The sequence below is a fragment of the Streptomyces sp. NPDC012794 genome (assembly GCF_042901085.1).
Lineage (GTDB): Bacteria > Actinomycetota > Actinomycetes > Streptomycetales > Streptomycetaceae > Streptomyces.
This window is the reverse complement of record NZ_JBIBCI010000009.1, coordinates 165,851-221,005: the sequence shown is the minus strand read 5'-3', so window position 1 is coordinate 221,005 and position 55,155 is coordinate 165,851. Positions and strand designations below refer to the sequence as shown.

Below are 55,155 nucleotides of genomic sequence, written 5' to 3'. Positions count from 1 at the left end.
TCCGGTTGCGTGCCGGCCGGGGATTTCCCCGGCCGACGTGATCGACGCTACCGGCAGCTCTCGATGGCCGAAGGAGGCATTCACTCGACCGGGTGGCATATTCCATTCAGGCCTTCTGTGGCCGGGGACCGACGGTGTACCGTGCTGGCCCCCCTCACCACTTCCGTCCGCTTCCTGCCGCTCTGCGCAGTTCGCGTTCAGTTCGCCTTGGCCGCGTATTGCTCGATGATCTCGGAGATGAACTGCCTGGTCTGGTCGACGTTGAGGGCCTGGGCCCGCAGGTGCTCGTACATCACGCTGTATTTCTGAACGTCGTTGGCCTTCTCCAGGTACAAATCGCTCGTGACGCCCTCGATGTAGACGACCGTCGAGTCCGAGGCGTCCGGGAATTCCAGAATGGCGTACTGCCCGTTCACCCCCGGATGGGCGCCCATCGTGAAGGGCATCACCTGCACCGTGATGTACGGCTGCTGGGACTGCTCTATCAGGTACTCCAGCTGCCGGACCATCAACTGCGGATCCCCCACGTGCCGGCGCAGCGCCGCCTCGTCGATCACCGCCCACAGGCGCAGCGGCCCCACGTCCGGATTGTTGTTCTCCGTCTCGGACAACCGTTTCTGGCGGTGCATGCGCACCTGGACGCGCTTCTCCACATCGGCGGGGGCCGTCTCCGGCAGCGCGCCGCGGATCAGCGCCTGGGCGTACTCGGGCGTCTGGAGCAGGCCCGGGACCATCTGCGGCTCGTAGGTGCGCAGGCTGGCCGCGTCCGTCTCCAGGCCGATGTACACGCTGTACGGGATGTCCCCGAAGGCGTGCCACCAGCCCTGCTGGCGGGAGTCCTTCGCCATCTGCATGAGGGAGTCCACCAGGCGGGGGTCCTCGACCTCGTAGACCTCGCACAGGTCGCGGACGTCGCGCTGGCTGATGGACCGGCGGCCGTTCTCCAGGCGGCTGATCTTGGACTGGGAGACGAGGAGGCGCTCGGCGACCTGCTCGGCCGTCATGCCCTTGTCCTCGCGGAGCTTGCGCAACTCCATGCCCAGTCGGCGGCGTCGGACGGTGGGATTGACATTGGACGCCACGTGAACGGCACCTCCGCCTTCTTCTGTCGCTGTCTCGCTGAGTGTCTGGTGTTCAGCAGACTGCCACCGAAGGGTGCGACGGCGCTGGGGAACGCGGGAACGCGGCACGCGGGGTGGCGAAGCCGTCTCGTCGGCCTCGCCACCCCGCGCGGGCGGCTCCGGGACCGGGTCTTGGGGGACCTCCGGCCGCGGTGTCGGTGGATCGGTGGATCGGTGAACCGGTGGATCTGAGCCCCGCTGACGGATCAAGGGGTGTCGCGGGCGGTCCGGGTGGTGCGGTCGTTCCGTCATGCGGTGGTGCGGTCGTACGGAGGCCGTACGGGTGGTGCGGGTGGTGCGGTCGTACGGGTGCCGCCGGTGGCCGTGATCAGTGCGCGGCCACGCGGGCCATCGCACCCGTCCGGCGCGGCTGCAGCGGAACACCGCCGGTCGCCGTGGCCCGGCCGGCCGGCTGCGGCTGCGCCTGCGGCTGCACGGCGCGGTCACGGCGCGGCTGGGCGGCCACACCGTTCTGGACGTCCATCACGGCGTGCGCGACGAGACCGCCCATCGGGTCGTGCCGGATCAGGTCCCGCAGCCGGGACCTGGACGACCGCCCCTCGTTGCCGGGGTACAGGTGCTTGCCGAGTCCGACCGCGTGGGCCAGTGCGGCGAGCGCCGCGGTCCGCGGGTCCGGCGGTACGCCGGTGCGGATCGCACTGTCGAGCCGGGAACGGATCTCCCGGCTGATCGCCGTGTCGGTCGCCTGGTAGCGAGTCGTCGGCAGCACCCCGCACATCTGTCCCGCGACGGCATGGACCATGCCGCAGCGCTCCAGGTGCGCGAGGTAAATCTGGCGGAGCCCCAGCCGGGGTCCGCCGATCCAGTGGACGGCCCGTACCGGGCTGCCGCGCCTGCGCAGCAGTTCCAGTGCGGAGTCCAGAGTCGGATCTCCTGTCGGCCGTGGCATCACCACGGCGATACGATCCCCGTCAGGGGCTATCCGTCCTGCCAGAGCCAGCTCCACTAGCTGTGCCCCGGCCAGGCCGAGGTCGAGCGACTGCGGCTGCGCCGTGGTACCCGTGGCCGGGTCCAAAGCGAGCAGCAGAAGCTCCTCCGGAATTGTTCTGCGGCTCCTGCCCATCCATGCCTCCCCGCGTGGATGAGTGACAGGGTGACGCCTCTCACATTCATCTGTCGAGAGCGCCTGGACGCTTTGGGCGGGAACCAGTAGCTATGTCGTTCTCGTCTAGCGGTTGGGCGATGCCCCCTAGACGGGACACTGTTAGACGGTTCGGACAGTGACCGGACAGCGATCGAGGAGGAACGGTGGCGGGCGAGTCCCCCGACAAGTCGGTAGATGAAGGAGCGTCCGGGGAGCAGGACCCGAGGCTGTCGGTCTTCCAGCCGCGAGACCCGCTGAAGCGTCCGGCCGCGGCGGCCGAGGCCGCCGAGACCGGGCCGGACGGACAGGCGCAGGACGCGGGCGCGGAGACCGAAGCCGCCGCTCCCTCGCGGCCGTCCCCGGGACGGGTGGACCCGAAGACCCCGGTGACGGGCGTGGTCCGCCAGGCCCCGTCCCGTGAGCCGGATTCCGGTCAGGCGGACGCGGATGACGCGGGCTCGGGCTCGGGCTCGGATGCCGGGGAGTCGGCGGACGAGTCCCGTTCCGAGTCCGTGAAGCCGCGTTCCGCTTCCGCTTCCGCTTCGGCTCCGGCGGAGGCCGGTCCGCGTGCCGAGAGGCCGTCGGGCGAGGCCGGTTCCGGGTCCGCCGAGCCGGCCGGGGCGGAGGCGGAGAAGCCGTCCCGGGACCCGCGTACGGCCGCCGCCGACAGCGAGCGCACCGCCGTCTTCCGTACCGTGAAGCCGGGTTCCGCTTCGGCGGACGCCGAGAAGGACGCGAAGCCGGCCGGGAAGCCGTCCGGGGACGTACGCACCACCGCGTTCGGTGTCGTGAAGCCGGACGCGGACGCGAAGGACGCCGCGGACGGCAAGGACTCCGACACCGAGCGCACCGCCGTGTTCCGTGGGGTGAATCCGGGTTCCGCTTCGGCGGACGCCGAGAAGGACGCGAAGCCGGCCGGGAAGCCGTCCGCGGACGTACGCACCACCGCGTTCGGAGTGGTGACGAAGGACCCCGCCCCCGAGGCGGAGAAGCCCGCCGCCGACACCGAGCGCACGGCCGTGTTCCGCGCGGTGAAGCCGGGTTCCGCTTCGGCGGACGCCGAGAAGGACGCGAAGCCGGCCGGGAAGCCGTCCGGGGACGTCCGTATCACCGCGTTCGGGGTGGTGAAGCCGAACGCCGACGCGAAGGGCGCCGAGGGCGGCAAGGAGGCCGACAGCGAGCGCACCGCCGTCTTCCGCGCGGTCAGGCCCGGCTCGGCCCCCGCCGACGCCGAGAAGCCGGCCACGCCCCCCGAGGACTCCGACAGCGAGCGCACCGCCGTCTTCCGCGCCGTGAAGCCCGGCTCGGCCCCCGCCGACGCCGAGAAGCCGGCGACCGGCAAGCCCGCCGGCAAGCCCACGGACAAGCCCGCCGGGAAGCCCACGGACAAGCCCGCCGGGAAGCCGTCCGGGGACGTCCGTACCACCGCCTTCGGTGTCGTGAAGCCGGACGCGGGCGGCAAGGGCGCCGAGAAGCCCGGCACGCCCCCGGCCGCGCCCGGAAAGCCCTCCCAGGACCCCGGCACCGCGAAGCCCGGCACCGCGAAGCCCAGCTCCGCGAAGCCCGGCACCGAGAGCGACCGCCGCGTCAGCACCTTCGTACCGCTGCGCGGCGAGGGCGAGTCCGGTCCCGCCGGGAAGCCCGAGGTCGGGCCCACCCCGCCGCCCCCGCCGCGCCTGGACCCGAGCGAGCGGACCACCCAGCAGCCGCTGCCCCCCAGGCCGCCGCTCGACATGCTGGCGGACCTCACCAACAACCCGCCCCCGCCGCCCACCCCGATGCGGAACGTCATCCGGCGGGTCAAGATCTACGCGCCGATCGTGCTGCTCCTGGCCATCGTGATCGCCGTCGTGCAGCTGGTGCGCCCGCTGCCCGCGCCGACGCTCAAGCTGACCGCGAAGGCCACGTACACCTTCCCCGGCGGGGCGCCCAGCCTGCCCTGGCCCACCGAGGGCCAGGCCTCCATGGCCGCCGCGGGCCTCGGCACGATCGGCAGCTCCGGGGAGCAGAAGCCGGTGCCGATCGCCAGCGTCACGAAGTCGATGACGGCGTACATCATCATGCGCGACCACCCCTTCAAGAAGGGGGAGAAGGGCGCGATGATCGACGTCGACAAGACCGCCGAGATCGAGGGCCAGAAGGACAAGTCGGACAACGAGTCCACCCTCAACACGGTCAGGGAGGGCAACAAGATCTCGGAGTACGACGCGATCGCCGCCCTGATGATCCCGTCGGCCAACAACATCGCCCGGCTGCTCGCGCGCTGGGATTCCGGTTCCCAGGAGGCGTTCGTCAAGAAGATGAACGACACCGCCAAGGAACTCGGCATGACCAACACCACCTACACCGACCCCTCGGGCCTGGACGCCACCACGGTCAGCACCGCCGAGGACCAGGTGAAGCTCGGACTGAAGATCGTCGAGATCCCGGCGCTGGTCGACATCACCCGCATGCCCAGCTGGACCGACCAGACGGGCAAGACCTGGCCCAACTGGAACCGCCTGGTCCCGTTCCACGACTCCCTCGGCATCAAGACCGGTACGACGACCAAGGCCGGCGGAAACCTCCTCTTCGCGGCCCAGAAGAAGGTCGGCGACACCAACCAGCTGCTCGTCGGCGCGGTCCTCGGCCAGCACAAGCCGCCGATCATCGACAGCGTCATCGCCGCGAGCCGGTCGCTCCTGATCGCCACGCAGAAGGAGGTCCAGGGCGCGCCCGTGGTGAAGAAGGGCCAGGTCGTGGGCTACGTGGACGACGGGCTCGGCGGTCACACGCCGGTCGTCGCCACCGCCGACGTCCAGGCGGTCGGCTGGTCCTCGCTGACCGTGGACATCAAGCTCGGCGACGGCGGCACCGCCATTCCGGAGTCGGCGAAGGCCGGGACCCAGGTCGGCGTGCTGACCGTCGGCGACGGCGCCAGCCAGGTCAAGGTGCCGGTGGCGCTCCAGCGCGCTCTGGACACCCCGGGCTTCGGCAGCAAGCTGACCCGGATCGGCTGATCCGGCGGGCGCGGCGCCCCGGGCGGACCCGGGGCGCCGCGCCGTGTCCGGGGAGCCGTGTCGGGAGGGAGCGTCGTTCGTGACCACAGCCGAGCAGCAGCAGGGGCCGTCGGGCCGGGCGGACGAGCCCCGCCCGGGGGCCGTCGTACCCGCAGCCGTACCCGGATCCGTGCCCGCAGCCGCGCCCGCGCCCGCCGCCGCGTCCATGGCCTCCCGCGCCCTCGGCCGGGCGCACCGGCACCCCGTCCTCCTGGCCACCATCACGGCGGCGGTCCTGCACGTGGTCTGGTTCTTCTGCTTCGCCAACAGCGGCGGGGACCTGGCCGCGCAGGACGCCTGGGCGGAGTTCGTCGGCCGGCACCCCGACACGGCGTACAACCTCGCCTGGTACGGCGGGATGCACCCGGTCTCGTACAGCGTCGTGTCCCCGTACGTGATGCACGTGCTCGGCGTCCGGACCACGATGATGATCGCCGGCACCGCCTCGGCCGGGCTCCTCGCGCTGATCCTCACCCGCTGCCGAGGCGCCGTCCGGCGCCCGCTGTGGCCGGCCCTGGCCGGGGTCTACGGGCTGCTGTGCAACGCGCTCTCCGGCCGGGTCACCTTCGGCCTCGGCACGCTCTTCGCGCTCGGCGCCGTCGCCGCCGTCTTCTGCTGGCCCCGCAAGTGGGCCGAGCGGCGCTGGGCGAAGGCGGCCGTCGCCGCGCCGCTGGCGGGGCTGGCCACCGCCGCCAGCCCGGTGGCGGGGCTCTTCCTCGGGGTGGTCGCGGCCGCCCTGTTCCTGAGCCGGCGGCGCCCGGGCGCGTACGCTCTCGGGCTGGCCCCGGTGGCGGTCGTGGGGCTCTCGGCCTGGCTGTTCCCCTTCTCGGGGACGCAGCCGATGAAGATCGGCTCGGCCGCGCTGCCCTTCGTCCTCGGGCTGGCCGTCGCCCTCCTCGTGCCCAAGGCGTGGAGGACGGTCCGGGTGGCCGCCGCCGTCTACGCCCTCGGGGTGTTCCTGACCTGGGCGGTCGACTCCCAGGTCGGCTCGAACGTCACCCGGCTGGTCATGCTCTTCGGGGGCGCGGTGCTGCTCGCCGCCCTGCCGTACACGGCCCGGCGCACCCGGCACCGGTACGCGGTCCTGCTGGCCTTCGCGGTGCTCACCGCCTGGATCACCACCAACAGCGTCACCGACATCGTCCGCACCACCCCGGTGGCCGCCTGGAACCGTGAGCTGGCTCCGCTGGTCGACCAGCTCCGGAAGGCGGGCGCCGACCGGGGCCGGGTCGAGGTGGTCCCCGCCAGCAGCCACCGGGAGTCCTCCGCCTTCCCCTCGTACGTGAACCTCGCGCGCGGCTGGAACCGGCAGGCCGACCTGGAGCGCAACCCGCTCTTCTACGACGACACCCTCACCGCCGAGAGCTACCGGGCCTGGCTGGACCGCTGGGCCGTGCACTACGTGGTGCTGCCCGCCGACCGGCCCGACTCGGGCGGGGAGGCCGAGGCGGCACTCGTGCGCGGGGGCCTGCCGTACCTGAGCCAGGTGTGGGCCGACCAGAACTGGCGGCTGCTGCGGGTGGACGCCCCCACGGACCTGGTGTCGGGTCCCGCGAAGACGGTCCGGGCGGGCGCGGACCAGCTGGTGGTCGAGGTCTCGGCGCCGGGCCGGGTGCTGGTGCGGATCCCGCACTCGCCGTGGCTGGGGCTGGTGGACGGCACGGGCCGGGCGGTGGAGCCCCCGCGGGAGACGCCCGGATCGAGGACGGCGGCCGTGAAGGAGTACGAGAACCCGTCCGGGTGCCTCTTCAAGGCCGCCCCGGACGCCGCCGGGGACGTATGGACGGAGCTCCTGGCCCCGGCGCCGGGCGAGTACCGGGTCTCGGCGAAGTACCAGCTCCCGCGCGGCACGCCCTGCCCGGCGGAACTGATCCACCGCACCCCGGGCACCCCGCCCGGGCCGTGAGCCGGTGTGCGCGCGGCGGAATCTTTGCCCACCGGTCCGGGTGCATCCGTCCGTATATGTGCATACGATCCCAGTAGTCCGATTGGGTGCTTCCCGAGGGAGTTGACGACGGGATGAGCAAAGAGCAGAAGCGGGACGTCCGCACGGCGGTCGCGAAGGCGACGGAAGGACTCCAGCCACCGCGGGCCCAGGGCCACGGCTTCGAGGGCCCGGTCCGCAGCAAGGTGAAGGGCGGGGCACACACCAAGGCGGACCTCAAGCGCGCCGGCACCCCGCAGGGTGACCGCATCGGCGAACGCAGCAGAGGCCTCAGCTGACGCACCCCCGCCACCCCGACCAGGACGCAACCCGCCCTCCCGGCCCCCGGGAGGGCTCTCCACCGTGCGCCACCGAAAAAACTTCAATGCACGAGCGCTTCCGGAGTTTCCTCAGAGTAAACCTCGATCTCGAGTGTGGCTACGGGTGAATGGCGAGTTGCGCCCCATGCTCTTCGGGGCCATGTGTGAACACCTTTCGGGTGATGCACCGCACCGGCCGATTCCGCCGGGCTGAAGGGTGCGGAGGCCGCCGCTCGCGCCCTGGGGGCCGTGAAAGACGATGGGGCAGTGATTCGCACCGAGTACTACGTCCAAGACGCCTTTGGAGTGCCGGACTTCGCCGGGCCCGCCGAGTTGAGGGTCCTGGGACAGTGGGTGACGGCCGACATCCAGCTCTCACCGCTGTCCGTCCTGGAGGCGATCGACCTGGTGATCGAGGCCAAGGGCAACGCAGCCTTCGCGCCGGAGGACCTGGACGGGAACGCGCACACCGTCACCAGCAGCCGACAGGCGTGAGGGTGGAGAACCACTTCGTCGAGCACGTCCAGGGTGACTACACCCTGGACGAGGCGTTCCGGGTACTCGTCGACTTCTGGGACTACTGCTGCCTGGCGAATCCCCCCAAGGTCGCCGCACGCCGCCGCGAATACGGCGAGGAACACGGCCGCGACCCGCTGACCGGAATCCGCGACGACCCGGGGCCATGACGCCCTCGCCGAGCCACCCGCGCCGCTTGGCATCGCGTCCGGGTTTTGGTGGGGTTTAAAGGTGGCATTTGAAGGTGTAAAGAGTTGTCTCGTTATCCCTGGCACCGGGGATGGCGTGGCGGTCCTCCGACCGGTATCCCCGGGGCCCCGCTGCCGTCGGCAAGCCGAGCCCTTGCGCGGCCTACATTCCAAGTAGGGGGTCGGTCGGCATGCGGGCAAGAAACCGGTGGTGGTCCGGGAGACCGCGGGCTGATAGTGGCCGCATGCCTCACCGTTCTGCGTACGTGTGCCTCTCGTGCCGGGTTTCCTTCAAGCACTCCGAGCACCGGACGTACCACTGCCCCAGGTGTCGCCGGGCGCTGCTCTTTGCCGGTGATGCTTTCGAGGCGCCGCCACGACGGGACCGGGATGCCTGGCGGGTCGTTGCGGTCCTGCTCCGTGTCGGCCTGGACTTCCGGCAGGCCTGTTGTGGCTGTGGACCCGGATACCGACCCCGGAGCCCGCGCGAGGTGCGAGAGCGGCTCGCGTACTCACGGCGTACCGGGACCCCAGTGGCGCGTGCCCTCGCTACCCCCTAGGAGAGCAGCAAGGGCCGCCCCTCCATCTCCGGCCGCCGCTACCCACGTGCAATCCGGTCCCCGGTTCTGCCGATGACTACGGCCGTCCTCGGCTGTTGATGTCAGCCTTGGGTCTCACTGGTCAGGCTGCAAGCTGGCGGAGGGCCAACGCCAGCTGGACCGCGAACGGCAGGACGAAGAACCATCCCACGCCAGCCAAGACACGGCCGGTGACTCGCTTCCCCCGTGTGGGCCTAGGTGGCTCGACCAAAGTCGCGCCAGCCCGCATCGTCTCACTTGGGGCGAAGACAGCCCGTCCCGTGCGCTGTTGCCGTTGCCCCATCCAGATGCAGCAGAACGCAGCTATCAAGCACACACCAGCGGCCTGAAGGTGCTGGACGGGCGAGGCGGTCGCCGCGAGTGTGGCGGCAAGGTGCAGGTCAAAGGTTGATTCCCCCATGGGCTTGATCTCCGCATGAGGCGGAACCTCCGTCAAGCGGGATTCGTGTACACGCATGTCGTCCAGGACACGCAGCGCGAGGTGATCATGCACGTGGACCGACCGTTGATGTCCGCCGCAGATGTCAAAGACCCCCAGCCGTGATCGGCTGAGGGTCTTCGCCCTTGTGCCCCCGGCAGGATTCGAACCTGCGACACCCGCTTTAGGAGAGCGGTGCTCTATCCCCTGAGCTACGAAGGCGGGGTGGAAAAACGTGTAAGAAATCGGGGTGTACCCCGCGTTGCCAGACACGTCGTCCCGGGATCTTGCGCGGTGCGCGGTCAGGGATGCGCACCCGCGCCAGTGTAGCGGGTGGGGGCCGTAGGATGCTGTCGGATTAGGAGGATGTGATCTTGCGGCTGTCGGTGAGGCCCGGGGCCCGGGGCGAGCTCCGCCGGTGGGGCCGCGCTCCTCGGCTCCGGCTCCCCTCGGCCGACTACCGGGCAAGTCGCGATGTCAACCGCCAGCTGATCGCGAACGCCCTCAACGGCACGGTCTGGCCGGACATGCTGACCGTGGTCGATCTGGAGGGGCGCGCTCCCAAACGGGCCCTCACGTCGGATTAGGCGTCCACGCGGTAGACGATCTTCCCGTCGAACTCCGCGAACCCCAACGACTTGTAGAAGGCACGCGCGTCCGGGTTGTTGCGGTCCGTCATCCACTCGACCCGGCTGCATCCGGGACGTGCTGAGGCCAGGGCGCGGAGCTCGTCCATGAGGCGGGCGCCGACGCCCCGGCGGCGGAGGGCACCGCGGACATAGAGCTCCTTCAGGAAGAGAGAGTGGGAGGAGCCAGCCGCCGGCCAGAGGAACGAGTAGGCGGCGAGACCCACGAGATCACCCGCCTCGTCCTCGACCAAGAGAGCGGAAGCCAATGGCGGGGAGCCGAAGAGCGCCTCCTCCACCTGGGAGCGGCGCTCCTCGAACGGCTGGATCTCGGTCGATCCGTAGAACCGTTCGATCTCCTCGATCAGATCGGCCACTGCCGCGGTGTCGCGCCTTTCGGCGGGGCGGATTGTCACGGTCATCGACATCTCCTGTGGCTTTTCCATAGGTTCCCTCGTTCGTTTCCATGCGTGATCCTGGCGTGGCGGCACGGCTCGTGGCTACGGGGGCGTCAGTGCCTGAGGAGCCCAGCCGTGCCGGCGCAGCGAGCCCTGAACATGCCGGATGAGGTACTCCAGATCCGCGCAGTAGACGGAGGGGTTCCGGTAGCCGCGGTCGGTGCTGAAGCGGTGCGGTAGATAGCCCCCACCGCACACGTCCACCAGAGGACAGCTCTGGCACTGATCGGCGAGCGCGGTCTTCCCGTTCTGCCGGTGCAGGAGCTTCGGATGGTGAAGGACCTCGTCGAAGGACTGGCTGAAGACGTCGCGTCCCAGCCAGGAGGCGCCTTCCTCGACGGACCGCAGGGTGTCAACGCCCTCGATCGTGCCGTCCGACTCGATCACGATGCTCGTCGGCGGGGCCAGGCCGAGGGACTCCACCGAGCCGCGCACCCCGGAGCTCAGCGCCACGATGTCCTCCAGCATCCGCACGCTGTGCCGCTGCTCCGGCCGGGCGAGCCAGGCGTCGTAGACGCGGCTCATCCACAACCCGTACTCGGGCACACTCGGGTCGACGCGGTGCGGCGGCTCGTCGTGAGTTCCGTGCGGCAGACCGAAGTCGATCACAGGCGGCTCGAACGACGCCAGGTAGTCATGGACCTCGACCGGGTCGTTGGCCAGGTCGACGACGGCGAGCAGCCCTGCGAACAGATGCGGCCGGGACCGCAGGAGTTCGATGCCTCGTACAGCCGAGGCGGCGCTCGATCGAGAGGAGTGCGTCAGCCTATGCCGGTCATTGGCGGTCGGCGGTCCGTCGAGGCTGACGCCCACGACGACCGCGTACCGCTCGAAGAGGTCCAGCCAGGGCTCCGCCAGGAGCGTCCCGTTGGTCTGAAGTTCGAAACGGGCCGCCACACCGGTCGGAATGCCCTCCTGTACGGCGCCGAGCAGGTCTGCCATGTGCCGGGGGCCGATGAGCAACGGCTCACCGCCGTGCAGTATGACGTGGACGCTCCGCAGGCCGTGAACCGCCGCGTGCTCACCGATTCGCAGCCCAGCCGCTCGGGCCACGGCCGCACTCATCCGAGCAGGCAGGTGCCGCCACGCCTGGTCAACGGAGTTGAAGACGTAGCAGTAGTCGCAGTCGATGTTGCAGCGATTGGCAACCTTGAGGATGAACGACCGAAAGTGGGCGACGTCCGCGCGTGGTGTCATCGAGTGGAACGACTCAAAGAGGCCAGGTCCAGATCAGCGAAGCCTGGTGACTACCCTCGCCGGTGTGGTTCGAGGCCATCTGCTCGGCCGCCAGTCGCTGCCGTACGCGGACGGCGACACGGTCCAGGACGGCCGAACCGTTGATGGACTCCGCGCCGACGGGCGCCGGGGCCTGCGGTGCGGGAACGGGCGTACGTGACGGCATTCGACGCTCCTCGGGGCAGTGCAACGGTGGTCGAGGCGGCAGACCAGCCCGCAAGGTAGCAGTACCACCGCCCGCGCCGGCCTATCGAATCCGGCCACGTGCCCGGCTACTCGGTCCGCGACGCGAGAAGCCGCTCGATGGCATCTGCTGCCCCGCCCGCGCCCAACCGCCGGTACACGTCGCGCGCTTCACGCAGCGCCCCTGCCCCCCGCGCCGACTCGCCGGCCGTCCAGTCGCAACGGCCGATCCCCTCCAGGGCACGTGCCTCCTCAAGCGGGCAGCGGATGTCCCGGGCCAGCCCCAGCGCCTGCTCGAAGGGTCCGCGGGCGGCGGCCCCGTCACTGGAGGAGTGCAGCAGCGTCCCCCAGTGGTTCAGGACCTCCGCCTCACCGCACCGGTCACCGAGCTCTCGGAGGATGTCCAGACTCCGCCGGAACGACTCGACGGCACCGTCCCGCTCGCCGGCAACCCCGCGCGCCGCACCCAGCTCGCCCAGAGCGGCGGCTTCGCCACCACGGCTGCCGAGATCGCGGTATGAGCCCAGGGCTTCATTCAACAGCAGGATCGCCTCCGTGACGTTCCCGTCCAAGCGGTCCAGTACCCCGAGGTGGCGAACGCTGTTCGTGCGGCCGAACCGTTCGCCGAGCTCGGTGAAGTACTCCAGCGCCCGGGTGTGGGCCTCCCGCGCTCCGGCGGGATCGCCGGTCAGGCGCCGGACGACTCCGAGCTCGTTGAGGGCGTACGCCTGGTGGGCCCGGTCGTCGAGCTCCAGGTAGATGTCGAATGCCTCATGGTGACGCTGCGCGGCCAGCTCGTACTCGCCCAGGAGGCAGTGCACGACGCCGAGGTCCCGCAGCGAGTTGGCCTCCCCGTACCGGTCTCCCAGCTCACGGTAGATCGACAACGCTTCGGTCTGCGCCGCCACCGCTGTGTCGAACCGGCTGGTCTGCCGGCGCACCATGCCGAGGTCCGCGAGCGCGTTGGCCTGGCCGAGACGGTCGCCGATTTCCCGATAGAGCGCGAGGGCTTCGGTCTGTGCCTGGGCAGAGGCGTCGTTGTCCGCGGTCATGTACCAGACGATGCCCACCTGGTTCAGAGCGTCAGCCTTGCCTCGCTTTTCATCCGACCGCCTCGTACTCCGTCACCGCTTCGTTCAGTGCCTCGATGGCCTCCCGGTAGGCCGCCATGAAGCGCCGGACGACTCCGAGCTCGGCCAGCGCGTTGGCCAGCGCCCGTCGGTCGCCGGTGTGCCGGGCCGCCTCGGTGGCGGTCCGATGGAGGCCAACGGCTTGGTCCCAGGGCCCGGCCTGCCGCAGGAAGGGCGCCATCGCCGCAGCCATGTGGATCACCAGCTCGTGCAGCGCGAGATCGTTCGCCCTTCGGATGCAGGCCAGAACGTTGGCCCGCTCGTCCTCCAGCCAGCCGAGAGCCGCCGTACGGGAATCGATGGGAGGGGTCTCGACTTGGGCGGCGTCATCTGGGGGATTCGGTGTGGAGGCGCCGCTGCGGGCAATGTGTCTGTTCGCGACGGCGAGGGCGGCCAGGTAGTACGAGCACACGCGCTGAACCGCATCAACAGGGGTCATGCTGCCTCCCTCGCCGGCGAGACCGCGGGCATAGTCGCGTAGGAGGTCGTGTAGCCGGAACCGGCTTCCCGGGTGTTCCTCGATCAGATGGGCGTCGTAGAGCGTGTCGAGTGCCTCGCGTGCCGCCGCCACCGAGACCGAGCCGAGCGCAGCCCCGCAGAAGGCATCGAGCTCGGCTCCAGGGTAGAGGCCGAGACACCGGAAGAAGTGCTGCCGCTCAGGTGAAAGGTCCTGGTAGGACAGACTGAACGTCGCGGCGACCGCGCGCTCCCCAGCTCGGAGCTCTCCCAGCCGGTCCCCGGCGGCGACCAGACGCGCACGGAGATCCTCGGCACTCCACGACCGGTGATGACGCAGCCGCGCGGCGAGCAACGACACCCCGAGCGGCAGGTACCCGCACAGCTCCACCAACTGCTCGAGGACGGAGCGGTCGAGCGACTCCGCCGACCGCCCGCTGAGGCGTACGAACAGGTCGACCGCATGCTCCGCCGGCAACGCCTCCACTGGCAGGACCACCTCCTCGTACGCAGCCAGCCGCTTCCGGCTCGTCACCAGTACGAGACAGTCGCTCCCGCCGGGCAGCAGGGGCTCCAACTGGCGATAGCTCGCCGCGTTGTCGAGGATGAGCAGTGCCTTCTTGTTCGCGAGCTGGCTCCGCCACATGGCTGCCCTCGCCTCGGTGACCGCGCCCAAGTCGTCGCCGGCAGGGATCCGCTGCGCTGGTACTCCGGTCGCCGCCAGCAACGATGCGAGCGCTTCCGTGGCCTGTACGGGGGGCCTCCCTGCCGTGTGCCCGTTGAGATTTACGAAGAGCTGGCCGTCCGGGAAACGCTCCGACAGCACATGCCCCGCGTGTACGGCGAACGTCGTCTTCCCGACCCCCGGCATTCCGTCGATCACATGCACAGGCAGCGCCTCGCCGGCCTCCTGCGAGTTGCTTACGGACCGCACCAGCGCCTCGAGCTCGGCGGTCCGGTCGGTGAACGCGGTGGTGTCGCGCGGCAAGGACCGCAGCACGAGGGCAGCACCCGGAGGCACCGCCCCTTCCTCTGGCTGGGGCGTCGGCGCAGCGCTGCGTTCCGGCGCCCCCGACTCCGACAGCGCGGCAAGCAGCACCGCCAGCCCGACCATGGCCCCGCCCAGCACGGCGAACGAGAACCAGCCATGCTGCTGTAACCACCCCAGCCACCCGGGCCACTGCGACTCGGACACCGCGTTGGTGACGAGCCCCACGAGCATGGTCGTAACGGCTCCGCCGGCGGCCACGACGGCGACGGAAATCCCCCGCCGGAGCCTCATACGTGCGTCGTCTTGATGGAGCAGGGATCGGTCCGTGGCCGGCCGCCTGTGGCGCGGCACAGCTTTTCGGCTGTAGCTCTGGTCACGAACGCAACCCCCGAATCCGACGCCTTCTCGCCCACAAGCGGACCAGCTCTCACGGAACCTGGTCAAGGCCAGCTCCCCGCCACCTACAGGCTCGTATCAGCCAACCTGCGTGTGGCTTCTGCGCCGGCCGCCCCGACGCCCCTTTCGTGGAGCCAGCCGGTCGTCCCGGTTGCGCTGCCGGTCAGTACCTGAGGGCGGCCGCCACCGGGAGGTGGTCGCTCGCGGTGGGCGGCAGGGTCCAGGCGCGCAGCGGGGTCAGTCCGCCGCGCAGCAGGATCTGGTCGATCCGGGCGACCGGGAAGCGGGCCGGCCAGCTGAAGCCGAAGCCGGCGCCGGCCTTCTCCTGCGCGGCGGTGAAGCCCCGCGTCACCGGGGCCAGCGCCCCGTCGTCGGTGGTGGCGTTGAAGTCGCCGACCAGCAGGGTCCGCCCGGCCGGGGCCTCCCGCAGCTGGGCGGCGAGGTTGCGGGCGGCTTCGTCGCGGTGGCCCGTGACGAAGCCGCCGGTGCCCAGCCGGACGGAGGGCAGGTGGGCCACGTACACCGTGACGGGCCCCTTCGGGGTCTCGGCGGTGGCGCGCAGCAGCTGCCGCCAGGGCACGATCGGCGTGCCGCCCGTGTCGCGCAGCGGGAAGGTGCTCCACAGCCCGACCGTGCCCTGGACCACGTGGTACGGGTGGCTCGCGGCCAGTTCCCGCTCGTACGCGTCCAGCGCGGGCCGGGTCAGCTCCTCCAGGGCGATCAGCTGCGCCCCGGAGGCGGCGACGGCCCGGGCGGTGCCCGCCGGGTCGGGGTTGGCGTCGTCCACGTTGTGGGTGACGACGGTGAGGTCGGCCGGGCCGCCCCGCGAGCCGTCGGCCAGGGCCGGCCCGTACAGCCAGCCCCAGACCAGGGCGGGCAGCAGTACGGCGGCCGTCGCGCGCCGGGAACGGCGCAGCAGGGCGGCGGCCGCGAGGACGGGCACCGCGAGGCCTGTCCACGGCAGGAAGGTCTGTACGAGACTGCGCGGGTTGCCGCTCGCCGGGCTGCCGGGCAGCCAGGGGTGCAGCAGCATCAGCAGGGCGGCGAGTACGGCGAGGGCCGCGACCACGCCCCCGCGGGGAGGGCGGAGCCGGGCAGCGGCCCCTCGGCGGCGGGGCGTCACGTACGGGGTCATGCCCCTGGTGACGCGCCCGGCGGGCCGGAGGTTCTGCCGAGGCGCCCCGGGGCCCCGCGGCCGGGGTCGGGGCCGAGGCCGGCCCGCGCTCGCGTCCGGGCTGCGTCCGGGGTCGGGGCCGGCCCCGGCCCGGTGGCGTGGCCGCCCCCCGGCCCGCCCCCGAGCCGGCCCCGGCCCGGCTCCCGCCTCACACCCCCATCGGCGTGTGCAGCTCCACGGTGATCTCGACCTCGACCGGGGCGTCCAGCGGCAGCACCGCCACCCCGACCGCGCTCCGGGCGTGGATGCCCGCGTCGCCGAAGGCCGTGCCGAGCAGTTCGCTCGCGCCGTTGACCACGCCCGGCTGGCCGGTGAAGTCCGGGGCGCTCGCCACGAAGCCGACCACCTTCACCACCCGCTTCACGGCGGAGAGGTCCCCGGCCACCGAGGCCACGGCGGCGAGGGCGTTCAGCGCGCACCGCCGCGCCAGCTCGGCGCCCTGCTCCGGGGTGACGTCCGCGCCGACCTTGCCGGTGACCGGCAGGGCCCCGTCCACCATGGGCAGCTGGCCGGAGGTGTGGACGTAGTGCCCGCTCACCACGGCCGGCACGTACACGGCGACGGGCGCGGGGGCCGGGGGCAGCTCCATCCCGGCCGCGGCCAGACGTTCTTCGGGTGTCGTGGGGGTGGCGGTCACGAAGGTCTCCTCGGGGGATGGGAGGGGTCAGGGCCGGGTCACGCGTACCTGGTAGCGGCCGTTGCGCAGCTCGCCCACCACGGTGATGGTGATGCCCGCCCGCTCGTCGGTGAAGGTCTCGCCCGGCCGGAACGGGGCGTCCGACAGCTCCGCGTGCACGTTGGGCCGCCGCGTGCAGCCGCCGCTCCCGCTCGCGCTGTCCGAGACGGTGACCGGACCGCGCCCGGTGTCGACGTCCGAGTCGACCTTGTAGATCAGCACGCCGGGCTTGCAGACGGCCTCGTCGTTCCCGGCGCGGGTGCGGACCTCCACGGCGTAGCCGGTGCTCTCGGAGAGGGGGACGAAGGCCAGCTTGGTGCCGCCCCCGACGGCCAGCGGGGACAGGACGTGCTCGCTGGTCCCGGAGGTGGAGGCGCAGCTGACCTGGCTGCTGTCGAGCCAGCCGAGCTTCCACTTGTGCCAGCCGAGGAGGTCGTTGTTGGCGCCCCAGTCCTCGCTCATGATGTCCCAGTGCCCGACCGCGCCGCCGCCTTCGGAGGTGTACAGGTCGGGCAGCCCGAAGACGTGCCCGTTCTCGTGGGGGAGCACCCGGTAGCCGGTCTCCCGGTAGGAGCCGGAGCCGTCGTCCTGCCGGCTGTAGACGAAGGACGTGTTGGCGAGCGGCACCCCGTCGGCCACCGGCGCCTCGCGGTTGCCGGAGAAGGTGACCGACAGGACGGTGTCCAGCGCGGACGGTCCGGCGTTCGGGGTGACCAGGATGTTGACCAGGTCGTACCGGCTGAAGTCCACCTCGTCGTCGGCGGCCTTCACGATGTGCTCGACGAGCTGCCGGTAGCCGGGCTCGTAGGGGGAGCCGCGTTCGATCCCGTACGCGGCGAAGGGCATCGGCATCCGGAGCCAGTTCCGCACCGGTGACTCGGCCCGGTAGTCGAGGCGCCCGTAGGAGCTGGTGCGGAACCAGTCGGAGGTCTGAGGGAAGAACTCCGCCAGCCGGTCCATGGCGGTGCCTTCGCCCTTGGCGTCGGGGAAGTCGATCATCAGGTTCAGTGCGCGGACCTCGCCGGTGGAGCGGGAGTATCCGGGCGGGGTCGGCATGCCCTCCGACATCTGGACGCCCATGGTCCCGGTGATCCGGCAGGGTGCCAGCACCGACTCGGCGCTCGTGGCGACGGGGCCGGCGGCGGAGTGGCCGCGGCCGGATATGCCGTCGCTGGCGGTGGCGGTGACGCCCAGGGCCAGTGCGGTGATGCCGATGAACGCGCTGGTGCGGCAGGGTCTGCGTATCCGGCGGCGGGTCTGCGGCATGGAGCTCGCCTTCGGTCCGCGGCAGCCGGCCGGCTCCGGACTGCTCTGTCCGCTCACCCTCCGACGTTGGCGACACGCCCGCGCGTCGAAAGCCTCGAAATGTGGCCCAACCGGGGCAAATATCCCTCCTGGGCGTGTGGTGCGGCTCACACGCACGAGTGAAATAACCGGGGACTGGATCCCCGTTTGAACGAGAGTCCCACGAAGCGGGGACCGGCTCCCCGGTTCGGGAGGGCCGTACGAGCGGATCCGCCCGGATCCACGCCCCAGGAAGGCCCCGGAATGAAGAGCTCCGCCCACATCCCGGCGGCCGCGCCCCAGGCGGCCGTGGCCCTCGCCGGACCCGCCCGCCCCGCGACGCCCGCCGCCGCCCCCGCGACGCCCGCCGCCGCCCCCGCGACGCCGACCACCGCCCCGGCGACGCCCGCCACCGCCTCCGCGGCGCCCGCCGCCGCCCCCGCGACGCCGAGCGCCCGGGTCCCGAAGCCGCGAGCCGACGCCGTGCGCAACCGGGAGCGGATCCTGGTGGCGGCGCGCGAGATGTTCGTGGAGCACGGCGCGGACGCCCCCCTCGACGAGATCGCCCGCAGGGCCGGCGTCGGCAACGCCACCCTGTACCGGCACTTCCCCGACCGGGCCGTCCTCGTCCACCACGTGGTGCTCTACGTGATGGACCGGGTCACCGCCCAGGCCGAGGAGTCGCTCGCCGAGGAGCCGGACGCCTTCGCGGCGCTCTGCCGCTTCACGCACGCCGCGGCCGACGAGCGGATCGGCGCCCTGTGCCCGATGCTCGCGGCGGGCTTCGACCGCGACCACCCCGAACTGCTCGCCGCCCGCGGCCGGCTGGAGGCGGCGGTCGAGACCCTCGTCACCGCCGGCCAGAGCGGCGGCCTGCTGCGCGCCGACATCGGCGTCGGCGACCTGATGGTCGCGCTGTCACAGCTCAGCCGTCCCCTGCCGGGGATCGACTGCCTGGGCGTGGAGCGGTTCGTCCACCGTCACCTCCAGCTCTTCCTGGACGGCCTGCGGGCTCCGGCCCGGTCCGAACTGCCGGGCACGGCAGCCACGTTGGAGGACCTCAGGCGCATGCCCCAGGCCTGAAACCAGATGACGGCCGCCCTGCCCGCCACCTAGTCTCAAACACCGCAAACTTCGCATTTCTCTCTTCCAGTCTTTTCAGTCATTTTTCATTCATCCGCACAGTGAAGTGGGTACCCCCATGTCCGGAACAGCCGCGACCACCCCGCCGGCTGCCGTCGACCCCAGTCGGTGGAAGGCCCTGGTCTTCATCGCCCTGGCGCAGCTGATGGTCGTCCTCGACGCGACCATCGTGAACATCGCCCTCCCCTCCGCCCAGACCGACCTCGGCATATCGGACGGCAACCGCCAGTGGGTCATCACCGCGTACGCGCTGGCCTTCGGCGGTCTGCTCCTCTTCGGCGGCCGCATCGCCGACAAGTGGGGCCGCAAGAACGCCTTCGTCGTCGGTCTGATCGGCTTCGCCCTGGCCTCCGCCCTGGGCGGCGCCGCGACCGGTGAGGCGATGATGCTGGGCGCCCGCGCCCTCCAGGGCGCCTTCGGCGCGCTGCTCGCCCCGGCCGCGCTCTCCCTGCTGGCGGTCAGCTTCACCGACGCCAAGGAGCGCGCCAAGGCCTTCGGCATCTACGGCGCGATCGCGGGCGGCGGCGGCGCCGTCGGCCTGATCCTCGGCGGCTTCCTGACCGAGTACCTCAACTGGCGCTGGACCTTCTTCGTCAACATCCCCTTCGCGGTCGTCGCGGCCGTCGGTGCCTGGATGGTCATCCGCGAGCCGGCCGGGTCCCGCAACAGCGCGCGCCTCGACGTCCCCGGCGTGATCCTCTCGACCCTGGGCCTGGTCGCCCTCGTGTACGGCTTCACGCGCGCCGAGTCGGCCGGCTGGTCGGACACGGTGACGGTGGCCATGTTCGTCGCCTCCGCGGCGCTGCTCGCGGCCTTCGTGTACGTCGAGTCCCAGGTGAAGTCCCCGCTGCTGCCGCTGCGCGTCCTGCTGGAGCGCAACCGCGGCGGTGTCTACCTCTCCCTCGGTCTGGCCGTCATCTCGATGTTCGGCCTGTTCCTCTTCCTCACCTACTACCTCCAGATCGTGAAGGGCTTCTCGCCCGTCAAGACCGGCTTCGCCTTCCTGCCGATGATCGCGGGCATGATCGTGGGCTCCACCCAGATCGGCGCCCGTCTGATGACCCGGGTGGCGCCGCGGCTGCTGATGGGCCCGGGCTTCCTGGTCGCCGGCGCCGGCATGCTGATGCTGACCCGGCTGGAGGTCGGCTCCTCCTACCCGGCGCTGATCCTGCCGGCGCAGTTGCTGCTGGGCCTCGGCATGGGCACGGCCTTCATGCCGGCCATGTCCCTGTCCACGTACGGGGTGAACCCGGCCGACGCCGGTGTGGCCTCGGCCATGGTCAACACCTCGCAGCAGGTGGGCGGCGCGATCGGCACCGCCCTGCTGAACACCATCGCCGCCTCGGCGACCACCGCGTACCTCGCCGACCACGCCGCCGAGGCCGCGGCGGGCGGTCCGGCCGGGCAGCTGGTGCAGGCCCAGGCCATGGTCGAGGGCTTCGCGTCCGCGATCTGGTGGGCCGTCGGCATCCTCGTGGCCAGCGCGGCCATCGCGTTCGCGCTGATCAACACCGGCCGTCCCGGCTCCGGCGGCCCGGTGGCCTCCGGGGCGGGCGCCGCCGAGGACGCCGAGCTCAAGGTTCCGGTGATCGCCCACTGAGCGGCTCAGCCGCTGAGCCGCTGAGGGGGCGCCGCGCCTCTGTGCGGGAATGACTGAGGACCCCGCCTCGTTCAAATTTGAACGAGGCGGGGTCGGTCTTTTCCCGAGTCCACACGGTCCCCGCCCCGACGACGACCGAGGAGCGCTCCGTGACCACCGAGACCCCCCGCATGCCCGCGCTGTACCTCAGCCACGGGGCGCCGCCGCTCGCCGACGACCCGCTCTGGCCGGCCGAGCTCGCCGCCTGGTCCGCGGGACTGCCGCGGCCGCGCGCGATCCTGATGGTCTCCGCCCACTGGGAGGAGGCCCCGCTGGCCCTCGGCGCCGTCGAGCCCGTCCCGCTCGTGTACGACTTCTGGGGCTTCCCCGAGCACTACTACCGGGTGCGGTACGCGGCCCCGGGCGCGCCGGAGCTCGCCGCCTCGGTCCGCGCCCTGCTGAAGGCGCCCGGCACCCCGGTCCAGGACGTCCCGGACCGCGGCCTGGACCACGGTGCGTACGTGCCCCTCGTCGAGATGTACCCGGAGGCCGACATACCGGTCCTCCAGGTCTCCATGCCCACGCTGGACCCGGCCCGGCTGATGGACATCGGCCGCAAGCTCGCCCCGCTGCGCGACGAGGGCGTCCTGATCGTCGGCAGCGGCTTCTTCACCCACAACCTGGCCGCGCTGCGTCACACCGGCCCCGGAGTGCCCGGCTGGTCGGCCGAGTTCGACGCGTGGGGGCGCGAGGCGCTCGCCGCGCACGACGTCGACGCCCTGCTCGACTTCGAGACCAAGTCCCCGGCGGGCCGCCTGGCCCACCCCCGGACGGAGCACTTCGCCCCGCTCTTCGTCACGCTCGGGGCCGCCGGCTCCGATCTCACCGCGCAGCGCACGGCGGTGGACGGCTTCTGGATGGGTCTCTCGAAGCGCTCCCTCCAGTTCGGTACGGGTGCCGCCTCCTAGGGGACCATCGGCGGACCGGTGATGTCCTCGCCGATCACGAAGCCCCGGGCCGGTCCCTCGGGGACGGCCACCCCGGTCCCGTACGGCGCCCGCACCTCCGAGGCGTACCGCGCCTCGCCGGGAACGGGGCGGGTCAGCACGCTCACCGTGCCGTGGCCGTCGTAGTCGTCGACGATCACGTACACCGGGATCCCGGCCCGGGCGTACGCGCGGCGCTTGCGGACGCGGTCCCGCGCGACGTCCTGCGGCCCCGGAGCCACGACCTCCGCGACCAGGGGCACGCTCGACGCCTTGATCCCGAGCTCGCCCCGGGCGGCGTGCCCGGTCAGGTCGTCCGGGGCGAGCAGCACGTCCGGGGCCCAGGCCTGGTATCCACCGACCACGTACATCGCCATGTAGGGGGCGAACGGCCCGCCGGCCAGGTGGTCGGCCAGCCGGGCCCGCAGCCGGTTCGCGGTGAGGGCGTGCGTGAACGGCTGCCCCACCCGCCACATCTCGATCAGGCCCTCCACGATCTCCACGCGGAAGGTCTCGGGCGGGTCGATGGCCTGCCAGGCCCGCCAGAGGGCCTTGTCCAGCTCGGGGTCGGGTTCGGGGCCGGCGGTCGGCGACGCGTGGGCCGGCCGTGGGATGTGTGCGATCACGCGCGGCACGCTACGGCCGCGACGTGGCATGCCGAGCGAATATGCCCCGGCTTCACCCGGACGAGGGCCGAATCACCCGGACGGACGTACGTCCTACGCATGCCCGTCCACCGCATGCCCGTCCACCGCCCGCCCGTCCACCGCCCACTCGTCCTACACCTCCGCCGCCGGCCCGCCCGCCCCCGGCCCGCCCACCGCCTCCGCCCCCAGCCGCTTCTCGTACCACCGCACGTCCCAGTAGCGCCCGAACTTCCACCCCGCCTCCGTGAAGTCCCCGACGCGGCGGAAACCGAAGCGCTCGTGGAGCCCGGCCGAGGCCGGGTTCGGCAGGGCGACGCCCGCGAAGGCGCGGTGCACCGGCTGCTTCGCCAGCTCCGCGAAGAGGGCCTCGTACAGCAGGGTGCCGATGCCCCGGCCCACCGCGTGCGGGGCGAGGTAGACGCTGACCTCCACCGAGGAGGCGTACGCCGGTTTCGGGCGGAACGGGCTGCTTGTCGTGTATCCGGCGATTCGATCGCCGGCCCAGGCAACCAGAAGCCTGTGCGGCCCGTCTTGAGGGTGGGAGTGCAGCCACGGGCGCCGCTGTTCCGGAGTGAACGGAACCGTGTCGAATGTGACGGCGGTCTCGCGGACGTAGTGGTTGTACAACTCCGTGAGCTCCTCCAGGTCGGCCTCCAGGCCGGGCCTGACCTGCACGTTCTCGGGTTCTCGCAGCATGCCGCTACCTCCGGTCCGGGGGGTGGCGGGGCAGGATACTGCAAGATCCCGAAAAAGGGAGAGCGGCGTGGGAATTCTGTCCCGATTCCAGTCGTTGTTTCCTTTCGGAAGCGGGCACTCGGGAGAGTGTCCGAAGACGCACCGCGACCGATTCATCGCATCGCAAGGGAGCACGCATGGCAACCCGCGCCGTCGCCCGTCGTCAGTCCACGAGCAGCGCCCGCGCTGCGGGCGGGGAGACCGTCGACCGCGACCTGGTCGGCATGTACCTCGACGAGATCGCGCGCACGCCGCTGCTCGATGCCGCCAGAGAAGTGGAGCTCTCACAGATCATCGAGGCGGGCGTGTACGCCCGGCAGATCCTCGACGGCGAGGTGGAGCGGGACGGGGACATGCCCACCCGCGAGGAGCTGGAGGCCCTGGCCGCCGAAGGCGAGCGCGCCAAGGAGGTCTTCATCCGGTCCAACCTCCGCCTGGTCGTGGCCGTCGCCCGCCGCTACCCGCGCAGCGGCCTGCCCCTGCTGGACCTCATCCAGGAGGGCAACGCCGGCCTGGTCCGCGCCGTCGAGAAGTTCGACTACGCCAAGGGCTTCAAGTTCTCCACGTACGCCACGTGGTGGATCCGCCAGGCCATCACCCGTTCCATCGCCGACCAGTCCCGCACCATCCGCCTCCCCGTGCACCTCGTGGAGGAGCTCGGCCGGATCCGCCGGATCCAGCGCGAGTTCAACCGGGAGAACGGCCGGGACCCGGAGCACGCCGAGATCGCCGCCGAGCTCGACTCCACCGAGAAGCGCGTGGGCGACGTACTGGACTGGGCGCGCGACCCGGTCAGCCTCAACATGCCGGTGGACGACGAGGGCGACACCCAGTTCGGCGACCTCCTGGAGGACACCTCCGCGATCTCGCCCGAGCAGTCCGTGCTCTCACTGCTGCGCAGCGAGGAGCTGGAGGACCTCCTCGGCAAGCTCGACCAGCGCACGGCCTCCATCATCAAGATGCGCTACGGCATCGAGGACGGCCGCGAGCGCACCCTGACCGAGGTCGGCAAGCAGCACGGCCTGACCCGTGAGCGGATCCGCCAGATCGAGAAGCACGCCCTGCTGGAGCTCAAGCGCATGGCCCGGGACACCGGCTTCGACGCGGTGGCCTGACCGGCCCGCCTCCCGCTCCCGCCCCTGAACGGAGTCCCGGTGCCCCCCCCTGGCGCCGGGGCTCCCCCCTGTGCGGGGCGCCGAGGGGTCCGGCGTCAGACCCGCGCCCCGCCGGCCCGCGCCAGCCGCGCGCCCAGCGCCCCGGCCGCCTCCGCCAGGAACTCCGGCTCCCGCACGGTGAACTCAAGCCCCGTCAGCGCCATCCGGGCCGCCAGCCACTCCGGCGCGTCCCCGCTCTCGAAGCGCACCCGCGCCCCGTCCGCCTCCCCGGCAGCCGCCTCGCGCAGCCACGCCGGCAGCTCCTCGGGAGGCACGGCGAAGGACACGTCCACCGGGTACCTGCGGGTCCCCCGCAGCGCCCGCCGGACGAACTCGGACGCCTCCATCGGCAGCGGACGCGGGGCGAACCGGGCCCCCGTGGCGAAGGGCTCGCTCACCCGGTCCACCCGGAAGGTGCGCCAGTCCTCCCGCTCCAGGTCGTAGGCGACGAGGTACCAGCGGCTCCCCGTGCTCACCAGCCGGTACGGCTCCACCAGCCGGCGCGAATCCGCCCCGTCCCGCGCCCGGTAGGCGAACCGCAGCCGCTCCGGCCCGGCCACCGCACCGGCCATCGCCGTCAGCGTCCGCGGGTCCACGCTCGGCCCGTCCCCCCGGGTCACCGCGACCGTCGCCGACTGCAGGGCGCCCACCCGGTGCCGCAGCCGGGCCGGCAGGACCTGCTCCAGCTTCGCGAGGGCGCGTACGGAGGCCTCCTCGACCCCCTCGATGGCGTGGCCGGCCCCCGCGCGCAGCCCCACCGCGATCGCCACGGCCTCCTCGTCGTCGAGCAGCAGCGGCGGCATCGCCGCCCCGGCGACCAGCCGGTAGCCGCCCTCCGCGCCCATCGTGGCCTCCACCGGGTAGCCCAGCTCCCGCAGCCGCTCGATGTCCCGCCGGATGGTCCGCGCGCTCACCCCCAGCCGGCCCGCCAGCTCGCTGCCCGGCCACTCGCGCGGGGTCTGGAGCAAGGACAGGAGGCTGAGCAGCCGGGCGGGGGTGGTGTTCATAGGTCAAGATTGCCAGGCAAGTAGGACACGATCTGGCCTAGACGCGGTCTAGGTTTCTCTCCATGAGCACCGAGACGTCCATGGCAGCGCCCGGGAGAAAAGAGAACGGGCCCGTACGAGAAGAGCGGAACGCCCTCGCCGAAGCAGCACCCGCACCAGACGCCCCCGGCGGATCCGCCGCCCCGGGCGACCGCCGCCGCTGGCTGGCCCTCGCCATCGTGATGACCGCGTCCTTCATGGACCTGGTCGACGTCACGATCGTCAACATCGCGATACCCAGCATGCGCCAGGACTTCGGCGCGTCGACCAGCGCCATCCAGTGGATCACCGCCGGCTACGCGCTCGCCTTCGCCGCCGGGCTGATCACCGGCGGCCGTCTCGGTGACATCTACGGCCGCAAGCGCCTCTTCCTCGTCGGCGTCGCCGGGTTCACCGTCGCCTCGCTGCTCTGCGGCATCGCACCCGACCCGTCCGTGCTCGTCGTCGCCCGCCTCCTCCAGGGCGCCATGGCGGCCCTGATGGTCCCGCAGGTCCTCGCGATCATCCACGTCACCTTCCCGCAGCACGAGCGCGGCAAGGTCTTCGGCCTGTTCGGCGCGATCGTCGGCCTCGGCGCGGTCTCGGGCCCGATGCTCGGCGCCCTCCTCACCGAGTGGGACCTCTTCGGCCTCCAGTGGCGCACGATCTTCCTGATCAACCTGCCCGTCGGCATCGCGGCCGTGATCCTGGGCCGCAGGTTCATCTCCGAGTCCAAGGCCCCCAAGGCCCTGCGCCTGGACCTGGTCGGTGTCGTCCTCGCGACCCTGGCGCTGGTCATGCTGATCTTCCCGCTCACCCACGGCCGGGAGAACGACTGGCCGCTGTGGGGCTTCGTCTGCATGATCGCGGCCCCCTTCGTCTTCGCCGTCTTCATCGCGTACGAGAAGCACAAGATCAAGAAGGACGGCTCCCCGCTGGTCGAGCTCTCGCTCTTCAAGGTCAAGAGCTTCGCCGGCGGCATCGCCGTCCAGCTCGCCTTCGGGCTCGTGATGGGCATCTTCTTCCTGGTCTGGACGCTCTACATGCAGATGGGCCTCGGCTGGACCCCCCTGCACGCCGGCAGTACCGGCATCCCCTTCTCCATCGCCGTCTCCGTCGCCGCCGGCCTCTCGGTCGAGAAGCTCGTCCCGCGCTTCGGCCGCAAGGTGCTCCAGGCCGGCGCGCTCGTCATGGCCGCGGGCCTGCTCCTCTACATCTGGGAGTCGGAGCGCTACGGCATGGAGATCACCTCCTGGCAGATGGCCGCCCCGCTGGTCGTCATGGGCCTCGGCATGGGCCTGATCGTCGCCCCGCTGAACGACACGATCCTGTCCCAGGTGCCGCGCGAGCACGCCGGCTCGGCGTCCGGCCTGATCAACACCACCGGCCAGACGGGCAACGCGGTCGGCCTCGCCCTGACCTCCGTCGTCTTCTTCGGGTCCATCGAGGACGACCGGATCTTCGGGGTGCCGTACGTCGACGCCTTCCGCGGCGCGCTCTGGTGGGTCGTGGCGGTGCTCGTCGTGATCTTCGCGGTGATGTTCGTGCTGCCGCGCCGGCAGGTGCCGATGTCGGAACGCGAGGGGGCCGTCGAGGGCGCCCACTGACGCCCTCCGCCTTACGGACGTGCCCGCCCCTGTGGCGGGTATGTCCGTTTTTCTTTGTTTTCCTCCGGTTCCCTGCGTAGGGTGGGGGAGCGGAAGCATTCACCACCAAACGGACACAAACCCACAGGCGGCCCGCCATGATCCTCACGGTCACCCCCAATCCCTCCCTCGACCGGACCTACGAGGTCCCCTCGCTGGACCGCGGTGGGGTGCTCCGGGCCGCCGCGGAGCGGGTCGACCCCGGCGGCAAGGGGGTCAACGTCTCCCGCGCCGTCGCGGCGGCGGGCCGCCCCACCACGGCGCTCCTTCCGCTGGGCGGCCCCTCCGGGACCCTGCTCCTGGAGCTGCTGACCGCCGAGGGCGTGGACGTCACCGCCGTCTCGATCGCCGGGCTCACCCGCTCCAACATCGCCGTCGTAGAACCGGACGGCACCCTGACGAAGATCAACGCGGCGGGTCCGGAACTCTCCGCCCAGGAGTCGGCCCTCCTCCTCGACACCGTCCGCGGCTCGGCCGGCGCCGACTGGATCGCCTGCTGCGGCAGCCTGCCGCCCGGCCCTGACCACCGCTGGTACGCCGAACTCGTCGTCCGCGCCCACGAAGCGGGCGCCCGCGTCGCCCTGGACACCTCCGGCCCCGCTCTGGCCGCCGCGCTGCCCGCCCGCCCCGACGTCGTCAAGCCGAACGTCGCGGAGCTCGCCGAGGCCGTGGCCCGGCCCCTGACCACCCTCGGCGACGCCGTCAAGGCGGCCGAGGAGCTGGTCGGACGCGGCGCCCGCGCGGTACTGGCCTCCCTCGGCGCGGCCGGCCAGCTCCTGGTCACCGCCGAGGGTGCGTACCACGGCACGGCACCCGTCACGGCGGTCCGCAGCGACGTCGGAGCGGGCGACGCCGCCCTGGCCGGCTTCCTGACCGCGGGGGGCACCGGCCCCGCCGCCCTCGCCTCGGCCCTCGCCCACGGCGCGGCCGCCGTACAACTGCCGGGCAGCGTGATGCCGGGCCCGGCGGACCTGCGCCCCGAGGCCGTCCGCGTCACCCGGGACCTGCCGCTGGACCTCCCCCTGTCCGCCGGCTGACGGGTCACGGAGCCGGCCGCACCCCCGGCGCGGGGCGCACAGCGGACGGCGCCGGCGTCAGCGCACCCGGCCCCGCAGCTCCATCGCCCCGCGCGCGGCGCCCTCGCTCTCGTAGACCTCGCACATGTGCCGCCCGTCCGGCGTCGCCGTGTGCTCGACCTCCCACAGGCTGAACTCGCTCCCGTCCTGCAGGACGAAGGCGTGCTCGTACAGGCTGAAACCGGCGTCCCGCCCGTCGGCCAGGCACTGCCGGCCGCCGAACGCCTGCGTGATGTGGTGCGCGTACGCCGAACGCAGCAGCTCCGCCACCGCCTCACCCGGACGGTCGGCGTTCTCCGCGCGGCGCAGCACCCGCCGGGCGTGGTCGGCGGACTGCTCCCCCGTGTACTCGCGGCGGCGCTGATGGGGCGGCGAGGCGGCGAACAGCGCGCTCAGGGCCGCCAGGTCCTCGTCGAGGCCCTCCTGCCCGCCGTCCGGGCCGTCCGGGCCGTGCGCGGCGGGCGGCGCGGACTCCGAGGGGGCCTCGCCGAACAGCCGGGCCACCGCCAGGCCCAGCTCGCCCTTGCTGCCGAAGACCTCGTAGCGGGTCTCACGCTCGCCTCCCAGCCGGTAGGCCAGCTCCCAGAGGGAGGCCGCACCCCCGTCGGACAGCAGGTAGGTGTGCCGGTGCGTCTCCCGCCACAGGCCCGCCGACGGGCTGTGGTGGGTGGTGTACAGCGAAGAGCTGTGGGCGAGCGCGCTACCGAGGCGCTCGACCAACCGGTCCGGCAGGTCGAAGGAGTTGAGGGCGCGGCCCAGGAGTCGCTCGAGGTGCGCCTCGGTTGTCTCGTACGGATCGCTCAAGGTGGGTCTCCAGGCCGTCGCAGCTTGTCACTTCGCGGAAGCACAACGTAGCCCCTGGCGCTGACTCCACGTCCGGGATTCGGTAAAACGTCCGGGAACCATCAGGGGTTCCCGCCACACCTTCAGGTCAACTTCCGTACGAAAGACCCTGGTTCGCTCCGGTCCGTCACATTGCGCGGCAGCATGGGTGGTATGGCAACGAACACAGTGGGCGTCCCCCGCCAGGAGGGCCGCCCCCGCATCCGCCCCGAGGGCGAACCGGGCACCCCCCGCGGGCTGGCATGGCTGCTGGTGGTCACAGGGGCGGCCGGGCTGCTCGCCTCCTGGGTGATCACCCTCGACAAGTTCCTCCTGCTGGAGGACCCGGACTTCAAGCCCGCCTGCAGCCTCAACCCCGTGGTGTCCTGCGGCAGCGTCATGCAGAGCGAGCAGGCCGCCGCCTTCGGCTTCCCCAACCCGATGCTCGGGCTGGCCGGTTACGCCGTGGTGGTCTGCGTCGGCGCCGGCCTGCTGGCCGGCGCCCGCTACCGGGGCTGGTTCTGGCTGGGACTGAACGCCGGCACGCTCTTCGGCACCGGCTTCTGCGCCTGGCTGATGGTCCAGTCGCTGTACGAGATCAACGCGCTGTGCCTGTGGTGCTGTCTGGCCTGGGTGGCGACCCTGCTGATGTTCTGGGCGGTCACCGCCCGCAACGTCCGCGCCGGGGACCTCCCCGCCCCCGGACCGCTGCGGGCCCTGTTCGCCGATTTCGCCTGGGCGCCGCCCGCCCTGCACATCGGGGTGATCGGGATGCTGGTCCTGACGCGCTGGTGGGACTTCTGGACGGGCTGACGGGACCGGCGGCCGTACGCGTACGAGGGCCCCGGCGGCTGGACGCCGCCGGGGCCCTCGTCACTTCGCTCCTCGGGACCCGGGGGGCCCTGGCCGGTGGGGGCCGAGCGGAGGGGTCAGCTGCCGACGGAGCCGTTGCCGGAGAGGACCGGGATGTTGCTCAGGATGTGGGAGAGCGGCTCGTCGCCCTTGGCCTGGGTGGAGTTCTCGGTGCACTGCTGGTTCTGCGGGTTGGACAGGACGTTGATGTCCTGGACGCCGACGTTGAGCAGGGCGACGAGCGACTGGGCGTTGACCTTGACGGGCAGGCCGATGCAGGGCTTGTTGAGGGTGCCCTGGACCAGGCCGAGCTGGGGGCTCATGTCGCCGGTGGTCTTCTGGTTGCCGTAGATCTGCTGGGCACCGTTGCCATTGACGGTGTTGATCCCGTTGTCGTTGCCGATGGCCATGGCCGGAGCGGCGCCCGCGCCGACGGCGGCGGCGGTGACCGCAGCGGCGGCCATGATCTTCTTGAGCATCATTGATCCTTCATGTCGCACGAGTGCCCGCGAGTGGAGCGCCCTGGTCAACCCTTCCGCCGCGGGGTTGGTTCCGCTCCTTCACTCAAACGGCCCGTCCGGGGGGTGCTTTTCCCCAGTGCGGGTGAGGCCGCTCCGGACGTCTGCCCGAAGCCCGTACGCAGCCCCAGGGCGCGGGCGCCCGGTTCAAGATCGTGTTGCGCTCCGTGGAGGTCGTGCGCACGGTGGGTAAGGAATCGGATTGTTCCCGTCCGCTTTCGCGACCACCGAAGGAAGCCCCCATGCGCACGAAGCCGTCCCGCCTCCGCGTCCTCGTCCCCTCGGCCCTCGCCGTCGTCATACTGTCCGGCGCGGCCGCCCCCGCGGTGGCCGCCGACGGCGGCGGCGCGGCGGCGGCCCTGGAGAACCGGACGGCCGCGGTGCAGGAGCAGATCGAACGGATCGAGGAGATCGGGGCGGCGGCCCCCGGCCGCGCCGCGGCCGGCCCGATCGACGACCTCCTCGCGAACCTCACCAAGACGCTCAACGACCTGCTGTCCTCCCTCACGGGCCTGCTGCCCGACGGGGTGAAGCTGCCGCCGATCGAGCTGCCGAAGCTCCCCGAGGTCAAGCTGCCGGAGCTGCCCGCGGGAGTGACCGTCCCACCGGTCACCCTCCCGGCCGTTCCGAAGCTGCCCGCCACTCCGGCGGTCCCCGCGCTGCCGGCGACCGGGGTGATCCCCGAACTGCCCGACATCCCGGATGTACCCGACATTCCCGTCCGTAGTTAGCGGGATCGCGGAGCCCAAGGGGCGGCATGGTTACGACTATTGGGCCGAACAGGTCTGCTTCGGCTCGGATTCGGCTCCGAGCCGTGTCGTCCGGGAAGCTGGACCGTTTCGCTTGATGTGAGCCCCGGATCGGGGCAGGACATCGAAGAGAAGGTGCACTCCCCATGAACTCTGCTGCCAAGAAGGCCGCTGTGGCCCTGGCCTCCGCTGGTCTCGCCGTTGCCGGTGCCGCCGGCGCCGCCTCCGCCGACGCCTCGGCCGAGGGTGCGGCCGTGGGCTCCCCCGGTGTTCTCTCCGGCAACCTGGTTCAGGTCCCGGTTCACGTCCCGATCAACGTCTGCGGCAACTCCGTGGACATCATCGGCGTGCTGAACCCGGCGTTCGGCAACGTCTGCGTCAACGACTGACATAAGTACAGTCGGCACCACACGACTGTGGGCGCCTCCGGCATCGCCGGGGGCGCCCACAGTCGTTCCCGGGCTGCTCAGTTCTGGCCGCCGTTGAGCTGTACGCCGCCGAGCAGCGGGGAGACCTTGGTCACGCCGTTCGCCAGCCCCAGTACCTCGCCGGGGGCGTTGTTGCGGAGCTTGTTGACGCCCTGGGCGGTCTGGAGGACGTTGCCGATGGTGTCGCCCTGCTCGGCGAGGGCCGCACCCACCGTCTCGGGGGCGGCGTCGACGACGGGCTCGACGGCGCTCAGCATCGTGTTCCAGCCGGCCGGCAGGCTCATCGGGGGTCCGGCGGGCGCCTCCGCCGCGAAGGCGGGGGCCGCCGCTCCGAGCGCGGCGACGGAGCCGACGACGACAGCGGCGGCCTTGGAGAGCTTCATTATCGAAATCCTCTTCTTTTCGTGAACAGAGGTACCGGCGGCGACCGTCGCGCCGCTTTCGACCTGGCTAACGATTACCGGCGGCTGCGGAAACGCCGACCTCGGGGAAAGACCGGTGCGCGGACGCACGGCAGCGGCCGGAGCACCCGATGAAGGATTCTCCGGCCGATATTTATTCTGATTACCGGTATTCCCGGTCAGTTGATCCTGGACCGGCGGTACAGAATCGCGCCGCCGAGGAGCAGGGCGGAGGCGAGGGCGGTCATGGCCGAGACCTCGCCCGCTCCGGTGGCCGCCAGCTGGGGGGTGCTCGCCCGGGCGGGCGCGGGAGCCGGCGGGGCCCACTCCGGGGCGGGGGCCGGGGCCGGCGCGGGGGCGGGAGCCGGGGGCAGGTGGACCGGGAGGTCACCGGACGGGGCCGCGGGGGGCTGGTCCGCCGGCGGGAAGGCCTCCGGGGCGGGGAGCGGCTCGGGTGCGGGCCGCTCCGGCTGGCTGCCGTGCGGCGGACGCGGCGCCGGCATCTCCGCGGCGGGCGGCACGGGCGCCGGGAGGGTGTGGGGCGGCTCCTCCGGCTGGGGGAGGGGCGCCGGGAGGGTGTGGGGCGGCTCCTCCGGCTGCGGGGCCTGCGGCGGGGGAGCCGGCGCGGGCTGGGGCGCGGGCTTCGGGGCCGGGAGCGGGCCGGGCGCCGGGGCGGGGTGCTCTGCCTCGGGGGCCGGCTTCGGCTCGGGCTTCGGCTTCGGGTGCTGCGGGGCCGGGGCGGGCGGTGCCGGGTGGGGTGCCGGGTGCTCCGCGCGGGGCGGCTGCGGCGGGTGGTCGTCGCACTCCTCCTCGCCCTGGCCGGAGCCGCCGTGGCCGTCCTCGTGGCCGCCCTGGTGCCGGGGCGGCGCGGGAGGCTCGTGGCGGGGCGCCCCGGGGCGCGGCGCGGCGTGCTTGGGGGCGTGCGCGCGGGGTTCCTCGTACGTCCGCTCCTCCTCGTGGCGCTGGCGGGGCAGCGCGTGCCGGCCGCCCTGGTGCTCCTCGAGGTAGCGCTCGAAGGCCTCGGCGTGCTCGGGGCTCAGGTAGCGCTCGTAGTCGTGCCTGGTGTCGTGGGCGGCGCGGGATCCGGTGGAGTTGACGCAGGTGTTCCCCATCGCGGGGTTGAGCGCCGCGGCCCCGTCCACGCTGTTGCCGCAGAGGTTCGGTGTGACCGTGACCGGTACCGAGACGCTGTTGCCGGACAGCACACCCGGCGAATGCGAGGCCTCGGCCGTCGCCCCTGGATGTGCGCAGGCCACGCCGGTCGCGATCGACAGCAGACTCGAGGCGGCCGCGGCAGTGAGCACCCCCTTGCCCAGTACCTGTCGGCTCAGTACCTGTCGCATGGGTCCTTCCCTGTCTACCGGCGCGCGGGCCGGTGCTGAATCGAAGGTGGCCCCGGAGTGCACCGCCGTGCACTCCGAGGCCACCCCGAGGAGGTCTGCCCTTGCGGGCTCAGGCGCTTCGTCAGGCGTTGACGCAGGTGTTGCCGAAGGCCGGGTTCAGCAGCGCGATGATGTTGACCGTGTTGCCGCAGACGTTCACCGGGACGTGCACGGGGACCTGCACGAGGTTCCCGGACAGGACGCCGGGGGAGTCCTTGGCGACTCCGCTCGCGTCGGCGTCGGCCATGGCCGGGGAAGCGACACCGGCGGCCATCAGCGCGCCGGCGGCCAGCACCACTGCCTTCTTGTACTTCATTTCTTTCGATCCTTCCCGCAGAGGTGTATCCGCTGCATGAATAACAACGAGCGGGCCCGGGAAAAGAAACCAGGGAGTTCGCGGGCCTGCCGGGCAATTCACTCCGACGCCGGAGGGGGGTCGGCCGCTGAATTCGGAACTGCTTTTCCGGTAATTCCGGAAAGGTGTCGGAATTTTGTGTGCCCGGTACGCGGCGAGGCCGCCGCGCCCCGGGGGGTGCGACGGCCTCGCTCGGGGGTGCTGCGCGATCAGCTGCCGACGGAGGCGTTGCCGGAGAGGATCGGGATGTTCTCCAGGATGTGCGAGAGGGCCTCGTCGCCCTTGGCCTGGGTGGAGTTCTCGGTGCACTGCTGGTTCTGCGGGCTGGACAGGACCGGGATGTCCTGGACGCCGACGTTGACCAGCGCGAGGATCGACTGGGCGTTGACCTTGGCCGGGAGGGCGATGCAGGGCTTGTTGAAGGAGCCCTGGATCAGCGCCATCTGCGGGCTCATGTGGCCGTAGGTGGCCTGGTTGCCGTAGATCTGCGCGGAGTTGTTGCCGTTGACGGTGTTGATGCCGTTGTCGTTCCCGACCGCCATCGCCTGCGGGGCCATGGCGGCGCCGAGGCCCACGGTGGAGGCGGCAACCGCTGCGCCGGCCACAAGCTTCTTGATCATTATCGTCCCTTTTTTGCAGGATTGCCCGGTACTGGAGCACCCGGATCAACGGCCCCGCACCGGTTCGGGTTGCGTGGCTTCACCCGGATGCCGCCGTTTCGGGCCGCTCGGTTGACGTTCAGGCGTTCACGCAGGTGTTGCCGAAGGCCGGGTTGAGCAGCGCGATGACGTTGACGGTGTTGCCGCAGACGTTCACCGGGATGTGGAGGGGGACCTGGACCAGGTTGCCGCTCAGGACGCCGGGGGAGCCGGCGGCGACGCCCTCCGCCGTGGCGCCGCCGTGCGCGGAGGCGAGGCCCGCGCCGCCCATCAGCATCGCCGCGCCCGCGACCGCCACGGTGCCGCCGCGCATCAGCCTCTTCTTCATCTCCGCATTTCCTTTCGGTTCGAGCGATGTGCACCGGCATAACGACCCGCCCGGGAAGAGGGTGCGTGCCATCGCCCAAAAGGCCGTACAAGCGAGTCCGACGTGATTTCCAGCCCGATTTCTGACAAAGTTCACTCCTGTTTTGTTCCCTTGATCGAAAATGGAGACAGGTCATGGGTTCCTCCCGCAGAATCCTCGGCACGCTCGGCTTGCTGTCCTGCCTCACACTTTCCGCACACGTGCCCGTGGCGGACGCCGCTGTGGCCGCCGGGGCGCGCGAATCACCCCGGGTGCCCTTCACCCAGCGCTACCAGGCCGTCCAGCACGGCGGGCTGGTCAGGGCCTCCAACTCCGCCATCAGCTGCCGCCGCGAGGAGAGCGAGCAGGCCGAGCCGTGCGCCGAGGTCAAGAAGGGCGCGGCCGGGGTCAACGGCGACTTCGAGATGTTCTACGACGAGGTCGACAAGGACCCGGACACCTACAACTCCACCCGGGCCGAGCTGAAGGTCCCGCAGGGCGCGAAGGTCTCGTACGCCCGTCTGTACTGGGGCGGCAACCTGCGGGTGGGGGAACAGAAGCCGCCGGAGGACAACGGCCGGGTACTGGTCGCCGAGCCCGGGGGCGCGTACCGGGCGGTGCTGGCGGACACCGTGATCGGGCACCACACCGACCAGGGCAGCGACGCCTACCAGGCCTCGGCGGACATCACCCCGATGGTGCGCAAGGGCGGGGCGGGGATGTGGACCGTGGCCCAGCTCAACGTCGCCATGGGCCACTCCGCCGTGGGTGCCTGGGGTGGCTGGACGCTGGTGGTCGCGTACGAGCACCCGCAGGAGCCGCTGCGCCGGATCTCGGTGTGGGACGGCTTCGAGTCGCTGGCGGCCGGGGCCGGCGAGGCCGCGGGGGAGACGGTGGAGGTCACCGGCCTGGACGTGGCGCCCGGCGCTTCCGGGAAGGCCGGGGTCGTCGCATACGACGGGGACCGGGGAACCCTCGGGGACTCACTCACCGTGACCGCGGACAGTGGCCGCCGGGTCAACGTCAGCGATGCAGAAAATCCTTTTAATGATGTTATGAATTCCACCATCACGGAATTCGGACGTCACTCGTTCGTGCGACAGCCCGAACATATGAATAATCTCGGATATGACGCGGACGTGTTCGATCTGAGTCCCGCCCTGTCCGGTGGCGCCCGCAGCCTGAACTTCCGGTTCGCGGGTGAAAGCCAAGGTCAATTCCTCGGTGTGCTCTTCGTTCAGACAGACGCGCGCCGCTGAACGCAGGAGACCACTCCCCGTGCGTAAAAACCCCTCGCCGGGCCCGTCACCAGCCGGTTCCGGTTCCTCCTTCACCGTCCTCCACCTCGTCCAGCCCGTCGACGGGGGCGTCGCCCGCGTCGTCACCGACCTCGTACGGGCGCAGACCGCCGCGGGACTGCGCGTCCTCGTCGGCTGTCCGCGCGGCGGCCGGCTCACCGACGACGCCCGCGACGCCGGCGCCGAGGTGCACGCCTGGCGCGCCGGGCGCGCCCCCGGCCCCGCGCTGCCCGTCGAAGTCCTCGGCGCCGCCCGGCTGATCCGCGCCCTGCGCCCCGACCTGCTGCACGCCCACAGCGCCAAGGCGGGCCTCGCCGCACGGCTCGCCGTACGCGGCTCCGTGCCGACCGTGTTCCAGCCCCACGCCTGGTCCTTCGACGCCGTCGGCGGCGCCACCGCCGCCCTCGCGCTGCGCTGGGAACGGGCCGGCGCACGCTGGGCCGACCGGGTGCTCTGCGTCAGCGAAGCCGAACGCCGCGCCGGCGCGTCCGAAGGCATCACCGCCCGCTGGTCGGTGATCCGCAACGGCGTCGACCTCGCCCACTTCCGCCCGCCCCGCGGGCCCGACGGGGGCCGCGCGGAGGCCCGGGCCGCACTCCGGCTGCCCGACGAGGGGCCGCTCGCCGTCTGCGTCGGCCGGCTCTGCCCGCAGAAGGGCCAGGACATCCTGCTCCAGGCCTGGCCGGAGGTGCTGGGCACCGTCCCCGGCGCCCGCCTCGCCCTCGTCGGCGACGGCCCCGACGCCGAGCGGCTGCGCCGCACCGCACCCCCCGGCGTCCACTTCGCCGGAGCCGTCGCGGACATCCGACCGTGGCTTCGCGCCGCCGATCTCGTTGTACTGCCGTCGCGGTGGGAAGGCATGGCGCTCGCCCCGCTCGAAGCCATGGCCTGTGGCCGCCCGGTCCTGGTCTCCGACGTCAGCGGTGCCCGGGAAAGCCTGCCGTCCGGCCAGGGACGGCTCTGTCTGGTGCCGCCGGAGGACCCGACGGCGCTGGCCAAGGCCCTGGGACGGCTGCTCGCCGAACCGCGGCTGCTCACCGAACTCGGGGAGCAGGCCCAGCAGCACGCCCGGACGGAGTTCGACGTGCGGCGGACCTCGGACGCGGTCACCGGCCTGTACCACGAACTGCTGGGCAGGCCCCGGCCCTTGAACCAGGAGCGCATCAGCCGATGACGATGGACAGCGCACCCGCCCGGCACACCGGGCAGGGCGGCACGGGGCACGCCGGCGGCAGCGCCTTCGCCCCCGCGGCTCCCGCCGAAACCCGCCGTGCCGTGACCGCCATCCACCCCCCGCGCGGGCCCCGCGCCGACCGGGCCCGCGCCGCCGTCCGGCCCCAGCGGGCCCGCCGCCGCGACACCGTCGCCGCGCTGCTCACCGCCGACGCGCTGGCCGCCGCCGTCACCGCGACCGCCCTGCCCGCCGGCACCGTGCCCCCCGAGGCCGCGCTGCCCGCCGCCGCCCTGCTCACCGCCCTGCACGCGCAGGCCGGGCTGTACCGGCCCCGCCTCGCCCCCTCCGCGCTGCGCGACGCGCCCGCGCTGGCCGGACGGGCCGCCGTGCTCTGGTGCGGGGCCGGCGCCGTGCTCGCCGCCGTCGCACCGCAACGCGCCCTCGGCTGGGGCGTGCTGCTCGGCGCCGTCTGCGTCCAGGTCGTACTCGCCTGCGCCGGACGCGGCTTCGTCAACCAGCTCCGCCGCCGCGCCGCCGTACGACGGCCCGTCTCGGCGCTCGTCGTCGGCACCGGCGAGGGCACCGGCGCCATCACCGCCGCCCTGCACAGCCGCCCCGAATACGGACTGCGCCCCGTCGGGATCGCCGACACCGCCGCCCCCGCCGGCGGCGACGGCGGCCCGCTCCCCGTCCTCACCACCCACGAGGACATCCGGCGCGCCGTCATCCAGAACTCCGTCCGGCACGCCGTCTTCACCCGTCCCCCGGAGGCCGACGAACGCACCGCCTCCCTCGTCCGCCTCTTCCACGACCACGGCTGCCGGCTCTGGCTCGCCGACCCGGCCGGCACCGCCAAGGTCACCGGCATGCGCGTCGCGCAGCCCGCCGACCAGCTGTGGGGATACGCCGTACAGCCGCTGCTGCCACGCCCCTCCCGGCCGCTGGAACGGGCCGTGAAGCGGGCCGTCGACTCCTGCCTCGCGGCCCTCGCGCTGCTCGCCGCCGCCCCCGTGATGGGCGCCTGCGCCCTCGCCGTACGGCTCTCCGACGGACCGGGGGTGATCTTCCGGCAGGAGCGGGTCGGCCTTTACGGACGGCCCTTCACCCTGCTCAAGTTCCGCACCCTGCGCGCCGACGAACACGAGTCCGCCACCCGCTGGACCGTCGCCGGGGACCGCCGGATGAGCCCGGTCGGCTCCTTCCTGCGCAAGTCCTCGCTGGACGAGCTGCCGCAGCTGTGGAACGTCGTACGGGGTGACATGAGCCTGGTCGGCCCGCGCCCCGAACGGCCCTTCTTCGTCGCCAAGTTCAGCACCGTCCACCCCGGCTACGAGGCCCGCCACCGGATGCCCGTCGGCATCACCGGACTCGCCCAGATCAACGGGCTGCGCGGCGACACCTCCATCGAGGACCGGGCCCGCTTCGACAACCACTACATCGACACGTGGTCGCTGTGGCAGGACCTGTGGATCCTGGCCCGCACCGCGGCCTCCTTCTTCCGCTTCCGGCTGGGAGGGAGCTGAGCATGAGCCTCGTCGCGTCCGCTCCCCCCCGCCTCCTCGACACCGGTCCGCTGCGCCGGCACTGGCCGCTGCTGCCGCTCGCCGCGACGGTCCTCTTCCTCCTCGCCCCGCTCCCCGCCGGCGACGCGACCGCCTCCGGGAAGGTCGGCCCCGCCGACGCCGCCTCGCTGCTGCTCGTCCTCGTCTGCGCCGTCCAGGCCCTGCGCGGCCGGGTGCGGACGCTGACCCCGCTCGGCGTCCTCGTGCTCGGTGCCCCGGGCGTCGGGCTCGCGGTCGCCACGGTGACCGCCGGGGACCCGTACGCCGCCCTGCCCGGGTTCGTGCGCTACCTCCAGGTCTTCGTCCTGGTCCCGGCGGCCGTGGTGCTGCTGGTGCGCGACGCCCGGGAGTTCCGGATCACCGCCGGGTGCTTCGTCGTGCTTGCGCTGGTCCAGGGAGCGGTCGGGGTCGTGCAGTTCGCCACCCGCACCGGGGCCTCGTACCAGGGCGAGGACGTCCGCGCCGTGGGGACCTTCGGCCCCGGCGACGTGATGGGCATGGCCACCGTCGTCGCGTACGGGCTGGTCGTCGCCACCGCCGCCGCGCTCGCCCCCGGACTGCCCCGGCGGGTCCGCCGGATCGCCGGGGGCTGCGCCCTGGCACTGGTCCTGCCGCTGGTGCTGTCCTTCAGCCGGGGCGCCTGGATCGCCACCCTCGGCGCGGCGGTGCTGGTGATGGCCATGGCCGGGATCCGGCGGGCCCTGCGGGTGCTGGTGGCGCTGTCCGCCCTGGGCGTGGTCCTCGTCGGCGGGCTCGGAGTCGGCTCCGAGATGGTCGCGGAGCGGCTGACCTCGATCACCCAGGTGTCCAGCGCCCCCGACCAGTCGGTGACCGACCGGTACACGATGTGGGCCGCCGCCGAGTCCATGTGGCGGGAACGCCCCGCGGTGGGGGTGGGCCTCAAGGGCTTCCCCGCGCACCGCGACGGACACTCCTCGCTCGGACTGTCCTCCGGCAGCCACACCGCGGGCGCCGGACAGGCCTTCATCAAGCAGCCGCTGCTGTCCCCGCACAACATGTACCTCCTCATCCTCAGCGAACAGGGTCTGACCGGGCTGCTCGCGCTGGCGGGCGGCTGGGCCGCGCTCCTGGTCGCGGGGCTGCGGCGGTGCGCGGTGGGGACCGACCGCACGGTCCGGGACTGCGGGCTGATCGCGACCGGGCTGCTCGTGTGGCAGCTGACCGACTTCCTGTACGCGGACATCGGCGGCCCGTCGACCGTGCTGACCGGCGTGATCATCGGACTCGCGGCGTGGTGGGCCCTGCCCTCCCGGGCACACGCGGACGGCCCCGTCGCCGGGCCCGGCCCGCGGGCCGTCGAGGGGCCGGCCGCCCGGTGACCGACACGACGCCCTGGCGGCGGCCCGCGGCCGCGGCGACCGAAGTCGCCGCGGCCGCGGGCTCCACGGCTGCCCCGGGCACCGCCGCGGCCGGACCACCGGCCGGGTGGGGCCGCACCCGGCCCGACCCGGACCCGGCCCCCGGCCAGGGCGGCGCCGGGGCGACCGGCGCGGGCGGCCCTGCGGGCGGGCGGATGCGCCGGGCCGCCGCGACGGTGACGGGCGGCCGGCCCGGCTCCGGCGGCCCGGACGCGGCAGCGGGGCGGCGCCAGGACGGACCCGGGCCCGGGAACGGCGCTCCCCTCGGACGGTTCCTCGCCAAGGCCGCCGCCGTCACCGCCGGACTGACCGCGGCCGGAGCCGTGTTGGGACTCGTACGGGACCAGACCATCGCCCACCTCTTCGGAGCCGGGCACGACAGCGACGCCTTCCTGATCGCCTGGACCGTGCCCGAGATGGCCTCGACCCTCCTCATCGAGGACGCCATGGCCCTGCTGATGGTGCCCGCCTTCAGCCACGCCCTCGCCCGCCGGGCCGCCAGCCGGGCCGGGCTCACCCGCATGGAGGCCCGCGCCGCCGACCCCGTACGGCTCCTCGTCGGGGCGACCCTGCCCCGGCTCGTCGTGTTCCTCGCCGCCGTGGCCTCCGTGCTCGTCGTGGCCGCGCCGCTCGTCGTCGCCGTCCTCGCACCCGGTCTGCCCGACCCCGGACTCGCCGTCCAGTGCACCCGGATGACCGCCCTCACCGTCGTCACCTTCGGCATCGCCGGGTACTTCAGCGCCGCCCTGCGCGCCCACCGCTCGTTCCTGCCGCCAGCCGCGATCTACGTCTCGTACAACGTCGGGATCATCGGCACCATGATCGCCCTCCACGCCCTGTGGGGGGTGCGGGCCGCCGCCGCCGGGGTCGCCGCCGGCGGAGCGCTGATGGTCCTCGTCCAGCTCCCCGCCTTCATCCGCAACGTGGGCTTCGCCCCCAGCCGCGCCAAGGGCGCCCCGCGCAGCCAGCGCGCCCGCGACCGGCCCACCCTCATCGCCTTCGGCGTCATCGCCCCCGTGATCTTCTTCGCGGTGTTCCGGCAGTCCCAGGTACTCGTCGAACGCTTCCTCGCCGCCTCCCTGCCGCCCGGCGCCATCTCACACCTCAACTACGCGCAGAAGGTCGCGCAGATGCCGATGGTGCTGTCCCTGATGATCTGCACCGTCACCTTCCCCGTGGTCGCCCAGGCCATGGCCGGCGGGGAACGCGAAAAGGCCCGCCGCAGGGTCGAACAGGACCTCGCCCTGGCCTCCCTCGCCGTCCTCATGGGCACCGCCCTCGTCATCGGCTACGCCCCGCAGATCATCCACGTCCTCTTCGAACGCGGGGCCTTCACCCATCAGGACACCCTCGCCACCGCCTCCGCCATGCGGGTCTACGGCATCGGCCTGCTCGGCCACTGCCTCGTCGGTGCCCTGTCCCGGCCCTTCTTCTCCACCACCCGGCCCATCTGGTTCCCCGCGCTCGCGATGGGCGCCGGACTCCTCGTCAACATCGTCGCCGGAGCCCTCGCCGTCCGCTGGTGGGGCACCCACGGCATCGCCGCCGCCAACGCCGCCGGCATCTCCACCACCGCCGCCCTGCTCCTCACCGGCCTCGGCTCCCGCATCATCGCCATCCAGGTCCGCCGGGTCGCCGTCAGCATCGGCCGCCTCACCGTCGCGGCCGCCGCCGCCTGCGGCACCGGCTGGCTCGCCGGCCCGATGATCGCCGACCCGCTGCTCAGCGCCGCACTCGGCTGCCTGCTCGTCCCCGCCATGTTCGGAGCCACCGGAATGGCCATACGGGCGCTGGAGATCACCGCCCTGCCCGGCCAGCTCGCCCAGCTCGGCTCCCACACCGCCGCCCGGATCACCCGGCTCACCCAGAGGTTCCGCAATGTCCGCTGACACCGACACGGCCGCCGCCGTGACGGACCCCGCCCGCCGGGGCACATCCCCGTGGGTCCTGATGTACCACTCGGTCGCCGAGTTCACCGACCCCGCCGAGGACCCGTACGGGATCACCGTCACCCCGGCCGCCCTGGAGACCCAGCTGATGTGGCTGCGCGCCCGGAAGCTGCGCGGCGTCGGCGTCGGCGAGCTGCTGCGCGCCCGCGCCGCCGGACGCGGCCGCGGGCTCGTCGGGCTCACCTTCGACGACGGCTACACCGACTTCCTGACCCGCGCCCTGCCCCTGCTGCGCCGCTACGACTGCACGGCCACCCTGTTCGTGCTGCCGGGACGGCTCGGCGTCGACAACGTGTGGGACCCGCTCGGCCCCCGCAAGCCGCTGCTCACCGCCGAGCAGATCCGCGAAGCCGCCGCCGCGGGGCAGGAGATCGGCTCGCACGGCCTGCTCCACCAGGACCTCACCGCCGCCCCCGACGACGTCCTCCAGCAGGAGCTGCGCGGCAGCCGCGACCTGCTGCGCGAACTCACCGGCACGCTGCCCGAGGGGTTCTGCTACCCATACGGGCACCTCGACGCCCGCGTCGTCGTAGCCACCCGCGCGGCCGGCTACGACTACGCCTGCGCGATCTCCCCCGGCCGGCTCGAGGGCCGCCACGCCCTGCCGCGCACCCACGTCAGCCAGGCCGACGGACCCGCGCGGCTGCGCGTCAAGCAGCTGCGGCACCAGGCGCGGGAGCTGCGCAGGAGGGTGCTGCCGTGAAGGACGTCAAGGCCCTCCACATCATCACCGGGCTCGGCGTCGGCGGCGCCGAGCAGCAACTGCGCCTGCTGCTGCGGCACATGCCGATGCCCTGCGACGTCCTGACGCTGACCAACCCCGGAGCCGTCGCCGAGGGGCTGCGGGCCGACGGCGTCCGGGTCGTGCACCTGGGCATGCGCGGCAACCGCGACCTGGGCGCACTGCCCAGGCTGGTGCGGTTCGTCCGCCGCGGCCGCTACGACCTGGTCCACACCCACCTGTACCGGGCCTGCGTGTACGGGCGCCTCGCGGCCCGGCTCGCCGGGGTCCGCGCCACGGTGGCCACCGAACACTCGCTCGGCGAGGGCGAGATCGAGGGCCGGCCGCTGACCGGCGGGGTGCGGGCCCTGTACCTGGCGAGCGAGCGGCTCGGCGCGGCCACCGTCGCCGTGTCCGACACCGTCGCCGCCCGGCTGGAGGGGTGGGGGGTGCCCGCCGCCCGGGTGCACGTGGTCCCGAACGGGATCGAGGCCGCCCGCTTCCGCTTCGACGAGCGCGTACGCCGCGCCGCCCGAACCCGGACCGGGCTGCCGGAACGCGCCTTCGTGGTGGGCGGGGTCGGGCGGCTGGTCCCGGGCAAACGGTTCGACGTACTCGTCAGGGCCGTCGCGGCACTTCCCGGCGCGCACCTGCTGCTGGCCGGGGACGGCCCCGAGCGGGCCGCGCTGCGACTGCTCGCCGCCGAACTGGGCGCCCAGAGCCGGATCCACCTGCTCGGCGAGCGGGACCCGCTCGGCGACAGCCCCGACGGGCGCACCCCCGGGATCCCCGCCCTGCTGGCCGCCATGGACGTCTTCGTCTCCCCGTCGCGGGAGGAGGCGTTCGGGCTCGCCGTCGTCGAGGCGCTGGCCGCCGGGCTGCCCGTGCTGCACGTGACCTGCCCCGCCATCGACGACCTCCCCGCCGCGCAGGCCCCGGGGGCCCGGCGGATCGGTCCCGGCACGGAGGAACTGGCCGCCGCCCTGCGCGGGCACATGGAGGCGGGCGCGCGCCGGCTCCCACCGCCCCCGGTGGTGCGCCGGTACGACATCACGCGCACCGCCCGCCGGCTGCTGGACGTGTACGACCTCGCGCTGGCCGCGCCGGGGCGGGACGCCGGGCGCGGGCGGGACGGCGGGCGCGGGCGGGACGGCGGGCCGGTGCCGGGCGCCGGGCCGGTCCTGGACGCCGGGCCGGTGCCGGATGCCGGGCCGGTCCTGGACGCCGGGCCGGTGCCGGGCGCCGCGCCCGCGCCGGTGCCGGACGGCGATGACGGCCTCCGGGCCGCCGGTCCCGCCGTGGCCGTGCCCGGCCCCGCGCCGCAGACACCCGGCGGGCCCGCCGCCGCCGCGCCGGGCAGCAACGGCTGACCCCGATCCACTCACCCCGGCCGGGGGACCGGCCGGAACCGAACGACCCCCCTCCACCCAGGAAGGCACCGCACATGGCCGACACCGCCGACCAGAAGAAGTCCGCCCACCGCTCCGGGAAGAAGCGCCGGCTCCCGCTGCCGCCGCCCGCCTGGTGGCCACTGCCCGCCTGCGCCCTGTTCGGTCTGGCCGCGGGCGGCGCGTACGGGGTGCTCAAGGCCCCCGAGTACGCCGCCACCAGCTACGTCGTGGCCGTCCCCAACGAGACCACCGAGCCCGCCACCGCCCTCGGCTTCGCCCAGGCCTACGGCCGGATCGCGACCAGCACCTCCACCCTCGCCTACGCGCAGCCCCGAGCCGGCATCGCCGCCCGGCAGCTGCGCACCCAGGTCCGCGCCGAGACCTCCCCCGACTCGCCGATGATCGCCATCACCGGCACCTCCACGAGCCCCTCCGAGGCCGCCGACATCGCCAACGCCGTCGCCGACGCCCTCTCGCTGAGCAGCAACCAGGCCGCGAAGAACACCGGGGTGCAGCTGCTGCTGTTCAACCAGGCCGTCGCCCCCAGCGACCCCGCCTCCCCGTCCGCCCCCGTCAGCGGCGCCGTCGGACTGTGCGCGGGCGGTCTCCTCGGCGGGCTGTGGCTGCTGGCGCGTCCGGCCCGCCGCAAGGAGCGCGAGGGAAGCCCGGTGGTGGAGGAGTACCCCTCGCTGCCCGCCCAGGGCGAGCACTCCGAGGCCAAGGAGAAGGAGCCCGTGCGATGACGGGGGGCTCCGCCGGGGCGCTGACGGTGACGCTGTGCCGGGACTCCCGGCAGTTCGCCGCGCTGGAGGAGCCCTGGAACCGGCTCGTCCGGAACTGCCCCACCGCCACCCCGTTCCAGAGCCATGCCTGGCTGCACTCCTGGTGGCTGTCGTACGGGAAGGACGGCCGGCTCCGGGTCCTGCTCGTCCGGCGCGGCGAGGAACTGGTCGGCGCGGCCGCGCTGATGCTCGTACACCGGCCGCTGCCGCGGCTGGTCCCGCTCGGCGGCCCGATCACCGACTACTTCGACGTGCTCGTCTCCGCCGAGTACGCCGACCAGGTCGTGCCCGCCCTGGCCAACGGACTGCACCGGGCCGCCCGCGCGGCCGTCGTCGACCTGCGCGAGGTACGCCCCGGGGCCGCCGCCGAGGCCGTGTACGCGGCGTGGCCCGGGGTGAGCGGCAAGGTTCCCGACTCCACCTGCACGGAGCTGCCCGCGCTGCCCTTCGACCAGCTCGTCAAGCGGATGCCGGCCTCCGGGGCGCAGCGGGTACGGGCCAAGCTGCGCAAGACCGACGCCGCCGGGGTCGAGGAGCACGAGGTCACCGAGCAGGAGGTGCCGCAGGCCGTACGCACCCTGCTGCGGCTCCACGAGAAGCAGTGGCGGGGACGCGGGGTGACCCCCGAGCACCTGCGGCCCCGTTTCGCCGAGCACCTGACCCGGGCCACCCGGCGGATGGTGCGGGCGGGGGAGGGCAGGCTCACCGAGTTCCGGCTGGACGGCAAGGTGGTGGCGGCCAACGTCACGCTGCTGTCGGCCGCGCTGAGCGGCGGCTACCTGTACGGCGCCGATCCGGACCTGCGCGAGCGCAAGGTGGACGTCGCGACGCTGCTGCTGCGCCACGAGACGGGCCGGGCCCTGGCGGAGGGCCGGCCGGTGGTGAGCTTCCTGCGCGGCAACGAACCGTACAAGAACCACTGGCGGCCCGAGACGGTGGTCAACCAGCGCCTGCTGCTGGCCACGCACGCGCTCGCGCCCCTGCTGCGGCTGCACGAGTCGCAGATCACGGGGCGCGAGCGGGCGGTGGACGCGCTGCGCGAGGCGCTGCCGGCCGCCCGGGACTGGCGGGCGCGGCTGAACGAACTGCGGGTGCGATGACCCGTCTAGAAGGGCCAGAAGCCGGAGTCCTCGCCCCAGTCGAAGCGGAAGCAGAACGACTGGTTGCCGACGAGGGAGTTCAGCCAGTCGCCGAAGGTGAGCGGGAGGCACCACTCCCTGCTGTCGTTGGGCTGGGGCTTCGGCTCGGGCTTCGGCTCGGGCTTGGGGACGTCCGGCTTGGGGACGTCCGGCTTGGGGACGTCCGGCTTGGGGACGTCCGGCTTGGGCGCGGGCGGCCGGGTGGGCTGGGGGCTCGGCGTCGGGTCCGGCGGCACGGGCACCGAGACCCCCGGGGACGGCTCCGGGTCGGTCGACGGGACCGTGACGTCGGGCTTGGGGACGTCGGGCTTGGGGACGTCGGGCTTGGGGACGTCCGGTGTGGGGACCTGCGGGGTCGGGACCTGCGGGCTCGGCACGACCGGTGTGGGGACGACCGGGGTGGGGACCGCCGGTGTGGGGACGACCGGTGTGGGGACGACCGGTGTGGGGACCGCCGGGGTGGGGACCGTGGGCGTCGGCTCGGACGGCTTGTGCTCGCCCATCGCCTCACGGAAGACCTTCGCCGACCGCGGGTTGTCCTTGCACCGCCAGACGCCGTGCGGACAGTAGTCGGTGATGGTGTGGTAGAGCGGTTTGTGCTGGTCGATCCACTTCAGCATCTGCCGGATGTACTCCGCGTTGTCGCCGTTGCGGAACAGCCCCCACTCCGGGTACGAGATCTGCTTCCCGTGTGCTTTCGCGAAGTCGACGTGCTGCTGGAGCCCGTACGGCTGGCGGACGTGCTCCTCGAAGGTCCGTCCCGGACCCTGGTCGTACGAATCCATGCCGATGACGTCGACCACGTCGTCGCCCGGGTAGCACTTGGTCCAGCCGATCGCGTCCGTCCCCCGGTTGGGGGCGAAATCGAACTTGAACTCCTGTCCGGGGACGGAGCGCATCGCGTTGACGACGCGCCTCCAGTACGCCTTCCAGTTCTGCGGGTCCGGCGCGCAGCGGTGGGTGTACGTGGTGCCGTTCATCTCCCAGCCGAGCACGATCACCGTGTCCTGCGCGCCCAGGGACACCAGCCGTTCGGCGAGCTTGCGGAAGTGCCGGTCGTACTGGCCCTCCGCGCCGGCCCGGATCAGCTGGGCCACCTGCCAGTCGGGCACCCGGTCCTCGTTGCGGGCTTGCATGGGCACGTTGAGGACGAACATCCGGTCGTCGTCGCCCCGGCGCCACTCGGCCCAGTCCGCGAGGAAGTCGACGTCGCCCTCGATGCCGGACCACTGGTCGCCGGGGAGGTAGGTGTGCCCGACCCGGATCTCCCTGCCGCCCAGCCAGTGCGACAGGTAGGGGATCCGGGCGACCCCGGGCGGGCCGTAGCCGAGGTAGGCGCCCATGGCGGAGCCGGATCCCCTGGGAGGGTCGTCGTCGGGGGCCGCGAGGGCGGCGCCGGTGGCGAGCAGCCCGGCCGTGACCGTACCGACGCAGGTGCTCACCAGGCGGTGGGGTGGTCTGGGCATGGCGTCTCCCGAGCTTTCGCGAACCGGTGTGCTTGTAAAAGACGTTAGGCATCACATCTGACGAATGCCCTGTCCGGTGGCCACTGGGTAGGCCATTCGCAGCTGCGCATCCACTCCGCTTGGTCCGACTAGGTGAAAGACACCGTTCCCATGTACGCGTTCGACGGTCATGTGCCCGCTGTTCTGCTCAGACTCGATCGGAATCCGTTCCACCACGGAACCCTCGGCGCCGTCAGATCCCTCGGACGCAAGGGCGTGGAGGTCCATGCCGTCGTCGAGGAAGGGGGAGGTCCCGTGGGGCGTTCGCGCTATCTGCGCGCCGTGCACGCCGGTCCTGCCGGCGGACTGGACCCGGAGGAGCCCGAGGCGCTGCTGGAGTGCCTGGTCGGCGTGTCGGAGCGGATCGGGCAGCCGGCGGTGCTCGTGGCCATGGACGACATCAGCGCGATCGCCGTGTCCCGGCTCGCCCCGATGCTGACGGACCGTTTCCGGATTCCCCATCAGCCCGACGGTCTGCCGGCCCGGGTGGCGGACAAGGCGGAGCTGTCGCGGCTGTGCGCCCGCTGGGACGTCCCCCACCCGGAGACCGTGGTTCCGGCGAGCGGTGACGAGGCGGCGCGGGCCGCCTGGCGGCTCGGGCTGCCGGTGGTGGCGAAGTGGAGCCGGCCGTGGCTGCTGCCCGCCGACGCCGGGCTGCGGAGCACCACGCTTCTCAACACGGCCGTCGACGCGGGCCGGTTGTTCGAACGCTCTGCCGAGGCCGGGAGCCGGCTGCTGCTCCAGCGGTTCCTGCCCGGGGGCCCGGACACCGACTGGTTCTTCCACGGAGCCTTCGCCCGGGGCGGACGGCCGCTGCTCGCCGGGTCGGGCCGCAAGGAATTGTCCTGGCCGGTGCGGACCGGGCTGACGGCGGTGGGGCGCTGGCTGCCGGACCCGGCGGTGGAGGAGTCCGCCCTGCGGCTCGCCGAACGGCTCGGCTACCACGGGATCCTGGACCTCGACTTCCGCCGCGACGAGTGTGGCACCTTCCGGCTGGTGGACTTCAACCCGCGCCCGGGCGCGCAGTTCAGGCTGTTCGCCGACGACTCGGGCCTGGACGTGGTCCAGGCCATGTACCTCGACCTGACGGGCCAGCGGGTGCCGGAGGCGACGGGCGGGCCCGGACGGGTCTTCGTCGCGGAGAACTACGCCCTGCTGGCCGCCGTACGGGGCCGCTCGCTGCCCCGCCGCACCCCCGCCCCCGGTTCGGGGACGGCCGGTGCGGGGGCGGCCGCCGCGCGGCCCGGTCCGGTGCGGGTGCTGCCGCGGGGGGAGCGGGGACGGGTGGAGGCGGCCTGGTTCGCCGCCGACGACCCGTGGCCGTTCCTGGCGATGCTCGCCGCCTTCCTGGGACGCGGCTTCGGCAAGGGGGCCGGCGCCCTGCGCAGGGTGCCCGCGCAGGGGCGGCGTACGGCACGCGCGGCGCGGACGCCACGTCAGCGCGGCGGCGAACGGACGGAGCTGCGGCCCCAGCCCCCCGAACCGGCCGGCGACCAGGTCCCGCCGGGCGCCTCGGCGGAGCCGGACGAGCTGGTGACGCGGTGAGACGGGCGGCGCGGGCGCGGTGACCCGGGCGGCGCGGGCGCGGTGCGGGGTGAGCGGGTGACCCGGTGCGCCTGACTGATTGCCTGCCGGGGGATGGCAGCCCGGTGGCCCGGTGGCCCGGTGGCCCGGTGGACGGCGGTCGGTGACGCCGTGACATGTGACGCGGTGTGGTGGTCCGGCGATCCGACGGTCCGCCGATCCGATGGTCCAGTGATGTGGTGAGCCGGCGGCGTCGTGACCGCGGCCGGGTGAGTTTTCGGGTGACTCGTTGACGATCTGGTGGGAGGAGTGGCCGTGAGGCGGACGGACGATCTCGTGGTGGTTGGCGCCGGCCCGTACGGGCTGTCGATCGCCGCGCACGCGGCGGCGGCCGGGCTCGGGGTACGGGTGCTGGGCCGGCCCATGGCGTCCTGGCGCGACCACATGCCCGAGGGCATGTACCTGAAATCGGAGCCCTGGTCCTCCAACCTCTCCGCGCCCGGCGGCCGCTACACCCTGGCCGAGTACTGCGCCACCCGCGGCCTGGCCGCCGAGCACGGCAGCCCTTTGCCGATCGGCACCTTCACCGCGTACGGGCTCTGGTTCGCCCGGCACGCGGGCCTGCCGGAGGTGGAGGAGGCCACCGTCACCGAGGTCACCCCGCAGGGCGACGGCTTCCTCGTCCGCACCGCCGACGGGCCGCCGCTGCTCACCCGTACGGTGGCCCTGGCCGTCGGGGTGATGCCCTTCACGCGCTACCCCGCGGCGCTGGCCGAGCTCCCCCCGGGCCACTACTCGCACAGCAGCGACCACCACGACCTGTCCCGCTTCGCCGGGCGCGAGGTGGCCGTCCTGGGAGCCGGGCAGGCCGCGCTGGAGACGGCCGCGCTGCTCGCCGAGGCGGGGGCCCGGCCGTGCGTGGTGGCCCGGCGCTCCCAGATCAACTGGAACACCGTCCCGCAGCCGCTGGAGCGGCCGCCGCTGCGGGCCCTGCGCGCCCCGCACAGCGGCCTCGGCACCGGATGGCACAGCTGGGTGTGGTCGGAGCTGCCCTGGGCGGTACGGCGGCTGCCCGCGCCGACGCGCGCGCGGATCGCCACCACGGCGCTGGGGCCCGCCGGAGCGTGGTGGCTGCGGGACCGCTTCGAGCGGGTGGTGCCCACGCTGATGGGACACCGGCTGAGCCGGGCCGTGGCGGTGGGCGGCCGTACCCGGCTCGGGCTGACCACGACGGCCGGGGAGTCCGTCGTTCTGGACACCTCCCACGTCATCGCGGCGACCGGGTTCGCCCCGCGGCTGGACCGGCTGGAACTGCTCGACGCGCGCCTGCGGGCCGCGCTGGCCACCGTGGAAGACAGCGGCACCCCGGAGGTGAGCGCGGGCTTCGAGTCCTCCTGGCCGGGGCTGTTCTTCGCGGGGCTGCTGACGGCTCCCTCATTCGGACCTTCCATGCGATTCGTGCACGGTGCGGGGTTCACGGCGGGGAGACTGGTGAAGGGAGTCCGCAAGCGCCTCGGCGCGCGGGGTCCGCTGCCGGGCGCGTCCGGCGCAGCCCGGCCGGTCCGGGCAGCCGCCGGGGGACCGGAGACGTATCTACGCTGAGATCCACCTGAGAGGGGTCCGCGATGGACGCGGAGCGAGCACAGGGAGGCCGTGGCTGGGTGCGCATCCCGGCAAGCCGCGGGGAGCAGCCGTCGGCCCGGGCGACCGCGGGCACACCGCCCCGGACGGCCGCCGGCACACCGTACGGATGGCGGTCCCACGGACCCTTCGGGGCCGGCGACCAGCCCTCGATCTACCTCTCCCTCGTCAAGCGCTGGCGGGAGGCCGGACGGACCCTTCCGGGGCATCCTGACGAGGAGTGGGAGCGGCTCATCTCCCAGCCGTGCTGGCCAGGCCGTTAGGTGGTGTGTCTCTCGTGGCAGCGGCGGAGCGCGACGGACCGGAGCGGAGTGCTCCAAGCCCGGTGACCGGGCCGGGGGAGCGGCTCGCGCTCAACGGCATGGGCAGCTTCGAGTGGGACCTGGACGCGGGCACCCTCACCCTGGACGAGGCAGGCCTGGCCGTCTTCGATCTGGAGGCGGCGGAGTTCGACCACACCCCCGCGGGCCTCGGCGCACGGATCCCGTCCGACGACGCGGCCCGGCTCTCGGAGACCGTGACGGGCGTGCTGGAGTCCGGCGGATCCACGTACGGCTCGTACTTCACGGTGCGCCGGCGCGACGGCCGCGACCAGTGGACCCACACCACGGGCCGGGTGCTGCGCGACGCGAACGGCCGGCCCGTGCGGATCGCGGGCATCGTCCGGGACGCCACGGCCGAGCTCGCGCACGCGACGGTGCTGCGGAAGCTGGAGAACGCCCGCACCCAGCAGGCCGCCATCGTGCAGCGCACCACCGAGGCCCTGTCGCGGGCGGTGACCGTCGACGACGTGACGGCCGCCCTGACCGGCGCGGGCGCACTCGAACGGCTCGGGGCGGACGGGCTGGCCCTGGGCCTCGTCGAGAACGGCGCCATCAAGATCATCGCGCTGAGCGGGGAAACCCTGGAGATCCTCGGCGAGCGCAAGTTCACCCGACTGGACGGATCGCTGCCGCTCTCGCAGGCCGTCCTCAGCAGGCAGGCGCGTTTCGTCACCTCGCTGACCGAACTCGCCGGCGAGTTCCCGCTGCTCGCCGACTACCTGAACCGCATCCGCTACGACGCGGCCGCCTACCTGCCCCTGATCGCCCAGGCCAAGGCCATCGGCGGACTCGTGCTCTTCTACCGCCGGCGCACCGAGTTCAGCCCGGAGGAACGCAACCTGTGCCTGGGCCTGGCCGGCATCGTCGCCCAGTCCCTCCAGCGGGCGCTCCTTTTCGACCAGGAACGCGAATTCGCCACCGGCCTCCAGGCCGCCATGCTGCCCCGACGCATCCCCGAGATCACCGGCGGCGAGATCGCCGTCCGCTACCACTCCGCGTGGAGCGGACGCGAGGTCGGCGGCGACTGGTACGACGTCATCGCCCTGCCCCGCGACCGCGTCGGCATCGTCGTCGGCGACGTGCAGGGCCACGACACGCACGCCGCCGCCATCATGGGACAGCTGCGCATCGCGCTGCGCGCCTACGCGGGCGAGGGCCACCCCCCGTCCACCGTGCTCGTGCGGGCCTCCCGCTTCCTCGCCGAACTGGACACCGAACGCTTCGCCACCTGCATGTACGCACAGGTCGACCTGGAGACCGGAGGCGTACGGGCCGTCCGAGCGGGCCACATCGGCCCGCTGATCCGGCACACGGACGGGCGTACCGGCTGGCCCAACGTACGGGGCGGACTGCCGCTCGGACTGGCCTCCGTCTTCGAGCAGGAGGACTTCCCCGAGACCCGCCTCGACCTGGTGCCCGGCGAGACGCTCGTGCTGTGCACCGACGGGCTCGTGGAGGAACCGGGCACCCCCATCACCGCCGGCATGGACGCCCTCGCCCACGCCGTCCGCTCCGGCCCCCAGGGCGCCGGAGCCCTCGCCGACCACCTCTCCGACCGGCTCTGGGAACGCTGGGGCTCCGGGGACGACGTGGCCCTGCTGGTACTGCGCCGCGCCCCGGACCCCGGCACCCACCGGGCGCCGCGCATCCACCAGTACGTCCACCAGGCCGACCCCGAGGGGCTGTCCGAGGCCCGCTACGCCCTGCGGCAGGCCCTGCGCGACTGGGGGATGCCCGAACTCGCCGACGACGTCGAGCTGGCGGCGGGGGAGCTGCTGGTCAACGCCCTCCTGCACACCGACGGCGGGGCGGTGCTGACCATGGAGGTGCTGCCCGAGCCCGTGCGGCGGATCCGGCTGTGGGTCAAGGACCGCTCCAGCGTGTGGCCGCGCAGGCGCACCCCGGGCGAGGCGGCCACCACCGGGCGCGGGCTGCTGCTGGTGGACGCGCTGGCCACGCACTGGGGGGTGGAGTCCCGGGGCGACGGGAAGGCCGTCTGGTGCGAGTTCGACGCCGGGGGCACCCCGCGCGGCACGGGGTGACCGGCAGGTCACACCGGGTTGCGGGGTGCCGGGGGCGGGGTGATGATGCGGCCATGGAACGGATGCTGGATCTTCGGGACCTGCCGGTTTTCCGGGGCTTCCCCCCGCCCGAGGGAGTACGGTGCGCCGCCTGACCAGGGGCGCGGTCACCGGCGCCGTGGCGGCGCTGGCGGTCCTGCTGCTGGCGGCCGGGGGCCGGACGGCCGTCGACTGGGCGGCCGGGCGGGCGCATACGGACCCCGAATGCAGGACGGTCGCGTTCATGTCGATGACGGGCGCCGTGCCCGAGTGCCGGTAGCGGCGGCTACCGGACCACCTGCGGCGCCGGCCCCGCTCCCCGCCTGCCCCTACCTGCTCCCTACCGGTCTCCGATGACCTCGATGACTTGGATGTCCTTGCTGTCCTGCGCGACCGTGTCGATGGCGCGCGGCATCAGGCCCGAGAAGTGGATCTCCTGGAGTTCCGCGACGGCCGTGGCACGGCCCGGGTGGATGCCGCCCGTCAGGGGGCTGCCGGCCACCCACGCGTGTTCGGCACCGTCGCAGACGACCTCGCCCGCGCCGATGCTCAGGCGGGATCCGTCCTGGATGACGGTCGCCTTGATCTGCATCGCCCCCGAGGGTGAAGCGACCTCGCAGCGGTAGGTCCCGGAAAGGGTGACGGAACCGTCCCCGGCGATATGGGCTTCCGGCCGTACGGAAATCGCCTGGTCGAAAACGGTGGCGTGGGCGGCGGTCGTGAACAGGGCCGTCGCGGCCAGGGCGGAGAAGGCCCCGAGGGTCATTCGGCTGGCGGGGGTACGCATTTTTCCTCCAGGTGGGTGCGGGTGGCGGGATTCCACCGGAAGGCATTGTGCTGGCAATGGGCGGGCGACTCGCTCCGCGCGCTCGTGTCGGTGTGTGCAATTCCCCGCTCGGGCGCGTGAGACTGGCCGGGAGTATTCCCCGCCCCGAAGATCCCCGAAGGGGTTCCCGTATGCGTCAGCCCGTCTCCGCCCTCGCCGCCGCCACCCTGCTGCCCCTCCTGTTGTTCACCGCCACCGCCTGCCAGAGCGCCCCCGAGGGGGCCGCGCCGGCCCAGGTCGCGGCACCCGCCGTCCCGGTCGACGACGGGGTGCCCGGCGCCGACGAGGACCCCGCCGGCCAGGACCGGGCGGGGGCGCTGCCCGACGCCGCGAAGGACGCCCATGTGGGCGACTCCGTACGGGTGCAGGGCCACGAGGTGGGCCGCCACCTCCAGGTGGTGCTGGCCGCGTTCGTGGACCCGGCGGTCAGCGTCGAGCCGAACTACCAGCCGCCCGCGGGCAAGCGCTGGGTTGCCGCCTCGATGTCGTTCGTCAACGTCGGCGGGGCCTCGTACGGGGCGCTCGGGCGCATGTGGGCGTACGACAGCGCGGGCAAGCGCCACCCCGTGGTGCGCACCGGAGAACTGACGACCGGCAAACCGCTCGTCTTCGATTCCCTCGCGGTCGGTGAGCGGGCCGAAGGGTGGGTCGTGTTCGAAATTCCGGAAAACCAGAAGATCGTGCGGCTCCAGTACCGGGACGCGAACATGCAGGCGAATTCCGGAGGGGGTTTCTGGTCGGTGTAGCCCGCCCGGGTGAAAGGCCGTGAAGGGGCCGGGCGCCGGAGCATTAGGGTGCGCGCATGACTTCTACGCAAGCCGAAATCGACCGCACCCAGCTCGGCACCCTTTCCGTGCTCGCCTGGATCGGCGACCCCGCCGAGGGCCACGACATCCCGTACCTGCTCGCCTACACGCTCGGCGACGGGCCGGGGGGCCGGGAGGCAGGCGAGGCGGCCGCCCGCGGTCTGCTGGAGGAGATGGGGCTGCCCATCGGCGACGTGGTCATGGACGGGACCGCGAACCCGCAGAAGTTCGACGTGAAGGTCCTCCTGGCGGACAACCAGATCGCGCTGACCATGCCCGGGCTGAACGCCACCTGCACCGCTCCGGACGAGTGGGTCGCGGGGGCGAAGGAGAGCGGACAGGCGTACTTCCTGTTCGCCACGCGCGCCTGGCCCGAGGCCGTCCCCGGCAAGCCGGTGAGCGCGGAGCTCCTCCAGGCCTTCGCCGGCGACGAGGAGGTGCTGACCAGCAGCGCCCACTGCGTGGTCACGGTGCAGAGCCTGCAGCGGTAACAGCGGTAGCGGCGGTAGCACGGGGGCGCCGGTCGCAGCGGCAGCTCTCGCGCCGGCCCCTGTCCGCGGCAGCCGCCGCCGCGCCTGCGGCGGCCGCCGTGACCGCGGCCGCCGGGCTCCCAGCCTGCCCGGCGGGCGCGCCCCCCCCCCCCCCCCCCCGGCCCCGGGGGCCCCCGCCGGGGGGGGGGCGGCCCGGGGCGGGGGGGCGGGGGGGCGCCACCCCCCCCCCCCCGCCGCCCGGG

The 55,155-nt window shown here is 72.9% G+C and carries 51 protein-coding genes and 1 tRNA gene; 29 read left to right on the top strand and 23 right to left on the bottom strand.

Annotation, left to right across the window (positions count from 1 at the left end; all coding sequences use genetic code 11):
• Positions 1-197 precede the first annotated feature (197 nt).
• Together ACFY7H_RS19150 and ACFY7H_RS19145 are read right to left on the bottom strand one after the other, a co-directional pair.
• The gene (locus ACFY7H_RS19150; RefSeq protein ID WP_388939406.1) at positions 198-1,082 is read right to left on the bottom strand and encodes a helix-turn-helix domain-containing protein; all 885 of its coding nucleotides are present in this window, start codon (positions 1,080-1,082) and stop codon (positions 198-200) included.
• A gap of 367 nt (positions 1,083-1,449) precedes the next feature.
• Entirely contained in the window at positions 1,450-2,205 is a 756-nt protein-coding gene (locus ACFY7H_RS19145) for a GPP34 family phosphoprotein (RefSeq protein ID WP_388939405.1), read from the bottom strand.
• A 185-nt stretch (positions 2,206-2,390) separates the two neighbouring features.
• On the opposite strand from ACFY7H_RS19145, the gene ACFY7H_RS19140 reads away from it, so the two are divergent.
• The 5 genes from ACFY7H_RS19140 to ACFY7H_RS19120 all read left to right on the top strand — a co-directional run bounded on the left by ACFY7H_RS19140 (position 2,391) and on the right by ACFY7H_RS19120 (position 8,194).
• Positions 2,391-5,225: a hypothetical protein gene (locus ACFY7H_RS19140; protein ID WP_388939404.1), complete on the top strand. Its 2,835-nt coding sequence runs from the start codon at positions 2,391-2,393 to the stop codon at positions 5,223-5,225.
• A gap of 79 nt (positions 5,226-5,304) precedes the next feature.
• Positions 5,305-7,170: an MFS transporter gene (locus ACFY7H_RS19135; protein WP_388939402.1), complete on the top strand. Its 1,866-nt coding sequence runs from the start codon at positions 5,305-5,307 to the stop codon at positions 7,168-7,170.
• Positions 7,171-7,283: 113 nt separating this feature from the next.
• The gene (locus ACFY7H_RS19130; RefSeq protein WP_388939400.1) at positions 7,284-7,487 is read left to right on the top strand and encodes a hypothetical protein; all 204 of its coding nucleotides are present in this window, start codon (positions 7,284-7,286) and stop codon (positions 7,485-7,487) included.
• Between the two features lie 288 nt (positions 7,488-7,775).
• Positions 7,776-8,003: a hypothetical protein gene (locus ACFY7H_RS19125; RefSeq protein WP_388939398.1), complete on the top strand. Its 228-nt coding sequence runs from the start codon at positions 7,776-7,778 to the stop codon at positions 8,001-8,003.
• The gene (locus ACFY7H_RS19120) at positions 8,000-8,194 is read left to right on the top strand and encodes a hypothetical protein (protein WP_388939396.1); all 195 of its coding nucleotides are present in this window, start codon (positions 8,000-8,002) and stop codon (positions 8,192-8,194) included. Before ACFY7H_RS19125 ends, ACFY7H_RS19120 begins: the two co-directional genes overlap by 4 nt.
• A gap of 1,184 nt (positions 8,195-9,378) precedes the next feature.
• On the opposite strand, the gene ACFY7H_RS19115 is transcribed toward ACFY7H_RS19120, so the two are convergent.
• The 9 genes from ACFY7H_RS19115 to ACFY7H_RS19075 all read right to left on the bottom strand — a co-directional run bounded on the left by ACFY7H_RS19115 (position 9,379) and on the right by ACFY7H_RS19075 (position 17,821).
• Positions 9,379-9,451, bottom strand: a tRNA-Arg gene (locus ACFY7H_RS19115).
• A 361-nt stretch (positions 9,452-9,812) separates the two neighbouring features.
• Complete coding sequence (gene haaN / locus ACFY7H_RS19110) at positions 9,813-10,277, bottom strand: cyclophane-containing RiPP N-acetyltransferase HaaN (RefSeq protein ID WP_388939395.1); 465 nt, start codon at positions 10,275-10,277, stop codon at positions 9,813-9,815.
• A gap of 78 nt (positions 10,278-10,355) precedes the next feature.
• Entirely contained in the window at positions 10,356-11,510 is a 1,155-nt protein-coding gene (locus ACFY7H_RS19105) for an FxsB family cyclophane-forming radical SAM/SPASM peptide maturase (protein WP_388939393.1), read from the bottom strand.
• 13 nt (positions 11,511-11,523) lie between these two features.
• The gene (gene haaA / locus ACFY7H_RS19100) at positions 11,524-11,715 is read right to left on the bottom strand and encodes a HaaA family cyclophane-containing RiPP peptide (protein ID WP_388939392.1); all 192 of its coding nucleotides are present in this window, start codon (positions 11,713-11,715) and stop codon (positions 11,524-11,526) included.
• A 106-nt stretch (positions 11,716-11,821) separates the two neighbouring features.
• A complete protein-coding gene (locus ACFY7H_RS19095; RefSeq protein ID WP_388939390.1) occupies positions 11,822-12,784 on the bottom strand; it encodes a tetratricopeptide repeat protein in 963 nt (320 codons plus the stop codon).
• A gap of 49 nt (positions 12,785-12,833) precedes the next feature.
• Positions 12,834-14,534 carry an NB-ARC domain-containing protein gene (locus ACFY7H_RS19090; RefSeq protein ID WP_388939389.1) on the bottom strand — a complete coding sequence of 567 codons (1,701 nt, stop codon included), beginning with the start codon at positions 14,532-14,534 and terminating at the stop codon, positions 12,834-12,836.
• A gap of 334 nt (positions 14,535-14,868) precedes the next feature.
• Complete coding sequence (locus tag ACFY7H_RS19085; protein WP_388939387.1) at positions 14,869-15,840, bottom strand: endonuclease/exonuclease/phosphatase family protein; 972 nt, start codon at positions 15,838-15,840, stop codon at positions 14,869-14,871.
• 187 nt (positions 15,841-16,027) lie between these two features.
• Positions 16,028-16,468 (bottom strand): RidA family protein, encoded by a 441-nt coding sequence (locus tag ACFY7H_RS19080; protein WP_388939573.1) that lies wholly within the window; start codon positions 16,466-16,468, stop codon positions 16,028-16,030.
• Positions 16,469-16,543: 75 nt separating this feature from the next.
• A complete protein-coding gene (locus tag ACFY7H_RS19075; RefSeq protein WP_388939385.1) occupies positions 16,544-17,821 on the bottom strand; it encodes a M6 family metalloprotease domain-containing protein in 1,278 nt (425 codons plus the stop codon).
• A 282-nt stretch (positions 17,822-18,103) separates the two neighbouring features.
• Here ACFY7H_RS19075 and ACFY7H_RS19070 point away from each other — a divergent pair, with 282 nt between their 5' ends.
• From ACFY7H_RS19070 to ACFY7H_RS19060, 3 genes are all read left to right on the top strand, one after another.
• Positions 18,104-18,922 carry a TetR/AcrR family transcriptional regulator gene (locus ACFY7H_RS19070; RefSeq protein WP_388939384.1) on the top strand — a complete coding sequence of 273 codons (819 nt, stop codon included), beginning with the start codon at positions 18,104-18,106 and terminating at the stop codon, positions 18,920-18,922.
• Positions 18,923-19,040: 118 nt separating this feature from the next.
• Positions 19,041-20,582, top strand: coding sequence for an MFS transporter (locus ACFY7H_RS19065; protein ID WP_388939382.1), 1,542 nt, complete (start codon positions 19,041-19,043; stop codon positions 20,580-20,582).
• A gap of 170 nt (positions 20,583-20,752) precedes the next feature.
• Positions 20,753-21,529, top strand: a complete 777-nt coding sequence (locus ACFY7H_RS19060) for a dioxygenase (protein WP_388939572.1) — start codon at positions 20,753-20,755, stop codon at positions 21,527-21,529.
• On the opposite strand, the gene ACFY7H_RS19055 is transcribed toward ACFY7H_RS19060, so the two are convergent.
• Together ACFY7H_RS19055 and ACFY7H_RS19050 are read right to left on the bottom strand one after the other, a co-directional pair.
• Positions 21,526-22,173, bottom strand: coding sequence for a Uma2 family endonuclease (locus tag ACFY7H_RS19055; RefSeq protein WP_388939380.1), 648 nt, complete (start codon positions 22,171-22,173; stop codon positions 21,526-21,528). The genes ACFY7H_RS19060 and ACFY7H_RS19055 overlap by 4 nt on opposite strands.
• Positions 22,174-22,326: 153 nt before the next feature.
• On the bottom strand, positions 22,327-22,890 hold the full coding sequence (locus tag ACFY7H_RS19050; protein WP_388939378.1) for a GNAT family N-acetyltransferase: 564 nt from the start codon (positions 22,888-22,890) through the stop codon (positions 22,327-22,329).
• A 176-nt stretch (positions 22,891-23,066) separates the two neighbouring features.
• Between ACFY7H_RS19050 and ACFY7H_RS19045 the strand changes: the two genes are divergently transcribed.
• On the top strand, positions 23,067-24,044 hold the full coding sequence (locus tag ACFY7H_RS19045; protein WP_388939376.1) for an RNA polymerase sigma factor RpoD/SigA: 978 nt from the start codon (positions 23,067-23,069) through the stop codon (positions 24,042-24,044).
• A gap of 95 nt (positions 24,045-24,139) precedes the next feature.
• On the opposite strand, the gene ACFY7H_RS19040 is transcribed toward ACFY7H_RS19045, so the two are convergent.
• Positions 24,140-25,090, bottom strand: a complete 951-nt coding sequence (locus ACFY7H_RS19040) for a helix-turn-helix transcriptional regulator (RefSeq protein ID WP_388939375.1) — start codon at positions 25,088-25,090, stop codon at positions 24,140-24,142.
• A 62-nt stretch (positions 25,091-25,152) separates the two neighbouring features.
• Here ACFY7H_RS19040 and ACFY7H_RS19035 point away from each other — a divergent pair, with 62 nt between their 5' ends.
• Together ACFY7H_RS19035 and pfkB are read left to right on the top strand one after the other, a co-directional pair.
• Positions 25,153-26,715 carry an MFS transporter gene (locus ACFY7H_RS19035; protein ID WP_388939373.1) on the top strand — a complete coding sequence of 521 codons (1,563 nt, stop codon included), beginning with the start codon at positions 25,153-25,155 and terminating at the stop codon, positions 26,713-26,715.
• A 137-nt stretch (positions 26,716-26,852) separates the two neighbouring features.
• A complete protein-coding gene (gene pfkB, locus ACFY7H_RS19030) occupies positions 26,853-27,791 on the top strand; it encodes a 1-phosphofructokinase (protein WP_388939371.1) in 939 nt (312 codons plus the stop codon).
• Positions 27,792-27,848: 57 nt separating this feature from the next.
• On the opposite strand, the gene ACFY7H_RS19025 is transcribed toward pfkB, so the two are convergent.
• Positions 27,849-28,634 carry a DUF6227 family protein gene (locus tag ACFY7H_RS19025; RefSeq protein ID WP_388939369.1) on the bottom strand — a complete coding sequence of 262 codons (786 nt, stop codon included), beginning with the start codon at positions 28,632-28,634 and terminating at the stop codon, positions 27,849-27,851.
• A gap of 192 nt (positions 28,635-28,826) precedes the next feature.
• On the opposite strand from ACFY7H_RS19025, the gene ACFY7H_RS19020 reads away from it, so the two are divergent.
• Positions 28,827-29,465 (top strand): vitamin K epoxide reductase family protein, encoded by a 639-nt coding sequence (locus ACFY7H_RS19020; protein ID WP_388939367.1) that lies wholly within the window; start codon positions 28,827-28,829, stop codon positions 29,463-29,465.
• A 116-nt stretch (positions 29,466-29,581) separates the two neighbouring features.
• Here the strand turns inward: ACFY7H_RS19020 and ACFY7H_RS19015 are convergent, their stop codons facing one another.
• Positions 29,582-29,983 (bottom strand): rodlin, encoded by a 402-nt coding sequence (locus tag ACFY7H_RS19015; RefSeq protein WP_388939366.1) that lies wholly within the window; start codon positions 29,981-29,983, stop codon positions 29,582-29,584.
• A 281-nt stretch (positions 29,984-30,264) separates the two neighbouring features.
• On the opposite strand from ACFY7H_RS19015, the gene ACFY7H_RS19010 reads away from it, so the two are divergent.
• Both ACFY7H_RS19010 and ACFY7H_RS19005 read left to right on the top strand, forming a co-directional pair.
• Positions 30,265-30,753 carry a hypothetical protein gene (locus ACFY7H_RS19010; RefSeq protein ID WP_388939364.1) on the top strand — a complete coding sequence of 163 codons (489 nt, stop codon included), beginning with the start codon at positions 30,265-30,267 and terminating at the stop codon, positions 30,751-30,753.
• Between the two features lie 164 nt (positions 30,754-30,917).
• On the top strand, positions 30,918-31,160 hold the full coding sequence (locus ACFY7H_RS19005; RefSeq protein WP_388939362.1) for a chaplin: 243 nt from the start codon (positions 30,918-30,920) through the stop codon (positions 31,158-31,160).
• Positions 31,161-31,237: 77 nt separating this feature from the next.
• Here ACFY7H_RS19005 and ACFY7H_RS19000 read toward each other — a convergent pair whose 3' ends face one another.
• The 5 genes from ACFY7H_RS19000 to ACFY7H_RS18980 form a co-directional block, all read right to left on the bottom strand.
• The gene (locus tag ACFY7H_RS19000) at positions 31,238-31,582 is read right to left on the bottom strand and encodes a hypothetical protein (RefSeq protein ID WP_388939360.1); all 345 of its coding nucleotides are present in this window, start codon (positions 31,580-31,582) and stop codon (positions 31,238-31,240) included.
• A 197-nt stretch (positions 31,583-31,779) separates the two neighbouring features.
• Positions 31,780-32,943, bottom strand: coding sequence for a chaplin (locus tag ACFY7H_RS18995; protein WP_388939358.1), 1,164 nt, complete (start codon positions 32,941-32,943; stop codon positions 31,780-31,782).
• Positions 32,944-33,064: 121 nt separating this feature from the next.
• Complete coding sequence (locus tag ACFY7H_RS18990; RefSeq protein ID WP_388939357.1) at positions 33,065-33,298, bottom strand: chaplin; 234 nt, start codon at positions 33,296-33,298, stop codon at positions 33,065-33,067.
• Positions 33,299-33,546: 248 nt separating this feature from the next.
• The gene (locus ACFY7H_RS18985; RefSeq protein ID WP_388939355.1) at positions 33,547-33,957 is read right to left on the bottom strand and encodes a rodlin; all 411 of its coding nucleotides are present in this window, start codon (positions 33,955-33,957) and stop codon (positions 33,547-33,549) included.
• Positions 33,958-34,075: 118 nt separating this feature from the next.
• Positions 34,076-34,324 (bottom strand): chaplin, encoded by a 249-nt coding sequence (locus ACFY7H_RS18980; RefSeq protein ID WP_388939354.1) that lies wholly within the window; start codon positions 34,322-34,324, stop codon positions 34,076-34,078.
• 173 nt (positions 34,325-34,497) lie between these two features.
• Between ACFY7H_RS18980 and ACFY7H_RS18975 the strand changes: the two genes are divergently transcribed.
• The 9 genes from ACFY7H_RS18975 (at position 34,498) to ACFY7H_RS18935 (ending at position 45,698) form a co-directional block, all read left to right on the top strand.
• On the top strand, positions 34,498-35,601 hold the full coding sequence (locus ACFY7H_RS18975) for a DUF3344 domain-containing protein (protein WP_388939353.1): 1,104 nt from the start codon (positions 34,498-34,500) through the stop codon (positions 35,599-35,601).
• 19 nt (positions 35,602-35,620) lie between these two features.
• Positions 35,621-36,814 carry a glycosyltransferase gene (locus tag ACFY7H_RS18970; RefSeq protein ID WP_388939351.1) on the top strand — a complete coding sequence of 398 codons (1,194 nt, stop codon included), beginning with the start codon at positions 35,621-35,623 and terminating at the stop codon, positions 36,812-36,814.
• Positions 36,811-38,337, top strand: coding sequence for a sugar transferase (locus ACFY7H_RS18965; protein ID WP_388939350.1), 1,527 nt, complete (start codon positions 36,811-36,813; stop codon positions 38,335-38,337). The genes ACFY7H_RS18970 and ACFY7H_RS18965 overlap by 4 nt, the downstream gene beginning before the upstream one ends.
• Before the next feature lie 2 nt (positions 38,338-38,339).
• On the top strand, positions 38,340-39,716 hold the full coding sequence (locus tag ACFY7H_RS18960; protein ID WP_388939348.1) for an O-antigen ligase family protein: 1,377 nt from the start codon (positions 38,340-38,342) through the stop codon (positions 39,714-39,716).
• Positions 39,717-39,910: 194 nt separating this feature from the next.
• Positions 39,911-41,644 (top strand): murein biosynthesis integral membrane protein MurJ, encoded by a 1,734-nt coding sequence (gene murJ / locus ACFY7H_RS18955; RefSeq protein ID WP_388939571.1) that lies wholly within the window; start codon positions 39,911-39,913, stop codon positions 41,642-41,644.
• A complete protein-coding gene (locus ACFY7H_RS18950; RefSeq protein WP_388939346.1) occupies positions 41,634-42,407 on the top strand; it encodes a polysaccharide deacetylase family protein in 774 nt (257 codons plus the stop codon). The genes murJ and ACFY7H_RS18950 overlap by 11 nt, the downstream gene beginning before the upstream one ends.
• Positions 42,404-43,795: a glycosyltransferase gene (locus ACFY7H_RS18945; RefSeq protein WP_388939344.1), complete on the top strand. Its 1,392-nt coding sequence runs from the start codon at positions 42,404-42,406 to the stop codon at positions 43,793-43,795. Before ACFY7H_RS18950 ends, ACFY7H_RS18945 begins: the two co-directional genes overlap by 4 nt.
• Positions 43,796-43,869: 74 nt before the next feature.
• Positions 43,870-44,559 carry a lipopolysaccharide biosynthesis protein gene (locus tag ACFY7H_RS18940; RefSeq protein ID WP_388939343.1) on the top strand — a complete coding sequence of 230 codons (690 nt, stop codon included), beginning with the start codon at positions 43,870-43,872 and terminating at the stop codon, positions 44,557-44,559.
• Complete coding sequence (locus tag ACFY7H_RS18935; RefSeq protein WP_388939342.1) at positions 44,556-45,698, top strand: GNAT family N-acetyltransferase; 1,143 nt, start codon at positions 44,556-44,558, stop codon at positions 45,696-45,698. Before ACFY7H_RS18940 ends, ACFY7H_RS18935 begins: the two co-directional genes overlap by 4 nt.
• A 5-nt stretch (positions 45,699-45,703) precedes the next feature.
• Here the strand turns inward: ACFY7H_RS18935 and ACFY7H_RS18930 are convergent, their stop codons facing one another.
• Positions 45,704-47,203: a glycosyl hydrolase gene (locus tag ACFY7H_RS18930; RefSeq protein ID WP_388939341.1), complete on the bottom strand. Its 1,500-nt coding sequence runs from the start codon at positions 47,201-47,203 to the stop codon at positions 45,704-45,706.
• Positions 47,204-47,353: 150 nt separating this feature from the next.
• Between ACFY7H_RS18930 and ACFY7H_RS18925 the strand changes: the two genes are divergently transcribed.
• The 4 genes from ACFY7H_RS18925 to ACFY7H_RS18910 all read left to right on the top strand — a co-directional run bounded on the left by ACFY7H_RS18925 (position 47,354) and on the right by ACFY7H_RS18910 (position 53,070).
• Entirely contained in the window at positions 47,354-48,787 is a 1,434-nt protein-coding gene (locus ACFY7H_RS18925; protein WP_388939339.1) for an ATP-grasp domain-containing protein, read from the top strand.
• A 294-nt stretch (positions 48,788-49,081) separates the two neighbouring features.
• Positions 49,082-50,368 carry an NAD(P)-binding domain-containing protein gene (locus ACFY7H_RS18920; RefSeq protein ID WP_388939337.1) on the top strand — a complete coding sequence of 429 codons (1,287 nt, stop codon included), beginning with the start codon at positions 49,082-49,084 and terminating at the stop codon, positions 50,366-50,368.
• A 400-nt stretch (positions 50,369-50,768) separates the two neighbouring features.
• Positions 50,769-52,772, top strand: a complete 2,004-nt coding sequence (locus ACFY7H_RS18915) for a SpoIIE family protein phosphatase (RefSeq protein WP_388939569.1) — start codon at positions 50,769-50,771, stop codon at positions 52,770-52,772.
• A 121-nt stretch (positions 52,773-52,893) separates the two neighbouring features.
• A complete protein-coding gene (locus ACFY7H_RS18910) occupies positions 52,894-53,070 on the top strand; it encodes a hypothetical protein (protein WP_388939335.1) in 177 nt (58 codons plus the stop codon).
• 60 nt (positions 53,071-53,130) lie between these two features.
• On the opposite strand, the gene ACFY7H_RS18905 is transcribed toward ACFY7H_RS18910, so the two are convergent.
• Positions 53,131-53,577 (bottom strand): DUF6299 family protein, encoded by a 447-nt coding sequence (locus ACFY7H_RS18905; RefSeq protein WP_388939334.1) that lies wholly within the window; start codon positions 53,575-53,577, stop codon positions 53,131-53,133.
• A 170-nt stretch (positions 53,578-53,747) separates the two neighbouring features.
• Here ACFY7H_RS18905 and ACFY7H_RS18900 point away from each other — a divergent pair, with 170 nt between their 5' ends.
• Together ACFY7H_RS18900 and ACFY7H_RS18895 are read left to right on the top strand one after the other, a co-directional pair.
• Positions 53,748-54,362 carry a DUF4352 domain-containing protein gene (locus ACFY7H_RS18900; RefSeq protein ID WP_388939332.1) on the top strand — a complete coding sequence of 205 codons (615 nt, stop codon included), beginning with the start codon at positions 53,748-53,750 and terminating at the stop codon, positions 54,360-54,362.
• Between the two features lie 56 nt (positions 54,363-54,418).
• Positions 54,419-54,913, top strand: a complete 495-nt coding sequence (locus ACFY7H_RS18895) for a DUF5949 family protein (RefSeq protein WP_388939330.1) — start codon at positions 54,419-54,421, stop codon at positions 54,911-54,913.
• The last annotated feature ends 242 nt before the right edge of the window (positions 54,914-55,155 follow it).

Coding starts and splice junctions, on each gene's coding strand:
- ACFY7H_RS19145 (WP_388939405.1), bottom strand. CDS start 2,205: ATGGGCAGGAGCCGCAGAACAATTCCGGAGGAGCTTCTGCTGCTCGCT.
- ACFY7H_RS19130 (WP_388939400.1), top strand. CDS start 7,284: ATGAGCAAAGAGCAGAAGCGGGACGTCCGCACGGCGGTCGCGAAGGCG.
- haaN (WP_388939395.1), bottom strand. CDS start 10,277: ATGACCGTGACAATCCGCCCCGCCGAAAGGCGCGACACCGCGGCAGTG.
- ACFY7H_RS19105 (WP_388939393.1), bottom strand. CDS start 11,510: ATGACACCACGCGCGGACGTCGCCCACTTTCGGTCGTTCATCCTCAAG.
- haaA (WP_388939392.1), bottom strand. CDS start 11,715: ATGCCGTCACGTACGCCCGTTCCCGCACCGCAGGCCCCGGCGCCCGTC.
- ACFY7H_RS19095 (WP_388939390.1), bottom strand. CDS start 12,784: ATGACCGCGGACAACGACGCCTCTGCCCAGGCACAGACCGAAGCCCTC.
- ACFY7H_RS19085 (WP_388939387.1), bottom strand. CDS start 15,840: ATGACCCCGTACGTGACGCCCCGCCGCCGAGGGGCCGCTGCCCGGCTC.
- ACFY7H_RS19080 (WP_388939573.1), bottom strand. CDS start 16,468: ATGGAGCTGCCCCCGGCCCCCGCGCCCGTCGCCGTGTACGTGCCGGCC.
- ACFY7H_RS19075 (WP_388939385.1), bottom strand. CDS start 17,821: ATGCCGCAGACCCGCCGCCGGATACGCAGACCCTGCCGCACCAGCGCG.
- ACFY7H_RS19070 (WP_388939384.1), top strand. CDS start 18,104: ATGAAGAGCTCCGCCCACATCCCGGCGGCCGCGCCCCAGGCGGCCGTG.
- ACFY7H_RS19065 (WP_388939382.1), top strand. CDS start 19,041: ATGTCCGGAACAGCCGCGACCACCCCGCCGGCTGCCGTCGACCCCAGT.
- ACFY7H_RS19060 (WP_388939572.1), top strand. CDS start 20,753: ATGCCCGCGCTGTACCTCAGCCACGGGGCGCCGCCGCTCGCCGACGAC.
- ACFY7H_RS19050 (WP_388939378.1), bottom strand. CDS start 22,890: ATGCTGCGAGAACCCGAGAACGTGCAGGTCAGGCCCGGCCTGGAGGCC.
- ACFY7H_RS19045 (WP_388939376.1), top strand. CDS start 23,067: ATGGCAACCCGCGCCGTCGCCCGTCGTCAGTCCACGAGCAGCGCCCGC.
- ACFY7H_RS19040 (WP_388939375.1), bottom strand. CDS start 25,090: ATGAACACCACCCCCGCCCGGCTGCTCAGCCTCCTGTCCTTGCTCCAG.
- ACFY7H_RS19035 (WP_388939373.1), top strand. CDS start 25,153: ATGAGCACCGAGACGTCCATGGCAGCGCCCGGGAGAAAAGAGAACGGG.
- pfkB (WP_388939371.1), top strand. CDS start 26,853: ATGATCCTCACGGTCACCCCCAATCCCTCCCTCGACCGGACCTACGAG.
- ACFY7H_RS19020 (WP_388939367.1), top strand. CDS start 28,827: ATGGCAACGAACACAGTGGGCGTCCCCCGCCAGGAGGGCCGCCCCCGC.
- ACFY7H_RS19015 (WP_388939366.1), bottom strand. CDS start 29,983: ATGCTCAAGAAGATCATGGCCGCCGCTGCGGTCACCGCCGCCGCCGTC.
- ACFY7H_RS19010 (WP_388939364.1), top strand. CDS start 30,265: ATGCGCACGAAGCCGTCCCGCCTCCGCGTCCTCGTCCCCTCGGCCCTC.
- ACFY7H_RS19005 (WP_388939362.1), top strand. CDS start 30,918: ATGAACTCTGCTGCCAAGAAGGCCGCTGTGGCCCTGGCCTCCGCTGGT.
- ACFY7H_RS19000 (WP_388939360.1), bottom strand. CDS start 31,582: ATGAAGCTCTCCAAGGCCGCCGCTGTCGTCGTCGGCTCCGTCGCCGCG.
- ACFY7H_RS18995 (WP_388939358.1), bottom strand. CDS start 32,943: ATGCGACAGGTACTGAGCCGACAGGTACTGGGCAAGGGGGTGCTCACT.
- ACFY7H_RS18990 (WP_388939357.1), bottom strand. CDS start 33,298: ATGAAGTACAAGAAGGCAGTGGTGCTGGCCGCCGGCGCGCTGATGGCC.
- ACFY7H_RS18985 (WP_388939355.1), bottom strand. CDS start 33,957: ATGATCAAGAAGCTTGTGGCCGGCGCAGCGGTTGCCGCCTCCACCGTG.
- ACFY7H_RS18980 (WP_388939354.1), bottom strand. CDS start 34,324: ATGAAGAAGAGGCTGATGCGCGGCGGCACCGTGGCGGTCGCGGGCGCG.
- ACFY7H_RS18975 (WP_388939353.1), top strand. CDS start 34,498: ATGGGTTCCTCCCGCAGAATCCTCGGCACGCTCGGCTTGCTGTCCTGC.
- ACFY7H_RS18965 (WP_388939350.1), top strand. CDS start 36,811: ATGACGATGGACAGCGCACCCGCCCGGCACACCGGGCAGGGCGGCACG.
- ACFY7H_RS18960 (WP_388939348.1), top strand. CDS start 38,340: ATGAGCCTCGTCGCGTCCGCTCCCCCCCGCCTCCTCGACACCGGTCCG.
- murJ (WP_388939571.1), top strand. CDS start 39,911: ATGCGCCGGGCCGCCGCGACGGTGACGGGCGGCCGGCCCGGCTCCGGC.
- ACFY7H_RS18950 (WP_388939346.1), top strand. CDS start 41,634: ATGTCCGCTGACACCGACACGGCCGCCGCCGTGACGGACCCCGCCCGC.
- ACFY7H_RS18940 (WP_388939343.1), top strand. CDS start 43,870: ATGGCCGACACCGCCGACCAGAAGAAGTCCGCCCACCGCTCCGGGAAG.
- ACFY7H_RS18935 (WP_388939342.1), top strand. CDS start 44,556: ATGACGGGGGGCTCCGCCGGGGCGCTGACGGTGACGCTGTGCCGGGAC.
- ACFY7H_RS18930 (WP_388939341.1), bottom strand. CDS start 47,203: ATGCCCAGACCACCCCACCGCCTGGTGAGCACCTGCGTCGGTACGGTC.
- ACFY7H_RS18925 (WP_388939339.1), top strand. CDS start 47,354: ATGTACGCGTTCGACGGTCATGTGCCCGCTGTTCTGCTCAGACTCGAT.
- ACFY7H_RS18915 (WP_388939569.1), top strand. CDS start 50,769: ATGGGCAGCTTCGAGTGGGACCTGGACGCGGGCACCCTCACCCTGGAC.
- ACFY7H_RS18905 (WP_388939334.1), bottom strand. CDS start 53,577: ATGCGTACCCCCGCCAGCCGAATGACCCTCGGGGCCTTCTCCGCCCTG.
- ACFY7H_RS18900 (WP_388939332.1), top strand. CDS start 53,748: ATGCGTCAGCCCGTCTCCGCCCTCGCCGCCGCCACCCTGCTGCCCCTC.
- ACFY7H_RS18895 (WP_388939330.1), top strand. CDS start 54,419: ATGACTTCTACGCAAGCCGAAATCGACCGCACCCAGCTCGGCACCCTT.